At 44.8% G+C, this 56,486-nt stretch carries 63 protein-coding genes, 2 pseudogenes and 2 riboswitches (2 of these 67 only partly in view); of the genes and pseudogenes, 18 read left to right on the forward strand and 47 right to left on the reverse strand.

The annotated features are described in order from the left end of the window. The 17 genes from sufS to NST22_RS17190 all read right to left on the reverse strand — a co-directional run. A protein-coding gene (sufS, locus tag NST22_RS17110; RefSeq protein WP_003228604.1) for a cysteine desulfurase SufS crosses the window boundary here: on the reverse strand, positions 1-850 show its 5' portion. Its footprint begins 371 nt before the window's first position; 850 of the gene's 1,221 nt are visible here — the first part of the coding sequence; its start codon is at positions 848-850; the stop codon falls past the left edge of the window. Then, on the reverse strand, positions 850-2,163 hold the full coding sequence (gene sufD, locus NST22_RS17115; protein WP_003228602.1) for a Fe-S cluster assembly protein SufD: 1,314 nt from the start codon (positions 2,161-2,163) through the stop codon (positions 850-852). Before sufD ends, sufS begins: the two co-directional genes overlap by 1 nt. A 17-nt stretch (positions 2,164-2,180) precedes the next feature. Continuing rightward, positions 2,181-2,966, reverse strand: coding sequence for a Fe-S cluster assembly ATPase SufC (gene sufC / locus NST22_RS17120; protein WP_003151872.1), 786 nt, complete (start codon positions 2,964-2,966; stop codon positions 2,181-2,183). A 193-nt stretch (positions 2,967-3,159) separates the two neighbouring features. Continuing rightward, entirely contained in the window at positions 3,160-3,297 is a 138-nt protein-coding gene (locus NST22_RS17125) for a hypothetical protein (RefSeq protein WP_003228600.1), read from the reverse strand. A 193-nt stretch (positions 3,298-3,490) separates the two neighbouring features. Beyond that, positions 3,491-3,868, reverse strand: coding sequence for a carboxymuconolactone decarboxylase family protein (locus NST22_RS17130; RefSeq protein ID WP_003228596.1), 378 nt, complete (start codon positions 3,866-3,868; stop codon positions 3,491-3,493). An 84-nt stretch (positions 3,869-3,952) separates the two neighbouring features. Beyond that, positions 3,953-4,777: a methionine ABC transporter substrate-binding lipoprotein MetQ gene (gene metQ / locus NST22_RS17135; RefSeq protein ID WP_003228595.1), complete on the reverse strand. Its 825-nt coding sequence runs from the start codon at positions 4,775-4,777 to the stop codon at positions 3,953-3,955. Between the two features lie 13 nt (positions 4,778-4,790). Continuing rightward, complete coding sequence (gene metP, locus NST22_RS17140; RefSeq protein ID WP_003228593.1) at positions 4,791-5,459, reverse strand: methionine ABC transporter permease MetP; 669 nt, start codon at positions 5,457-5,459, stop codon at positions 4,791-4,793. Then, complete coding sequence (gene metN / locus NST22_RS17145; RefSeq protein ID WP_003242531.1) at positions 5,452-6,477, reverse strand: methionine ABC transporter ATP-binding protein MetN; 1,026 nt, start codon at positions 6,475-6,477, stop codon at positions 5,452-5,454. The genes metP and metN overlap by 8 nt, the downstream gene beginning before the upstream one ends. Before the next feature lie 105 nt (positions 6,478-6,582). Further along, a riboswitch (SAM riboswitch) is annotated at positions 6,583-6,689 on the reverse strand. 114 nt (positions 6,690-6,803) lie between these two features. Next, on the reverse strand, positions 6,804-7,148 hold the full coding sequence (locus NST22_RS17150) for an SCP2 sterol-binding domain-containing protein (protein WP_003228587.1): 345 nt from the start codon (positions 7,146-7,148) through the stop codon (positions 6,804-6,806). Between the two features lie 106 nt (positions 7,149-7,254). Continuing rightward, positions 7,255-7,575 (reverse strand): thioredoxin family protein, encoded by a 321-nt coding sequence (locus NST22_RS17155; protein WP_003228585.1) that lies wholly within the window; start codon positions 7,573-7,575, stop codon positions 7,255-7,257. Between the two features lies 1 nt (position 7,576). After that, positions 7,577-7,939, reverse strand: coding sequence for a toprim domain-containing protein (locus NST22_RS17160; protein WP_003242679.1), 363 nt, complete (start codon positions 7,937-7,939; stop codon positions 7,577-7,579). Positions 7,940-8,016: 77 nt separating this feature from the next. Then, the gene (locus tag NST22_RS17165; RefSeq protein ID WP_003228581.1) at positions 8,017-8,253 is read right to left on the reverse strand and encodes a YusG family protein; all 237 of its coding nucleotides are present in this window, start codon (positions 8,251-8,253) and stop codon (positions 8,017-8,019) included. A gap of 55 nt (positions 8,254-8,308) precedes the next feature. Continuing rightward, positions 8,309-8,692, reverse strand: a complete 384-nt coding sequence (gene gcvH / locus NST22_RS17170) for a glycine cleavage system protein GcvH (RefSeq protein ID WP_003222781.1) — start codon at positions 8,690-8,692, stop codon at positions 8,309-8,311. Between the two features lie 66 nt (positions 8,693-8,758). Beyond that, positions 8,759-9,115 carry an arsenate reductase family protein gene (locus NST22_RS17175; RefSeq protein WP_003222779.1) on the reverse strand — a complete coding sequence of 119 codons (357 nt, stop codon included), beginning with the start codon at positions 9,113-9,115 and terminating at the stop codon, positions 8,759-8,761. Positions 9,116-9,225: 110 nt separating this feature from the next. Continuing rightward, a complete protein-coding gene (fadE, locus tag NST22_RS17180; RefSeq protein WP_003244094.1) occupies positions 9,226-11,010 on the reverse strand; it encodes an acyl-CoA dehydrogenase FadE in 1,785 nt (594 codons plus the stop codon). A 14-nt stretch (positions 11,011-11,024) separates the two neighbouring features. Then, positions 11,025-12,200, reverse strand: coding sequence for an acetyl-CoA C-acyltransferase (locus NST22_RS17185; protein WP_003228574.1), 1,176 nt, complete (start codon positions 12,198-12,200; stop codon positions 11,025-11,027). Between the two features lie 10 nt (positions 12,201-12,210). After that, complete coding sequence (locus NST22_RS17190; RefSeq protein WP_003243831.1) at positions 12,211-14,580, reverse strand: 3-hydroxyacyl-CoA dehydrogenase/enoyl-CoA hydratase family protein; 2,370 nt, start codon at positions 14,578-14,580, stop codon at positions 12,211-12,213. Positions 14,581-14,754: 174 nt separating this feature from the next. Between NST22_RS17190 and NST22_RS17195 the strand changes: the two genes are divergently transcribed. Continuing rightward, complete coding sequence (locus tag NST22_RS17195) at positions 14,755-14,901, forward strand: YuzL family protein (protein ID WP_003228571.1); 147 nt, start codon at positions 14,755-14,757, stop codon at positions 14,899-14,901. 24 nt (positions 14,902-14,925) lie between these two features. On the opposite strand, the gene NST22_RS17200 is transcribed toward NST22_RS17195, so the two are convergent. After that, positions 14,926-15,834 carry a proline dehydrogenase gene (locus NST22_RS17200; RefSeq protein ID WP_003228569.1) on the reverse strand — a complete coding sequence of 303 codons (909 nt, stop codon included), beginning with the start codon at positions 15,832-15,834 and terminating at the stop codon, positions 14,926-14,928. A 94-nt stretch (positions 15,835-15,928) separates the two neighbouring features. Between NST22_RS17200 and NST22_RS17205 the strand changes: the two genes are divergently transcribed. The 4 genes from NST22_RS17205 (at position 15,929) to mdtP (ending at position 18,767) form a co-directional block, all read left to right on the forward strand. Then, the gene (locus NST22_RS17205; RefSeq protein WP_003228567.1) at positions 15,929-16,174 is read left to right on the forward strand and encodes a hypothetical protein; all 246 of its coding nucleotides are present in this window, start codon (positions 15,929-15,931) and stop codon (positions 16,172-16,174) included. Positions 16,175-16,186: 12 nt separating this feature from the next. Further along, positions 16,187-16,519 (forward strand): spore coat protein, encoded by a 333-nt coding sequence (locus NST22_RS17210; RefSeq protein WP_003228564.1) that lies wholly within the window; start codon positions 16,187-16,189, stop codon positions 16,517-16,519. A gap of 158 nt (positions 16,520-16,677) precedes the next feature. Further along, positions 16,678-17,145 (forward strand): MarR family transcriptional regulator MdtR, encoded by a 468-nt coding sequence (gene mdtR / locus NST22_RS17215; RefSeq protein WP_003242592.1) that lies wholly within the window; start codon positions 16,678-16,680, stop codon positions 17,143-17,145. Continuing rightward, positions 17,142-18,767: a multidrug efflux MFS transporter MdtP gene (mdtP, locus tag NST22_RS17220; RefSeq protein ID WP_003228559.1), complete on the forward strand. Its 1,626-nt coding sequence runs from the start codon at positions 17,142-17,144 to the stop codon at positions 18,765-18,767. The genes mdtR and mdtP overlap by 4 nt, the downstream gene beginning before the upstream one ends. A 35-nt stretch (positions 18,768-18,802) precedes the next feature. On the opposite strand, the gene NST22_RS17225 is transcribed toward mdtP, so the two are convergent. After that, positions 18,803-19,186, reverse strand: a complete 384-nt coding sequence (locus tag NST22_RS17225; RefSeq protein WP_009968136.1) for a tautomerase family protein — start codon at positions 19,184-19,186, stop codon at positions 18,803-18,805. Between the two features lie 18 nt (positions 19,187-19,204). Continuing rightward, positions 19,205-19,945: pseudogene (locus NST22_RS17230) on the reverse strand (SDR family NAD(P)-dependent oxidoreductase). Between the two features lie 133 nt (positions 19,946-20,078). On the opposite strand from NST22_RS17230, the gene NST22_RS17235 reads away from it, so the two are divergent. Further along, entirely contained in the window at positions 20,079-20,966 is an 888-nt protein-coding gene (locus tag NST22_RS17235; protein WP_003228551.1) for a LysR family transcriptional regulator, read from the forward strand. 19 nt (positions 20,967-20,985) lie between these two features. Here NST22_RS17235 and NST22_RS17240 read toward each other — a convergent pair whose 3' ends face one another. From NST22_RS17240 to NST22_RS17255, 4 genes and pseudogenes are all read right to left on the reverse strand, one after another. Continuing rightward, positions 20,986-21,273, reverse strand: coding sequence for a YusU family protein (locus NST22_RS17240; protein WP_003228549.1), 288 nt, complete (start codon positions 21,271-21,273; stop codon positions 20,986-20,988). Between the two features lie 24 nt (positions 21,274-21,297). Further along, positions 21,298-22,125, reverse strand: coding sequence for an ABC transporter ATP-binding protein (locus NST22_RS17245; RefSeq protein WP_010886609.1), 828 nt, complete (start codon positions 22,123-22,125; stop codon positions 21,298-21,300). Positions 22,126-22,342: 217 nt separating this feature from the next. Next, positions 22,343-22,780, reverse strand: a complete 438-nt coding sequence (locus NST22_RS17250; RefSeq protein WP_003228545.1) for a YusW family protein — start codon at positions 22,778-22,780, stop codon at positions 22,343-22,345. 109 nt (positions 22,781-22,889) lie between these two features. Next, positions 22,890-24,685 (reverse strand): annotated as a pseudogene (locus tag NST22_RS17255) (M3 family oligoendopeptidase). Positions 24,686-24,818: 133 nt separating this feature from the next. Here NST22_RS17255 and NST22_RS17260 point away from each other — a divergent pair. Together NST22_RS17260 and mrgA are read left to right on the forward strand one after the other, a co-directional pair. Continuing rightward, on the forward strand, positions 24,819-25,661 hold the full coding sequence (locus tag NST22_RS17260; RefSeq protein ID WP_003228540.1) for an oxidoreductase: 843 nt from the start codon (positions 24,819-24,821) through the stop codon (positions 25,659-25,661). Positions 25,662-25,750: 89 nt separating this feature from the next. Next, the gene (mrgA, locus tag NST22_RS17265; RefSeq protein WP_003228537.1) at positions 25,751-26,212 is read left to right on the forward strand and encodes a metalloregulation DNA-binding stress protein MgrA; all 462 of its coding nucleotides are present in this window, start codon (positions 25,751-25,753) and stop codon (positions 26,210-26,212) included. Positions 26,213-26,255: 43 nt separating this feature from the next. On the opposite strand, the gene htrB is transcribed toward mrgA, so the two are convergent. Then, positions 26,256-27,632: a serine protease Do-like protein HtrB gene (gene htrB / locus NST22_RS17270; protein WP_003228534.1), complete on the reverse strand. Its 1,377-nt coding sequence runs from the start codon at positions 27,630-27,632 to the stop codon at positions 26,256-26,258. A gap of 277 nt (positions 27,633-27,909) precedes the next feature. On the opposite strand from htrB, the gene cssR reads away from it, so the two are divergent. Then, positions 27,910-28,587 carry a secretion stress-responsive two-component system response regulator CssR gene (gene cssR, locus NST22_RS17275; RefSeq protein ID WP_003228529.1) on the forward strand — a complete coding sequence of 226 codons (678 nt, stop codon included), beginning with the start codon at positions 27,910-27,912 and terminating at the stop codon, positions 28,585-28,587. Further along, a complete protein-coding gene (cssS, locus tag NST22_RS17280; RefSeq protein WP_003228527.1) occupies positions 28,584-29,939 on the forward strand; it encodes a secretion stress-responsive two-component system sensor histidine kinase CssS in 1,356 nt (451 codons plus the stop codon). The genes cssR and cssS overlap by 4 nt, the downstream gene beginning before the upstream one ends. 27 nt (positions 29,940-29,966) lie before the next feature. Here cssS and spxO read toward each other — a convergent pair whose 3' ends face one another. Beyond that, on the reverse strand, positions 29,967-30,131 hold the full coding sequence (spxO, locus tag NST22_RS17285) for an anti-adapter protein SpxO (RefSeq protein WP_003221681.1): 165 nt from the start codon (positions 30,129-30,131) through the stop codon (positions 29,967-29,969). A 167-nt stretch (positions 30,132-30,298) separates the two neighbouring features. Between spxO and NST22_RS17290 the strand changes: the two genes are divergently transcribed. After that, positions 30,299-31,174: a TetR/AcrR family transcriptional regulator gene (locus tag NST22_RS17290; protein WP_003243192.1), complete on the forward strand. Its 876-nt coding sequence runs from the start codon at positions 30,299-30,301 to the stop codon at positions 31,172-31,174. Between the two features lie 35 nt (positions 31,175-31,209). On the opposite strand, the gene fumC is transcribed toward NST22_RS17290, so the two are convergent. After that, positions 31,210-32,598 carry a class II fumarate hydratase gene (gene fumC / locus NST22_RS17295; RefSeq protein ID WP_003228523.1) on the reverse strand — a complete coding sequence of 463 codons (1,389 nt, stop codon included), beginning with the start codon at positions 32,596-32,598 and terminating at the stop codon, positions 31,210-31,212. 66 nt (positions 32,599-32,664) lie between these two features. Then, positions 32,665-32,850, reverse strand: coding sequence for a YvzF family protein (locus NST22_RS17300; protein ID WP_003244599.1), 186 nt, complete (start codon positions 32,848-32,850; stop codon positions 32,665-32,667). Between the two features lie 117 nt (positions 32,851-32,967). Here NST22_RS17300 and gerAA point away from each other — a divergent pair, with 117 nt between their 5' ends. The 3 genes from gerAA to gerAC are packed head-to-tail and all read left to right on the forward strand — an operon-like array spanning position 32,968 to position 36,600. Beyond that, the gene (gene gerAA, locus NST22_RS17305; protein WP_003243555.1) at positions 32,968-34,416 is read left to right on the forward strand and encodes a spore germination receptor protein GerAA; all 1,449 of its coding nucleotides are present in this window, start codon (positions 32,968-32,970) and stop codon (positions 34,414-34,416) included. Further along, positions 34,385-35,482, forward strand: a complete 1,098-nt coding sequence (gene gerAB / locus NST22_RS17310; protein ID WP_009968145.1) for a spore germination receptor protein GerAB — start codon at positions 34,385-34,387, stop codon at positions 35,480-35,482. The genes gerAA and gerAB overlap by 32 nt, the downstream gene beginning before the upstream one ends. Further along, positions 35,479-36,600 (forward strand): spore germination receptor protein GerAC, encoded by a 1,122-nt coding sequence (gene gerAC, locus NST22_RS17315; RefSeq protein WP_003243203.1) that lies wholly within the window; start codon positions 35,479-35,481, stop codon positions 36,598-36,600. Before gerAB ends, gerAC begins: the two co-directional genes overlap by 4 nt. A 7-nt stretch (positions 36,601-36,607) precedes the next feature. Here the strand turns inward: gerAC and liaR are convergent, their stop codons facing one another. The 11 genes from liaR to NST22_RS17370 all read right to left on the reverse strand — a co-directional run bounded on the left by liaR (position 36,608) and on the right by NST22_RS17370 (position 46,623). Further along, a complete protein-coding gene (liaR, locus tag NST22_RS17320; protein ID WP_003243201.1) occupies positions 36,608-37,243 on the reverse strand; it encodes a two-component system response regulator LiaR in 636 nt (211 codons plus the stop codon). After that, on the reverse strand, positions 37,221-38,303 hold the full coding sequence (gene liaS / locus NST22_RS17325; protein ID WP_003244464.1) for a two-component system sensor histidine kinase LiaS: 1,083 nt from the start codon (positions 38,301-38,303) through the stop codon (positions 37,221-37,223). The genes liaR and liaS overlap by 23 nt, the downstream gene beginning before the upstream one ends. Continuing rightward, entirely contained in the window at positions 38,300-39,025 is a 726-nt protein-coding gene (gene liaF, locus NST22_RS17330; RefSeq protein ID WP_003242605.1) for a LiaRS two-component regulatory system accessory protein LiaF, read from the reverse strand. The genes liaS and liaF overlap by 4 nt, the downstream gene beginning before the upstream one ends. 33 nt (positions 39,026-39,058) lie before the next feature. Next, on the reverse strand, positions 39,059-39,931 hold the full coding sequence (locus tag NST22_RS17335; RefSeq protein WP_003244420.1) for a DUF4097 domain-containing protein: 873 nt from the start codon (positions 39,929-39,931) through the stop codon (positions 39,059-39,061). Between the two features lie 100 nt (positions 39,932-40,031). Beyond that, complete coding sequence (locus NST22_RS17340) at positions 40,032-40,709, reverse strand: PspA/IM30 family protein (protein WP_003243047.1); 678 nt, start codon at positions 40,707-40,709, stop codon at positions 40,032-40,034. A 26-nt stretch (positions 40,710-40,735) separates the two neighbouring features. Continuing rightward, complete coding sequence (liaI, locus tag NST22_RS17345; RefSeq protein ID WP_003243447.1) at positions 40,736-41,116, reverse strand: cell envelope stress-induced membrane anchor protein LiaI; 381 nt, start codon at positions 41,114-41,116, stop codon at positions 40,736-40,738. A gap of 161 nt (positions 41,117-41,277) precedes the next feature. Further along, positions 41,278-42,546: an MFS transporter gene (locus NST22_RS17350; protein WP_003244338.1), complete on the reverse strand. Its 1,269-nt coding sequence runs from the start codon at positions 42,544-42,546 to the stop codon at positions 41,278-41,280. Between the two features lie 176 nt (positions 42,547-42,722). Continuing rightward, on the reverse strand, positions 42,723-43,304 hold the full coding sequence (locus NST22_RS17355; protein WP_003228501.1) for a cob(I)yrinic acid a,c-diamide adenosyltransferase: 582 nt from the start codon (positions 43,302-43,304) through the stop codon (positions 42,723-42,725). A gap of 22 nt (positions 43,305-43,326) precedes the next feature. Continuing rightward, on the reverse strand, positions 43,327-44,655 hold the full coding sequence (locus NST22_RS17360; protein ID WP_010886611.1) for an ATP-binding cassette domain-containing protein: 1,329 nt from the start codon (positions 44,653-44,655) through the stop codon (positions 43,327-43,329). After that, positions 44,655-45,716, reverse strand: coding sequence for an iron ABC transporter permease (locus NST22_RS17365; protein ID WP_009968147.1), 1,062 nt, complete (start codon positions 45,714-45,716; stop codon positions 44,655-44,657). Before NST22_RS17365 ends, NST22_RS17360 begins: the two co-directional genes overlap by 1 nt. Next, positions 45,679-46,623 carry an ABC transporter substrate-binding protein gene (locus NST22_RS17370; RefSeq protein WP_003243040.1) on the reverse strand — a complete coding sequence of 315 codons (945 nt, stop codon included), beginning with the start codon at positions 46,621-46,623 and terminating at the stop codon, positions 45,679-45,681. Before NST22_RS17370 ends, NST22_RS17365 begins: the two co-directional genes overlap by 38 nt. Before the next feature lie 104 nt (positions 46,624-46,727). After that, a riboswitch (cobalamin riboswitch) is annotated at positions 46,728-46,867 on the reverse strand. A gap of 153 nt (positions 46,868-47,020) precedes the next feature. On the opposite strand from NST22_RS17370, the gene NST22_RS17375 reads away from it, so the two are divergent. Continuing rightward, positions 47,021-47,812, forward strand: coding sequence for an SDR family oxidoreductase (locus NST22_RS17375; protein ID WP_003242985.1), 792 nt, complete (start codon positions 47,021-47,023; stop codon positions 47,810-47,812). Positions 47,813-47,849: 37 nt separating this feature from the next. Here the strand turns inward: NST22_RS17375 and NST22_RS17380 are convergent, their stop codons facing one another. The 5 genes from NST22_RS17380 to sigO all read right to left on the reverse strand — a co-directional run bounded on the left by NST22_RS17380 (position 47,850) and on the right by sigO (position 52,178). Continuing rightward, a complete protein-coding gene (locus NST22_RS17380) occupies positions 47,850-48,728 on the reverse strand; it encodes an SMP-30/gluconolactonase/LRE family protein (RefSeq protein WP_003228493.1) in 879 nt (292 codons plus the stop codon). 71 nt (positions 48,729-48,799) lie between these two features. Beyond that, positions 48,800-50,542 carry a two-component system sensor histidine kinase YvrG gene (yvrG, locus tag NST22_RS17385; protein ID WP_003243980.1) on the reverse strand — a complete coding sequence of 581 codons (1,743 nt, stop codon included), beginning with the start codon at positions 50,540-50,542 and terminating at the stop codon, positions 48,800-48,802. Continuing rightward, positions 50,539-51,252 (reverse strand): two-component system response regulator YvrH, encoded by a 714-nt coding sequence (gene yvrH, locus NST22_RS17390; RefSeq protein ID WP_003243545.1) that lies wholly within the window; start codon positions 51,250-51,252, stop codon positions 50,539-50,541. The genes yvrG and yvrH overlap by 4 nt, the downstream gene beginning before the upstream one ends. Before the next feature lie 152 nt (positions 51,253-51,404). After that, entirely contained in the window at positions 51,405-51,644 is a 240-nt protein-coding gene (gene rsoA, locus NST22_RS17395) for a sigma-O factor regulator RsoA (RefSeq protein WP_003228484.1), read from the reverse strand. Positions 51,645-51,647: 3 nt separating this feature from the next. After that, the gene (sigO, locus tag NST22_RS17400) at positions 51,648-52,178 is read right to left on the reverse strand and encodes an RNA polymerase sigma factor SigO (protein WP_003243707.1); all 531 of its coding nucleotides are present in this window, start codon (positions 52,176-52,178) and stop codon (positions 51,648-51,650) included. A 200-nt stretch (positions 52,179-52,378) separates the two neighbouring features. On the opposite strand from sigO, the gene NST22_RS17405 reads away from it, so the two are divergent. The 3 genes from NST22_RS17405 to rsiO all read left to right on the forward strand — a co-directional run bounded on the left by NST22_RS17405 (position 52,379) and on the right by rsiO (position 54,280). Further along, complete coding sequence (locus NST22_RS17405) at positions 52,379-52,531, forward strand: YvrJ family protein (protein ID WP_003244090.1); 153 nt, start codon at positions 52,379-52,381, stop codon at positions 52,529-52,531. Positions 52,532-52,651: 120 nt separating this feature from the next. Next, complete coding sequence (oxdC, locus tag NST22_RS17410; RefSeq protein WP_003243476.1) at positions 52,652-53,809, forward strand: oxalate decarboxylase; 1,158 nt, start codon at positions 52,652-52,654, stop codon at positions 53,807-53,809. A gap of 60 nt (positions 53,810-53,869) precedes the next feature. Beyond that, positions 53,870-54,280 carry an acid stress-sensitive anti sigma factor RsiO gene (gene rsiO / locus NST22_RS17415; protein WP_003243579.1) on the forward strand — a complete coding sequence of 137 codons (411 nt, stop codon included), beginning with the start codon at positions 53,870-53,872 and terminating at the stop codon, positions 54,278-54,280. A gap of 33 nt (positions 54,281-54,313) precedes the next feature. On the opposite strand, the gene NST22_RS17420 is transcribed toward rsiO, so the two are convergent. The 3 genes in view from NST22_RS17420 to NST22_RS17430 are tightly spaced (each overlapping or abutting the next) and all read right to left on the reverse strand, a layout consistent with a single transcriptional unit that may run on beyond the window. Continuing rightward, the gene (locus tag NST22_RS17420) at positions 54,314-55,543 is read right to left on the reverse strand and encodes an ABC transporter permease (protein WP_003244568.1); all 1,230 of its coding nucleotides are present in this window, start codon (positions 55,541-55,543) and stop codon (positions 54,314-54,316) included. After that, positions 55,536-56,225: an ABC transporter ATP-binding protein gene (locus NST22_RS17425; RefSeq protein ID WP_003242701.1), complete on the reverse strand. Its 690-nt coding sequence runs from the start codon at positions 56,223-56,225 to the stop codon at positions 55,536-55,538. Before NST22_RS17425 ends, NST22_RS17420 begins: the two co-directional genes overlap by 8 nt. Next, positions 56,209-56,486: the final stretch of an efflux RND transporter periplasmic adaptor subunit gene (locus NST22_RS17430; RefSeq protein ID WP_003243035.1), read on the reverse strand. 916 nt of this gene lie beyond the right edge of the window; 278 of the gene's 1,194 nt are visible here — the last part of the coding sequence; its start codon lies off the right edge, out of view — the gene reads right to left on this strand; its stop codon occupies positions 56,209-56,211. The genes NST22_RS17425 and NST22_RS17430 overlap by 17 nt, the downstream gene beginning before the upstream one ends.

Consider the following 56,486-nt stretch of genomic DNA (forward strand, 5'->3'; position numbering starts at 1 on the left):
GGCCGATTGCTCCTGCAATAATCGGCGTACCCGCTTCGAATTTCCACGGAAGCTCTTTCCAAGTTGATTCATAAAGCCCGACAAAGTCGATCATTTCACCGCCGAATTCGGCAGGCTCCATGTTTTCCAGCAGGGCTTTCTTTCCGTACAGCACACCAACACCGGTAGGTCCGCACATTTTATGGGAAGAAAGCGCAAAGAAGTCGCAATCGAGATCCTGCACGTCAATTTTCATGTGAGGCGTGCTTTGTGCACCGTCCACCACAATGACAGCCCCATTGTCATGAGCGATTTTCGCCATTTCTTTAATCGGGTTGACCGTGCCGAGAACATTAGATACATGAGACACCGCAACAATTTTTGTGTTGCTTGTGACCGTTTCTCTGACGTCTTCTAAAGAAATCGTTCCGTCTTCCTGCAACGGAATATATTTTAATGTGGCGCCAGTTGCTTTTACAGCCTGCTGCCACGGAATGATATTCGCATGATGCTCCATGTAGGTGATGACCACTTCATCACCAGGTTTCAGGTTGGCGCGCGCATAGCTTAACGCCACCATATTCAGTGATGTGGTCGTGCCTTTTGTGAAAATAATCTCAGCCATTGACTTCGCGTTAATAAACTTGCGGACTTTTTCACGCGCTCCTTCATAACCATCTGTCGCTCTGGTTCCAAGTGTATGGACGCCCCGGTGAACATTGGAATTGTATTGGTTATAATACTTATCCAGTGTTTCAATGACAGCACGCGGCTTCTGGGAAGTCGCCGCGCTGTCGAGATAAACGAGATCATGTCCGTTCACTTGCTGATGAAGGATCGGGAACTGTTCACGAATATCTGTGATATTCATTACTTCACTTTCCTTTCGATAACAGAAACTAATTGTTTCTTAACGCCTTCAATCGGAAGTTCATTTACTACCGGTGCAAGGAATCCGTAAATGACTAAGCGTTCTGCTTCTTCTTTCGGAATTCCGCGGCTCATCAGGTAGTAAAGCTGAATAGGGTCCACACGGCCGACAGATGCCGCATGTCCTGCAGTTACATCGTCTTCGTCAATTAAAAGAATAGGGTTTGCGTCTCCGCGTGCTTTTTCGCTAAGCATCAGCACGCGTGATTCTTGCTCCGCATTCGCTTTAGAAGCGCCATGTTCGATTTTGCCGATTCCGTTAAAGATAGAAGAAGCGGAATCCTTCATCACACCGTGCTTCAAGATATAGCCTTCAGAAGCTTTACCGAAATGGATGATTTGTGTTGTGAAGTTTTCTGTTTGCTCTCCTCTTCCGACAACAACCGTTTTCGTATCGCCGTATGTGCCGTCACCGTAAAGGTTTGTTGTGTTTTCGGAAATCGTGTCGCCATCGTTCATCAGGCCGAGAGCCCACTCGATTTTGCTGTCGCGTCCGCGCGCAGCACCGCGGCGGTTCACATAAGTTGTCACACCGCTTGACAGATTATCCACCGCACCGTATGTCACGCTGGCATTATCACCTGTGATGACCTCACTGATAATATTGAAGACAGCGTCTTTCGGGTTTACAGTGCTGATGTAGTTTTCTACATATGTTACAGAGCTGTGGTCTTCAGCCACAATCAGCACGTGGTTGAATAGAGCTGTATCATTGCTTTCGTGGACATAAACAGCCTGAACCGGCGTCTCCACCTGAACATTTTTCGGAACATAAAGGAATGCTCCTCCGTTAACAAGAGCCGCGTGAAGTGCAGTTAACTTATGTTCGTCAACCTTCACGCCGTCCTTCATAAAGTATTTCTCCACCAAGTCGCTGTGCTCGCGTGCAGCAGTCAGAATATCAGTGAAGATGACGCCTTTGTCTTTCAATTCTTGAGAAAGAGAAAGATGTGCCGGCGTCTGGTCACGCTGTACGTATAATGTTTTATCTTCGTTTTCAATGTCGATCAGCGCTTTTACTTCATCAGTCAAATCTTCTAATGAAGAAAGCGGTTCGTTATCCACTGTATGCTTCGCGAAATTCGTGAAGTTCCAGTTTGTGATTTTTGTTTTGTCAGGTTTCGGCATCGGCAGATCCTCAGCTTGTTCAAGAGCCTGTAAGCGCAGGTTCTTCAGCCAGGCAGGTTCTTGGTGCTTTTCGGAAAAGCTTTTGAGATACTCCTGATCTACGGATAGTTTTGTACCTAGTGTCATATTAATCCCCCTAACGCTTACGCTTCTTGGCCAACAGTTTCGTCTTCAATGCCAAGTTCTTGTTTGATCCAGTCATAACCTTCTGCTTCAAGACGCTGTGCAAGCTCTGCACCGCCGGATTTTACAACGCGGCCTTGCATCATAACGTGAACAACATCCGGAGTGATGTAGTTTAACAGGCGCTGATAGTGAGTGATCATCAGGCAGCCGAAGTTTTCGCTGCGCATTTTGTTGATCCCTTTTGATACAACTTTCAAAGCGTCAATATCAAGGCCTGAGTCAATTTCATCAAGGATGGCGATTTTCGGTTCAATCATCATTAATTGAAGGATTTCGTTGCGTTTTTTCTCCCCGCCTGAGAAGCCTTCGTTAAGATAGCGCTGAGCCATTTCAGGGTCCATTTCAAGGAACTCCATGTTTTCGTCCATTTTGCGGATGAATTTCATGAGAGAAATTTCATCGCCTTCTTCTCTGCGCGCGTTGATTGCTGAGCGAAGGAAGTCGGCATTTGTCACACCGCTGATTTCACTTGGGTACTGCATTGCAAGGAATAAGCCTGCCTGCGCACGCTCGTCCACTTCCATCTCCAGTACATCTTTGCCGTCAAGCGTGATGCTGCCTTTTGTTACTTCATATTTAGGATGCCCCATAATAGCAGCTGATAAAGTGGATTTACCAGTTCCGTTCGGGCCCATTACTGCGTGGAATTCTCCACCTTTTATTTCAAGGTTTACACCCTTTAAGATCTCTTTCCCTTCGATTTCAACGTGAAGATCTTTGATCGTTAATGTTGAAGCAGCCATATCTATACCTCCAAAAATATATAATCATTATTCTCATTTTATTCTCATTCTAATTTTATAACAAATGAAAAGTAAATACAACTTTTTATCGTGCCTTGCACATTCCTCAAGTTTAACAAAGATCAGCACTTTATTAAAGCGATTGAAAAAGAAAAAGAGTGGATTCCCACCCTTTTTTAAAAGATTGATTTTCTCAATAAGCTCCCGCAGAAATCCGCTTGCTTTTTTCATAATCAAGCTCTCTCTGCCGCTCTACTTTCATTCTTGTTTCCAGCCGGCGTCCATATTCCTCGTATCCAATTCCGTGTGACAGCTGCATCGCTTTTTCCATTTCTGACGTATAATCGAGGTTCAGTCTGTCCTGGCTGCTGCAAATAATGAATCAATCCCTTCATATATTTGCTTTTTATTGTACCAGTGCTGCGTTGGATGCCGCAAAAACGATTTGGCGTGAAATAGCGGCAGATGAGACGAAAGCATCCTTTCAGAACAAATGAGAATGGTTTTTCGGAATATTCCTTCTCTTAATGCGTGGTGTTTCCGAATTCCTCAATGCACTGTTGAACGACTGTCACGCCTTGGCTGAAAGCTGCGCCGCCTCCAAATGCCGCTGCCACACTGACGGCTTCGAGAATGTTTTCTTCTGACGCTCCCTGATCAAGACAGCCTTTTGTATGATAGATCATGCAATATTCGTCCTGAGCATTGATGGCAATTCCGAGGGCGATCAGCTGTTTTTCTCTTTCAGTCAGAGAATTCCCGGCAAAGCACTGTTCAGTAAATTCGTTAAATTTTCTTCCCATCAGCGGCATCTTTTGTTCAAATGTGCCTAAACCATGTTTATATTGTTTTAACGCGTCCTGCATGCTTCCTCTGTCTTGATTCAAAGAAAATCCCTCCATCTGTTTAACATTCCTTTTTATTATGAACAGCTTTTAGGAAAATACGCGAAAAAAACCCCGGAATTCTCATCCGGGGTTTCAGTCTTATTCAGATACAGGAAGCACAGCTCCGTCGTATTTTTTCTCGATGAAGTCTTTGATCTTTTTAGAGTGAAGAACTTCCATCAGCGCTTTGATTTTTGCAGAATCTTCTTCGCCTTTTCTTACTGCGATGATGTTAGCGTATGGGTTGTTTTTCGTTGATTCTACTTCAATTGCGTCTTTTTTAGGATTTAATTTATTTTGGATCGCATAGTTTACATTGATGAAGACCGCGTCTCCTTCTTTGTTTTCATATGCTTTTGCCGTTAATTCAGGCGCTACTTTTTTGAATTCAAGGTTTTTCGGGTTTTTCTTAATGTCTTTCAATGTTGCGTCAACTGTTTCCACTTTAGAATCAAGAGTGATTAATCCAGCGTTTTCAAGCATTGCAAGCATACGGCCTTGTTCAGCAACGTTGTTTGTCAGAATGATTGTCGCACCGTCTGGAAGGTCTTTCAGTGATTTGTATGTTTTAGAGTAAATACCGAATGGCTCTAAGTGAACAGCGCCGGCATTCACAAGTTTGTAATCTGTGTTTTCTTTCATTTCTTGCTCAAGGTAAGGAATGTGCTGGAAGTAGTTCGCGTCCACTTCTTTATCAGCTAAAGCTTTATTGTACATTTTGTAATCACTAAGCACTTTCACTTTCAGCGTATAGCCTTTTTCTTTCAGCAATGGTTCAGCTTCTTTTAAAATTTCCGCATGCGGTGTTTTTGTTGCCGCAACGACAATTTCTTTCTTGCCGGATTCAGCGCCGTTATTCGAACCGCAGGCAGCCATAACTCCTGCAAATACAAGCAGTAATGCACCCAAAAATAGCTTTTTCAATGTAAATCCTCCCTTATCGTTTGTCTATAATATTTGTTATTAGATCACCGATGATTTGAATAATAAACACGATGATTAAAATAAACACAGTAGCAACGAAGGTAACATCAGCGTTATTAGACTGATATCCTTCTACGTACGCAAGGTTTCCAAGGCCTCCTGAACCAATGGCTCCGGCAATTGCCGTTGAACCGATTAAAGCGATGGCTGTAACCGTAATGCCAGAAATAAGAGCAGGCATTGATTCCGGAATCAGCACTTTGAAAATAATCGTAGACGTTTTCGCGCCCATTGATTTAGCTGCTTCAATCACACCTTTATCCACCTCACGCAGCGCGATTTCAACAAGGCGCGCGTAAAATGGTGCCGAGCCGATTACCAGCGCCGGCAATGCGGCGTTTGGCCCTAAGATCGTGCCGACTAAAAATTTCGTAAAACCTAATAGTAAAATAATTAAAATAAGGAACGGAATCGATCTGAATATGTTAACAACGGCTGCAATCACTGAGTTGACCGCTTTATTCTGCCAGAGGCTTCCTTTGCTCGTCAGAAAGAGCAGCAAGCCGAGGATGACCCCGATGACAAAAGCAAACAGTAAAGAAATCAGCGTCATATAAAGTGTTTCATATGTCGCGTTCCATAATTCAGTTAAATCAACGTTCGGGAAGTATTTTTCAAACATTCGTGATCACCTCTGCTTTCACCTGTTTGTCATTAATGAATCGGATCACGTTTTGCACTTCTTCCTCGTCCCCGTCAATGTGGATGAACAGTGAACCGTAAGCCCCATCCTTCGTCTGCGAAATTTTCCCTTGCAGAATATTGACGCTGACATTGAAGTTTCTGATCATCTCTGTAATCAGAGGCTGTTCAGCTGACTCACCGACAAATGTGAGCTGAACCATTTTTCCTGATGCTGTATCATCAAGAAGGTGCTGAAGCGTCTCTTTCGTTTCTTCCGGCTCTGTCACCTGTTGAACAAATCGTTTTGTCATTTGTTCCTTTGGATTTTTGAAGACATCGAGAACCTCGCCTTCTTCGACCACCTTGCCGTTTTCCATGACGGCGACTCTGTTGCAGATTTTGCGTATGACATGCATTTCGTGCGTAATCAGCACAATCGTCAAACCGAGTCTTTCATTAATATCGGACAATAGATCCAGAATTGAATCTGTCGTTTGCGGATCTAATGCTGATGTCGCTTCGTCACAAAGAAGAACCTTCGGATTGTTTGCAAGCGCTCTGGCAATTCCGACACGCTGCTTCTGACCGCCGCTCAGCTGGGACGGATAAGATTTTTCTTTTCCTTCTAAACCTACCAGTTTAATCAGTTCATTGGCGCGCTTGATCCGCTCGCTCTTTTTCACCCCGGCAATTTCTAAAGGAAACATGATATTATCTCTGACAGTCCGCGACCAAAGCAAATTGAAATGCTGGAAAATCATACTGATCTCATGGCGTGCTTTTCTTAAACCGCGTCCATTTACTTCATTAATCTTGGTTCCCGCCACTTCCACGGTTCCTGAGGTTGGTTTCTCAAGGCCGTTCAGCAGACGGATTAAGGAACTCTTACCAGCTCCGCTATATCCTATAATTCCAAAAATCTCACCTTTTTTAATGGAAAGCGAGACGTTTTGGACAGCATTGACATCTCCATGTTTCGACTTGTAAACTTTTGAAACATCCTGAAGATTGATCAAAGCAATCACCTGCCTTAACACTATTCTAAGAAATCTTCCGGTTTTTTCTGCAAAAGAAAAGCCTTTCTGCACACTTGAGCAGAAAGGCTTATATAAAATGCCTTTCTCTCATCTTTCAAAGCTGAACGCTTCGTGTGAATTGGCACCATTTCAACAGTGTTGATGGTTGCCGGGCTTCATAGGGCACTTCCCTCCACCTCTCTTGATAAGAGAAATATATAGTCTTTTTCGTCCGGAAATTCTTAATGTAGAATAGCACGGCGAATGATTAAATGTCAATAAAATAAATGATGTCAACTTTTACTATTATAATAATTTATTATTTTTTAATTTTTTAAAATCCTCTGAAAAAATCCATTTGTCAGCCAGAGAATGGCTTCCAGCTTTAACAGGGCCCTGAATGACCCCTTTACTTTGAGGCTTCCGCTCTGAATAAGGTGCTGAAGGGAAATGTCTCCGTGCAATAAATCAATAATTTCCGTTTGGTTTCCGTAAAAGGTCAGGTTGGACGTTTGGGGCGGAGAAACTTTTTTCATTTCTCCCTGTTCGTTTATTGAGACGGTTAAGGCTTCTGCTTCTCCTTGGAAGGTAATGAGCAATGTTGAGGCATTCAAAAGGGGTTTTAAAAACAGATGCTGATACTCATCTTCTAAAACTTCCGCTTTCTCCATATGTACAACCTCCTATTTGTTGGTCATACATACACATTTCTCTCTTTGTCGCAAGAACCCCTTTATAAAACGAACGACAATTTCATTGGATATGCTGAGAAATATGTCATAAATGGGATGCGGAAGATGATTTTTGTTTGATCAGCTCATATAAATAAGAAACGGAATGAAATGCATATCCTCTTTCGACCATCTTTCCGCCTTTAAACAGCAGAAAACAAGGGACGCTTTCAATTTGATACGCTTTTGCGAATGTCGGAGAGTAATTGACATTGTTTTGATAGAAGGCGACATCCGGCAGCATTTCTTTCACCACTGTCAGCATTTTGCTTGCAAGCTGGCAGGTGCCGCAAAACGGAGTATATAAATATAGAAGGTACACATCATCTTCAATGTGATCAAGTTCGTGTTCTTGGAGTTCTTTCATGCTATACACCTCGGGACTTTCTTTCAAGAAAAATAGTATGGACATTCAGATTCGCACGCAGCAATACAGAAGCGATATGGTGCCTGGGCGCAGCCGCTACTTCCTTATAGGCTCTGTCGACATGGAGATGGCAGGCTTCATTAAATTCACGCTTCAGCTGTTTTCTCAATTTCTCACCTGATTCATCAGCATCAACTAATATATAGACGTCTTTATCATAAAGCTCGTCAGCCAATTCCTCGAGCCTCAGCTGGCTGATTGTTCCGTTTGTGCAGATAATGCGCATCGGTTCATTCAGGACGCTTTCGATTTTCTCTTTATCTGATTTCCCCTCGACAATCATAACCTTTTCCAGCTCATCCATCTTCATCTTGTTCACCTGCCGCGTCAAATTTGAAATGTTCAGATTGTAAAAGAAGGCAGTGAAATTCACCGCCAACATTAACACCAGCCGTTTTCGTAGTCACAATCTACATATTTTGCGTCGTCTCCAGAGACCACATCGGCTGTCTTATAAAATTTCTCATTTTCAAAGGAATAACCGGACTTAAGCTCATATTCATTCATGCTTGTCATTTGGCCGATCATCTCATTATCATGATATAACGAGAGCCGGCCATTTTGAAAGCGGCCTGTCACGTCATTGGTGACATCGAGCTTTTGTTTGTCGAAAGCCATATTGGACACCTCCCATAACGTTAGCGTGTCCAATTGCTTTTACGGCTATCCTGTTTTAGTCTTCTTGTGTCATCTCTTCGTATTGCTCTGCTGTCATCAGTTTTTCAATTTCAGAAGCGTCAGATGGCTCAACGACGATCATCCATGCTTTTTCGTACGGAGATTCGTTGACGAATTCCGGACTGTCATCAAGATCTTCGTTTACTTCCACAACCGTTCCGTTAATCGGTGCATAAAGCTCAGATACCGTTTTAACGGATTCAACACTGCCGAATGGCTCGTCCGCTTTGATTTCAGCGCCCACTTCAGGAAGTTCGACAAACACGATGTCGCCTAGTTCGGACTGGGCAAAATGCGTAATTCCGATTCTGGCTTTTTCTCCTTCAACTTTTACCCACTCGTGTTCTCCTGAGTAACGCAAATCTTTTGGTATGCTCAATTGAATCCCTCCATTTTTTACAGCACTACAATAAGAAGATACCACACTTTTCAAAAAAAATTTACATTAAGCCCAGTTTTCTTCAAATTGGTCTTCTTTAAATCCGACAGTCACTTTTTCGCCGTCTGTTGTAAGCGGGCGTTTAATTAGCATACCATCTGAAGCCAGCAGTTCGAGCTGTTCGTCCTCTGACATATGATACAGCTTTTCCTTGAGATTGAGCTCGCGGTATTTCATGCCGCTCGTGTTGAAAAATTTCTTGAGATCCAGCCCGCTTTTTTCATAAAGCGCTTTTAATTCTTCTTTGCTTGGCGGCTGCTCAGCAATATGTATTTCGTTTATTTCTTTCCCATGCTCTTCAAGCCACTTCTTTGCTTTGCGGCACGTTCCGCATTTAGGGTACCAGTAAAAAGTTAACGACATCTTCTTCCCCCTCAATAAAATAATCGAGGTTATTTTAACACAGTTTGTTTTAAAAACCTAAAACAGTGCTTCTTAAAAAAGAGCTCCGCGCATGCGGAGCTCATGGCCAATCAGACAGTATATTTCTCAGCCTCAAAAATGCCTGCCGCCGCCTCGCGTTTTTTCTGAATCACGTTTTTAGGCGTTACGCGTGTCAGCTTGCGCAGAGCGGAAAGCATCATGCGGAGTGAATCTCCTTCTTCCATTGCGATAAGGGATTCCTTTGCATGCGCTTCGATTTCGTTAAAGGCCTCTTGAACGAAAATTTCTGTGTACAGCACCTTTTGCGCTGCTTTTTCAGCGCCTTGTGCGGCAATGGCCTTTTCCGTTCTGAGCACGGCTGATTCCATTGCGTATACATTGCTGACGATATCCGCTACGTTCACGAGAATTTCTTGCTCACGATCGATCGCTTTTCCGTATTTTTGCGCGGCTAGGCCGGCAGCAAACAACGCAATTTTTTTGGCTTGCTTGACGATATATTTCTCCTGCTCTAAGACGCCGCTTCCAGGCTCTTCAGGCATAAGCATCATGAGTTCTTCCTGCAGCGACTGCGCTTTTTCGAATAAAGGCAGCTCGCCTTTAAGCGCTTTTTTCAGGAAGGTGCTTGGCACGATTAACCGGTTGATTTCGTTTGTGCCTTCAAAAATCCGATTGATCCTTGAATCCCTATAGGCCCTTTCTACTTCGTATTCCTGCATAAAGCCGTAGCCTCCATGAATCTGCACGCCTTCATCAACGATATAATCAAGCGTTTCAGAGCCGAATACCTTATTCAGAGAGCATTCGATGGCGTATTCCGCAATCGATTTGGCGATTTGCCGGCCGTCCTTGAGATCTTCGGCCGTGAACTGGCTCATATTGTCTTCAAACAGCCCGACGGTTCTGTATACAGAGCTTTCCATCGCATACAGCCTTGAGGCCATTGTCCCGATTTTTTCCTGTGTCAATGAAAAACCAGCAATCGGCGTTTTAAATTGGCGGCGCTGATTTGCGTATGCCGCAGACAGCTCGATGACGCGTTTAGATGCGCCGATTGTGCCAACCGCCAGTTTGTAACGGCCGATGTTTAAAATATTAAAGGCGATGACATGCCCTTTGCCGATTTCTCCGAGCAGGTTTTCCTTTGGCACTTCAGCTTGATCCAGAATGAGGGTTCTTGTCGATGATCCCTTGATTCCCATTTTCTTTTCTTCCGGTCCCGTGGAGACACCCGGGAACTCTTTTTCTACAATAAAGGCTGAAAACTTGTCGCCGTCTACCTTAGCGTAAACTACAAATACATCGGCAAAAGCAGAGTTGGTAATCCACTGTTTTTCCCCTGTTAATACATAATGGGTTCCTGCTTCATTCAGCACAGCTGTTGTTTTTGCTCCAAGTGCATCAGACCCAGAGCCAGGCTCAGTCAGAGCATAAGCGGCGATCTTTTCGCCTGAAGCGAGTCCAGGCAAATATTTTTTCTTTTGTTCTTCTGACCCGAAAAAGACGATCGGCAAGGAACCGATACCGACATGCGCGCCATAAGAAAGAGAAAAGCTTCCCGCACGCGAAAATTTCTCAGTGATGAGTGCCGAGCTGATTTTATCAAGGCCGAGCCCGCCGTATTCTTCCGGCACATCGGCGCCAAGCAGCCCTAGTTCGCCCGCTTTCTTCAACAGTCTGACAGAATGCTCGAATTGATGGTTTTCGATATCATCTATATGAGGGAGAACATCTTGCTCGATGTAATCCTCTGTTGTTTTCGCAATCATTTTATGCTCGTCAGTGAAATCCTCCGGTGTATACATTTGATCGTATGTGACATCCTCGATTAAAAATCCGCCGCCTTTTTGTACGTCAGCCGCTTTTTTTGCCATTTGTTTTTCCCCCTTTAGCATAATTCAAATACACCGGCCGCTCCCATTCCGCCGCCGATACACATGGTCACGACTCCAAATTGCTCGTTTCTCCGTTTCATTTCATGGATGAGTGAGAGTGTAAGCTTTGTGCCCGTACAGCCAAGCGGGTGTCCAAGCGCGATTGCGCCCCCGTTGACATTCACTTTTTCTTCATCAATTCCCAATTCCCTGATTACTTGAATGGCCTGTGAGGCAAAAGCTTCATTCAGTTCAAACAAGCCGATGTCCTGCAGCTGAAGTCCGGCAAGCTTCAAAGCGCGCGGAATCGCTTCCACCGGTCCGATTCCCATCACTTCCGGCGGCACGCCGCCTACCGCAAAGGAGCGGAATTTCACAAGCGGCGCCAGGCCAAGAGCATCGGCTTTTTCCCGGTCCATCAGCATGACAGCCGCCGCTCCGTCACTCGTTTGTGAGGAATTGCCCGCAGTCACCGTCCCGTCAACGGAAAAGGCCGGGCGCAATGTCGATAAGATGTCTGCAGTCGTTTGCGGGCGAACACCTTCATCCTGAGAAAACACAAACTGTTTTTCCATAGGCTTATGGTCTTCTCCGATTTCTGTCACCGTCACTTCGACGGGTACAATTTCATCTTTAAATTTTCCTTCTGCAAGGGCTTTAGCGGCGTTTTGATGGCTGCGAACGGCAAACGCGTCTTGATCCTCACGGGAGACGCCGTATTTTTTCGCGACTTGCTCGGCTGTGTGCCCCATGCTCATATAATATTCCGGTGCCTTTTCTGCCAAAGCAAGGTTCGGACGGGTAACATGCCCCATCATCGGAACTTGCGACATGGATTCTGCTCCGCCGGCGATCGCTGTATCGTAGGCGCCCAGCATAATTTTTTCTGCTGCATACGCAATAGACTGAAGGCCTGAAGAGCAATAGCGGTTAACTGTAATCGCCGGAACCGTGTACGGCAGGCCCGCGAGCGCACCGATATTTCTCGCCATATTAAGCCCCTGCTCCGCTTCAGGTGTTGCACAGCCGATAATCAAGTCATCAATATTGCCTTCGTAGCCGCCTGCCCGTTTCAGCGTTTCTTTTACACAAATCGCTCCCAAATCATCCGGGCGAACGGTGGCCAACGATCCTTTTTTTGCTTTTCCAACCGGTGTTCTTGCACCTGACACAATGACTGCCTCTTTCATAAGCTCCCTCCTAATTCCGTAAAGGTTTACCTTTCACAAGCATATGCTGCATTCTCGCTTGAGATTTTGCCTCTCCTGACAAACTCAAAAACGCTTCTCTTTCGATCTCCAATAAATACTCTTCATCAACCTCTGTACCAAACGGCACTTTTCCGCCCGCAATGACATAAGCGAGTTTTTTCGCGATCTTAAAATCATGCTCAGATATATAGCCGGACAGCTTCATCTGCTCAGCGCCAAGCAAGAGTGCCGCATAACCGGTTTCTCCCGGCACCTTGACCTTTTCTTTTACAGGCGGCCGCCAGCCGGTATCGTATAAAGATGCGGCCAGCTGCTTCGCATCGTATAACAGGTGGTCTTGATTCACGCTGATCTGATCCGTTTCTTTTAAGATGTTCATCTCACGAGCCTCTTGAGCGGAAGCGGACACTTTCGCCATCGCGATTGTTTCAAATGTTTTCATTGCCGCATTCATCGGATCATGGCCGCGGCGAAGATGGTTGATGTACAGCTCTTTGTTACCTCCTCCGCCAGGGATGAGGCCGACACCGGATTCCACAAGTCCCATATAGGCTTCGCTTGCCGCTTGAATGCGCGCCGCCGGCAGGCATGCTTCCGTTCCTCCGCCGAGCGTCATGCCAAATGGCGCGGCGACGACCGGTTTCGCACTGTATTTGATCTTCATCATCGTCTCCTGAAAACGGCGGATCACAAAATCAACTTCCAAAAAGTTGTCATCTTGGACTTCCATTAAGATCATGGCGAGATTCGCGCCGACGCAGAAATTTTTCCCTTGATTGCCGATGACAAGCCCCTTGTAATTCCGTTCTGTTTCCTCTAATCCTTTGTGGATCATTTGAATGATATCGAGGCCGATCGCATTGCTTTTCGAATGAAATTCAAGAAGGGCCACATCATCTCCAAGGTCAATTAAGCTTGCTCCGCTGTTTTTCGCAATCACGCCTTTTGTTTCTTTAAGTGCTTGTAAATGAATTCGTTTTTTGTTTTCTTTCACGGCTCTGTATTCGCCGCGGTCATAATAAAATACCGTTCCGTTCTCTTTGATGTAGAAGGTTTCATTTCCTTTGTCCAGCATCTCTTTTATCCAGCCAGGCATATCTGCTCCAAGCTGCTCAAGCTTTTCCGCTGACTGCTTGAGGCCGATGGCGTCCCACATCTCAAAAGGTCCCAGTTCCCAGCCGAATCCCCACTTCATGGCTTGGTCAATCGCATGAATATCATCGGCAATCTCGCCAAGCAGCTCGGCTGAGTAAAGCAGGGTTTGAGAAGTGATATTCCACAGCAAACGGCCGGCCCTGTCATCCGAATAAATAAGCGCTTTCATTTTGGCTTTTGTCCCTTTTGCCTGTTTTGCCGCTTCAAGTGCCGGTGATTTCATTTTTGTCCGCTCGCCGTAAGTAAGCGTCACTGGGTCAAGCTCATAAATCGTTTTTCCTTCTTTTTTATAAAAGCCTTGGCCGGCCTTGCTTCCGATCCACCCTTTTTCCAGCATATCGTTCATGAAGCTTGGAATGCGAAACACTTCTTTTTCATCGCCATCAGCTTTGTCATACACATTTCGGGCAACGTGGGCGAATGTATCGAGGCCGACCACATCAAGCGTTCTAAAGGTGGCGCTTTTCGGCCTGCCGATCAGCGGTCCTGTGATCGAATCAACCTCCCCGACCTGATAACCGCCTTTCAGCATTTCTTGGACTGTCACGAGAAGCCCGTAAGTCCCGATGCGGTTTGCGATAAAGTTCGGTGTGTCCTTTGCTGTAACAACGCCTTTCCCGAGGACATTTTCTCCGAAAGCTGTCATAAACTTTAAAATATCAGGATCCGTTTCCTTAATCGGAATGATCTCTAGCAGCTTTAAATATCGTGCGGGATTAAAAAAATGCGTTCCAAGAAAATGGGCTTTAAAATCATCCGACCGGCCTTCAGCCATTTCCTGCACTGATATGCCGGATGTGTTGCTTGAGACGATGCTTCCAGTCTTTCGATGTTCATCCACAAGAGCGAAAATTTTCTTTTTGACTTCAAGGTTTTCGACAACGACCTCAATAATCCAATCTGCTTCTTTCAGTTTTTCTGCATCATCCTCCAGATTGCCAGGTGTAATATAGGAGGTATTTTTCGCTGATGTGAGGGGAGCGGGCTTTTGTTTCAGCAGTTTTTTCATCGCCTGCCGGCTCAGCCTGCTGCGCACCTCCGAACTGTCCTTCGTCAGCCCCTTTTTTTCCTCTTCCTTTGTCAAATCGTTCGGCACAATATCTAGCAGCAGGACAGGAATTCCGATGTTAGCCAAATGCGCCGCTATCCCGGAACCCATTACCCCCGATCCTAAAACGGCTGCCTTCCGAATGTGTTTGTGCATGAGATATCCCCCTTGAACATTGAATGAATAGTCATTCATTTTTTGACTAAAAAAAATGAAACCCGTTTCTTCTTTCATCTTAAAAGATTTCCGGTTCGACTTCAATAGCTAATTTGTTATTTTTTTGTATGAAGCCTATAAAAGTCGGGCAACTTAAGCCCGGAGGTGAAGGGAATGGTACGAGAGAAAAAAAATCCGTCTTCAGCGGCAGTCAGCGCGGCGAGCGTAAAGGGAGATGCCGGTCCGACTCAGCATTACGGCGGCGGAAAACGGACAAGTCAAAATCAGCAGTATAAAAAACATAACATGGGACAATCATAATGCAGCTGCTTCCCACGGCTGCTTTCACTTTTTCAAAATTCCTTTTAACACAAACGCTGCATTGGCAGGCCGTTCGGCAATTCTTCTCATAAAGTAGCTGAACCAGTCCGTTCCATATGGGACATACACACGCATTCTGTAGCCTTCCTTGGCGAGTTCCTTCTGACGCTCCGGCCTGATGCCGTATAGCATTTGAAACTCAAATTGCGATGCGGGGATTTGATGTTCGGCGACGAGCTGTTTCGTAAATGCAATGATGTCATCGTCATGTGTGGCGACAGCCGTGTAGTTCCCGCTTAACAACTGCAGCTTTATTAAGCTCTGAAAATGAAGGTCCGTGCCTCTTTTGTCGGGAAACGCTACAGCCGCAGATTCTTTATAAGCGCCTTTTACAAGTCTGAGATTCGGCTTTAAGTCCCGCATCTTTCTGATATCTTCTGCCGCCCGGTACAAATACGCCTGAATGACCGTGCCGAGCTTCTCAAATTCCTGTTTGCATTGCCTGTAAATAGAAAGTGTCTGTTCATAATGAGAATAGTCTTCCATATCAATGGTCACAGCAACATCATATTGCTTCGCAACGGAAAGAATGGCGCGCAAATGAGTAAGAGCAAGTTCTTCTGAAAGATCGAGCCCGATTGAGGTCAGCTTAAGTGAAAGCTCTGAATTCAATTGATGTTCGGCAATGGCTTGAATGGCTTTCTTGCATTCCTCTGCGACTTGGTTTGCTTCTTTTTCCGAAGCTGCATACTCGCCTAAATAATCAATTGTTGCACACAAACCGGATCTGTTTAGCCTTTTGACGGTCTTAACCGCCGATTCAATCGTATCCCCTGCGACAAACCTTCGTGCTCCAAGCCGCGTTCCGTATGCTTTTGCGAACTTGGTAAGTGTTTTATTTTGAGATAAGAATAAAAACACATGTCTCAACATCCGACTCCCTCCCGCCGTCATCTTCAAAACACCTGTATATAACTCCCAGTCTGAAGGAAACTATAAAATGAACAGAAACCAAAGGAGGATCACAATGGATAATCAGCAGCAATCTCAAATGCCGCCTTCCGTTATTTCGACAAAGGATCATTTGTATCTCAATGACATGCTGAACTGGAATTTGCTCGCGATGAAAAAAGCGCATTTCATGGCGCAGCAGTGCCAGGATCAAACGTTAAAGCAAGAACTCGACCGCGTCGGACACATGCATCATGATCACTATCAAAGAATATTAAAGCACCTGCAGCCAGGCCAGCAGCAGTCCGGCTACATCCAATAAGGAGGCGCCAGAATGAATCAGCAAAATCAAAAAATCAGCAACCCGCAGACACCTGTACCGACAACATCGGAAATGAATGACAGAGATTTCGTCAACGAATTGCTGACAACCGAAAAATACATGACAACAGCTTATTGCACTGCCTTGCACGAATTCAGCCACGAGTCTCTTTATCAGGATATTCAATCCATTTTTGATGAGTCACAAAAAGCGCAAAGAAAACTATATGATCTCATGTTCCAATATGGATGGTATTCTGTTGAAGCGGAGGATTCACAAAAGCTGCAGCAGTCCTATCAAAAATTCCAGCAGACCATTCAGCAGCAGTCTCCTTATCAGCAATAACAACATTAGTAAAAAGGATACGATGTTCTTTCGGGCATCTATCCTTTTTTTGTGTAAAATCAGTTGACTTTTCATTTACGCTTATTTATATTTAATAAGCATTAACTATTTTGTCATTAAAATATATATACAGTGTATGTAACAGAGGGGAAATGAATATGAAGAGTGCGGATCAGTTAATGTCCGATATTCAATTATCGCTTCAGGCGCTCTTTCAAAAGATACAGCCTGAAATGCTGGAAAGCATGGAGAAACAAGGTGTCACCCCAGCGCAGCTGTTTGTGCTGGCCAGCCTAAAGAAACACGGCAGCCTCAAAGTTTCTGAAATTGCCGAGCGTATGGAGGTGAAGCCAAGCGCGGTGACGCTGATGGCAGATCGCCTTGAACAAAAAAATCTTATCGCCAGAACACACAACACAAAAGACAGGCGAGTGATTGATCTCAGTCTTACTGACGAAGGAGACATAAAGTTCGAGGAGGTTTTGGCGGGCAGAAAAGCCATAATGGCGCGCTATCTTTCCTTTTTGACGGAGGAGGAAATGCTGCAGGCGGCGCATATTACAGCAAAACTCGCACAAGCAGCAGAAACGGATGAAAAGCAAAACATGAAAAGAGGAAACGGATGAAAATGAGTAAAGAAGGCAAACAATCAAAACGAACGTTATTAATAACAGGCTTAATTATTGCCATGTTTTTTTCAGCCCTTGACGGTACCATTGTCGGAACGGCCATGCCGAAAATTGTCGGTGATCTGGGCGGTTTGAGCATGATGACCTGGCTGACAACTGCATATTTGTTAACATCAACAACCATTGTTCCAATTGCCGGTAAACTGGCTGATTTATTGGGACGCCGCATTGTCTATGTATCAGGTTTGATTATTTTTATGGCCGCTTCTGCTTTGTGCGGAATGGCCAACAACATGACGGAATTGATTATCTTCCGTGGACTGCAGGGCATCGGCGGAGGCATCATGATGCCGATGGCGATGATTGTCATCGGTGACTTGTTCACAGGAAAACAGCGTGCTAAATTCCAAGGTGTCTTTGGCGCAATTTACGGGCTGGCTTCAGTGATTGGGCCGCAAATCGGCGGCTGGATTGTAGACTCGTTAAACTGGAAATGGGTTTTCTATATTAACCTGCCAGTCGGAATTATTGCGGTTATTTTTATTGCCAGGGGATTACAGGGACGCCAGCAGACTGGTCCGATCAACTTCGATATCGCTGGTATTTTCACAATGATTGTCGGTGTGGTCAGCCTCCTGCTCGCCTTAAGCTTTGGCGGAAAAGATTATGCATGGGATTCATGGCAGATTCTTGGGTTGTTCGCTCTCGCACTGATCGGCATTGTCAGCTTTATCATCGTAGAATCAAAAGCAAAAGAGCCAATCCTGCCAATGTATTTATTTAAAAACAGAACATTTACATTTCTAAACTTGATCGGCTTCTTTATGAGTATCGGTATGTTTGGCGCCATTACGTTTGTTCCTTTCTTTATGCAGGGAATTGTCGGTGTAAGTGCGTCTGAATCGGGTACAATTATGACACCGATGATGATTTCTATGATTATCACAAGTATCATCGGCGGACAGCTTGTTTATAAAATTGGGATTAAACCGCAAATCATTACAGGCATGCTGGTTATGGCCGGCGGATTCCTGCTGTTAACGACATTGGATCTCGACACGAGCAAGCTTGTCGCTACATCTTTTATGGCGATTATTGGTCTGGGAATGGGTCTTGTTATGCCGATTCTGACATTGGCTTTACAGGAAAGCTTTTCGAAGGAGGAGCTTGGAGTTGTCACTTCATCCAGCCAATTCTTCCGTTCTATCGGCGGAACATTCGGCATTACCATGCTGGGAGCCGTAATGAATGCGAGATCAGGAAATCTATTAACAGATAAATTGGTTCCATATTTAGACTCTCTTCCGGCACAGGCAAGCTCGTTTGCCGCCCAGCTAAAGGGTATGATTGATACAAATCCGCAAGGGCTGCTGCAATCACTGTTCAGTCCGGACGCGGTCAAACAAATCCCTGCGGCTTTCTCATCCCATATTGTGCCGATTTTAAAAACATCGTTGATGGATTCGCTCCACAGCGTGTTTTATACGGGCCTGATCTTTATCGCAGTCGGAGCCGTATTCACCTTGTTCTTAAAACCTATCAAGCTATCAAATAAGAAAGCGGAAGACCAACAAGAAAAAGAGAAGGCGGCAAAAGCCGTTGAATCACCTTCCCATTAATAGAGCACCCCGCGGGTATCAATCCGCGGGGTTTTTTATTCAATCATCTGGGCTCTTCCATTTCCGAAAGACCAATCCTCATCCTGATTTCCGGCCAGCATGATAAACACATCTTCTTTTCTTACACCAAGCTCGGAATGAATCCGGCTCGCGATTGAGCGGTAAAGTGCTTTTTTCTGTTCAGTTGTTCTTGACTGTTTCAGTGTAAAATGAATGTATATCAGTTCATCAGTACGCTCGACTTGGAGATAAAATGGATCATAAAAAAATTCGCTTTTTTCATATTGTCTGATGACTTGGAAATAGTCATCTTCCGGCACATTGATTTCTTCAATCATCGATTGGTGGATAGTCCTGCTCAGTTTTTGAAGCCACACTTCGCTTCTTCCCGACCGTAAATGAATCTGTACAAATGGCATCTCCCCGCATCCCTTTCTTTACAGCGTCTGTCCGCTGTCAATTGTGATAATTTGGCCTGTGAGTGATTCCTGTTCAATTAGTGAACAAATCAATTTGGCAACATCATCTGGTTCAGCAATACACTGCAGCAGCAAAGAGCCGATCATGCTTTTCATTTTTTCTTCCCGTCCGGCCCACCATCTCGTTGCCACAGCTCCTGGTGCTACACCGCTCACTCTGATTTCAGGCGCTAAGGCGTGGGCCAATGATTTCGTTAAACCGTGCACCGCTGATTTTGATACTGCGTAAGGCATTGATGAGCCGGCACCAGTTATCCCTGCGATGCTGCCGACGTTTACGATCGCCCCGTCCTTGCTTTTCTTCATGAACGGAACCACTGCCCGCGCGCAGAAAAACATCCCTTTCACATTGACGGCATACAGCTCATCCTAGACGTCTTCTGTCGCAGCCTCAAGATCATCCATTGGAATATGCCGTGTAATGCTGGCATTGTTGACTAAAATATCAACCGTGCCGTGTGTGTTCACGATTGCTTGAATCATATCCTGCACGTCGCTGTTTTTGGATACATCTGCTTGGATGGCGAAGGCTTGCCCGCCAGCTTTTTGAATCATTTCCACTGTTTCCTCCGCTTCTGATTGCGAGCGTGAATAATTCACCGCCACAATCGCCCCACGCTTTGCCAATTCCATACTGGCTGCTTTTCCGATTCCTGTGCCGCCCCCCGTTACGAGAGCTATTTTGTTCAAGACATTCATTGCCGCCACTCCTTGCTGTTGACTAAAGTATATTTCTGATTCCATTGTAATCCAGCTTTGATGTTACGTATAATGATTGTTAAAGATACTAGATATCACTCAGATTGATAGTAAACGAACGGAGGAGTTCAAAATGGAAAGCGGAGATTTACGTGTGTTTCAAATGGTAGCTCGTGAAGGGACCATTACGAAAGCAGCCCTGCAGCTTGGCTATGTACAATCGAATGTCACGGCCAGAATTCAACAATTGGAAGCTGAGCTGGGTACCACACTGTTTTTGCGCCATAATCGGGGCATGACACTTTCTGCAAGCGGAAAATTGCTGCTGGACTACGCAAATAAAATTATAGGCCTTCTTGATGAAGCGTCTAAAGCGCTCTCATCCTCCGCAGAACCAAGCGGGCCGCTTATGATCGGCTGCACTCAGACAACCGCCGCGGTAAGGCTTCCAAAGCTTCTGGCATCTTATTATGAAGAACATCCAAACGTCCAGCTGTCTTTAACAACAGGACATACGCAATTTCTCCTTGATAAAGTTCTTCGTTATGAATTGGATGGCGCGTTTATCGGATGCGAATGCCATCATCCTGAGCTCGAATCCTATCCTGCGTTTGAGGAAGAACCAGTAGTTGTTTCGGCTGCCTCCGTGCCCGATGTTGAGGAAGCCATCACAAAGCCGATTCTCGTTTACAGCACAGGCTGTTCGTATCGAGAAACACTTGAAAAATGGCTGCGTTCCGTCGGTGTCACACAGCCGGTCATTATGGAATTTGGGACGCTTGAAGCAATTATCGGCGGGGTTACAGCAGGTCTTGGCATCTCGTTGCTGCCAAGAACGGTTGTGCAGAAACATGAAGCAGAAGGATCAATTCGATTGTACCCGCTGCCTGAAGCTCTCAGCCAGATGAAAACAGAGTTTATTGTTCGAAAAGATTCGTTTATCAGCAGCGCGCTGAGAACCTTTATGGATTCCTTTACGCCAGTTAAAACGGCTGAATCACAAAAAAGCAGTCTGCTATAATGAACAGACTGCTTTTTGGCTATTGTTTGTTTCGATGCGCTTCATTTAATTCCTTAATATGCTGAATGATCTCTTTAATGCCCTGCTTCGCGTCGGGGTATGTCGCATTCCAATGCTTAGCGAGCGGAGGCATGCTTTTGGCTATATGGGTGTACAAAATCCATTGCTTCACTTCTTCTTTTAGCTCATCGTTTGTTTCACCAAGCAGAAGCTCAGTATACTTCTCCAGCAATCCATCAAGCTGCTCCTGAAGTTTTTGTTCCATTTTCCATCTTCCTTTCGAAAAAACAGCAAGGAGCTTTCTCAATTGAAAGCTCCTTCGCTGCGTTATTTATCCATGTGATGTGAAAGCCGCTTCCTGGACAATGCATCTGCCCCTGCCATGAGGAATGCAAAGAGGCGTTCCGAAGAGCGGGTCCTGTGTAACCTGACAGTTCATAGAAAACACATTTTGCACAAGATCACAAGTGATGACCTCTTCCGGACGGCCTTCTGCATAAATCCGTTTATCTTTTATGGCCACAAGATGATGCGCATAGCGGCACGCCAAGTTTAAGTCATGGAGAACCATAACAATCGTCCGGTCTTCCTTTTCATTCAGCTCAAACAGCAAATCAAGAATTTCAATTTGATGCGTCATGTCTAAATACGTCGTCGGCTCGTCAAGAAGGATGATATCCGTTTCCTGGGCAAGCGTCATCGCGATCCAAGCCCGCTGGCGCTGTCCGCCTGACAAAGAATCAACGGCACGGTCAGCCATGTCCTCAAGCTTTGTTGCTTTAAGCGCTCTTTCAACTGCTTCCTCATCCTCTTTTGACCACTGCTTCAGCCAGTTTTGGTAAGGATATCTTCCTTGCTTCACCAGCTGATGCACCGTCAGCCCCTCTGGAGCCGAAGGACCTTGGGGCAGGATTGCGAGCTCTTTTGCGACTTCCTTCGTCGGAAGCTTGGCAATCGCTCTTCCTTCCAGCAGCACTGAACCGCCTCTCGGCTTCATCAGGCGCGCTAATGAACGTAAAAGTGTCGATTTTCCGCAGCCATTGCTGCCAATAAATACGGTAATTTCACCTTTGGGAATTGTTAAATTCAACTCATCAATAATAACGGCATCCCCGTATCCTAAGCTCAGCGTTTCTGTAGAAATTGCACTCATACCCATAACCGCTCCTTTTTGCTGGCTTTTTAGCAGCACTATGTATTGCACGTTTTCTATATACATGCTTTTAAGTCAATTGTCATCAATGCAAATGATTCCGATATTCAGCCATTTGATATGGTCATATATCCCTCATTGTAGCAGAAAACACTGACTTTGAAAATCATTTTCAATTAGTTTTATGGACATAATTGACGTTTATGGGTTTTTTATCACAAGATTACTTCTTGATTTCTCTGATGGAGCCGTCCTTCAGCTTCAATTTTAAATCGATATGATCATAATGACTGTCCAGATTAAATGCTGCCAGCACACTGTGTATCACTTCTGTTTCAGCCATTTGGTCTGTCACGGAAAGCTCGCTCAAAATCATTTTCATCTCATCTAACGCTTCTTCTCCTTCCTGATTGACACCGGAGAGCTTATCCTGTATTTCCGCTTTTTCCTGAGTCCCGTTCTTTGTATAGATTCCTTCATAACGGTTATGCTCACCATCCCCGTAGCTCACACGAAGCGAAAAATTACTGTAGGGAACGGACTTCAGCTGGGTGACGGCTGTATTTTCTCCTTCTGCCTGATGCTGGTCTTCATTGAAACGGCAGCCCGCAATCAGAACCACTGCGAGACATACAGCCCCGGCTGCTCTGATCAAATGCATATGTTTCCCCCCTGTAGGATTCCATTTATTTTAGGTATATCCAGAGAATGAAATCCTCATTCAGAGAAGAATTGAAAAAGCCGGGGCATTTAACGCCACGGCTTTTTCTTTAAGATTCGGTCATTTGTAAAAAGGTTTCGGCGTCACGCACAGCCAGCTTGATGGCATTCTCCCAGAAATCGCGCTTTGTGATGTCAGCGCCCAAATGCTTCATCGCCAAATCCTCCACTGTCATAGAAGCCGTATCGCGCAATAGCGCCATATACTTCTCTTCGAATGTGTCTTTTTCTTCAAGCGCCAACGCGTAAATACCAAGAGAAAACAGGTAGCCGAATGTATAAGGGAAATTGTAAAACGGCACCCTCGTGATGTGAAAATGAAGCTTTGATGCCCAAAAAAGCGGATGATATTCTTCTAACGCATTGCAGTATGCCTCTCTTTGCGCCTCTTCCATCAGCTCATTCAAGCGGCTGGCCGGTACCACTCCCCGCTTTCGTTCCTCGTAGAATCTCGTTTCAAATAGAAATCTTGCGTGAATGTTCATGAAGAACGCAACGCTTCTTTGCACTTTATCCTCCAGAAGAACAAGCTTTTCTTCCCTCGTCTCGGCCTGCTGGACAGTCGCGTCCGCCACTATCATCTCTGCAAACGTTGAAGCTGTTTCTGCAACGTTCATGGCGTAGGAACGGTTTAACGGCCTGACGTTGAGCATTGCTTCCTGATGGAACGCGTGCCCGAGTTCATGCGCAAGGGTAGAGACATTTGAGGCGCTTCCCGAAAATGTCATGAAAATCCGGGATTCCCCGCTGTCCGGAAAACTGGTGCAAAAGCCGCCGACTCTTTTTCCGCTCCTGTCTTCCGCCTCAATCCAGCCGTCCCGAAACGCTTTTTCAGTGAATGAGGACAGCTTTTTGCCAAACGTTGAAAACTGGCTGGTAATGATATTTGCGGCTTCATCATACGAATAGACCTTTCCGTCAGAACCGATCGGTGCCTCGACATCGTACCAGCTGAGTTTTTCAAGGCCGAGCATGGATGCTTTCCGGTTCAAAAACTGAACGAACGGCTTCTTGTTTTCAGTGATGACCTGCCACATCGTATCAAGTGTTTCTTTTTTCATCCTGTTAATTTGCAGCGGTTCCTTCAGGACATTCTCCCAGCCGCGCGCTTTATAGGTTTCAAGCCGGAATCCCGCCAAATGATTCAGCGTGCTGCTGAAAATATCTTGCTTGCTCTCCCAAGCTTGGCGGAAACGTTCATATACTGTTTTTCTGACAGTACGGTCTTGATGATCCATCATATTCTCCGCCTGACCGACAGACAATTGCTTGTTTTCACCGTTTTCCTCATACGGGATCGTCATTTTCCCGACAACCATATTGTATAAGTCACTCCAAGCGTGATATCCGTCCACCGCAAGGTTTCCGATCAGTTTTTCCTTACCGGGGCTAAGCTTTTCGGCAACCCTCTGTCTTCTTTCATTTAATATGTAAGAAACATCGCGCAATCCCGGTTTTGTTAACAATTCATTCCACACGTCTTGATTAATGTCCACAAGTTTATGATCTAATGTAACGAGCGACGATTGAAAATCTGCGGAAAGCCGATTCATGAGGCCTGATGCTCTATAGCCTTTTGATCATTGATATTCTGGGCCTGGAGGCAAGCAACAAAAGCGCCGGCCTGCTGAAGCTTGACGGATGTCTGTTCGAATAAATCAAGCAACGCGGTCAGCCCTTCAGCCTCTTCAGGCGATTCAGGCACCTGAAACGCATCAGTCCTGTCTTGAAATGCACGCAGACTTTGTGACAGCTTCTCAATATAACCTTTGAATTCTTCCGATTGGCTCCCGCCCTTAAAAAATGAATCAAGATCCCATCTTTGGCCTACCCCTTGCAGCGCCATATCACAAAACCCCTTTCCTTCTTTCGTTCTATTATAGAACAATTCTGAATTATTGTATAAAAATTTCTATTACAGGCGTCATTTCGTGTTCAGGATAGTACAATAGCTGTAGCAGTTTAATAGGAGGGTTAGGATGAATAAAAAAATAGCCATCGTGACAGGAGCGTCCAGCGGCTTCGGTCTGCTGGCAGCTGTAAAGCTTGCCCGATCATTTTTCGTGATAGCCACATCAAGACAGCCTGAAAAAGCGGAACAGCTTCGAGAATTGGCTGCAGCACACAATGTGTCTGATTCTATTCACATTACAGCTCTCGATGTCACCGATGAACAATCTATAGTCTCATTCGGAAAAGCTGTTAGTGCTTACGCCCCGATCGATTTACTCGTTAACAACGCCGGAACGGCTTATGGAGGATTTATCGAGGATGTGCCGATGGAACATTTCAGACAACAATTTGAAACGAATGTCTTCGGTGTGATCCATGTGACAAAAACCGTGCTGCCTTACATAAGAAAGCATGGCGGCGCAAAGATTATAAACGTGAGCAGCATCAGCGGACTGACAGGATTCCCAGCGCTGTCGCCATATGTTTCTTCCAAGCATGCATTGGAAGGTTTTTCTGAAAGCCTGCGTATCGAGCTGCTTCCGTTCGGTATCGAAACCGCTTTGATCGAGCCGGGCTCATACAAGACATCGATCTGGTCAACGTCATTATCAAATTTTATGTCGGTGCCTGCTGACGATTCAGCCTATCATCAATACTATAAAAAGATCCTTTCCTATGTTCAAAAAAACGGAGAAGAAAGCGGAGATCCCCAAGAGGTTGCCGACCTCATTTATCAATTGGCAACAAAACAGCACATAAAGAATTTGCGATACCCGATCGGAAAGGGCATCAAGCTCACCCTGCTGTTCCGATCGCTTTTTCCTTGGTCTGCGTGGGAGTCTATCCTGAAGAAAAAGCTATTCAGCTGATCTAAATTATAATTATTATAATTTAGTATTGATTTTTATTTAGTATATGATATAATTAAGTCAACAGATCACAAGGAGGACGTTATCTTATGAAAACTGAAAACGCAAAAACAAATCAAACATTAGTTGAGAATTCACTGAACACACAATTATCAAACTGGTTTCTTTTATACTCTAAGCTCCACCGTTTCCATTGGTATGTGAAAGGGCCTCATTTCTTTACATTGCACGAGAAATTTGAAGAACTTTATGACCATGCGGCTGAAACAGTGGATACCATCGCTGAGCGCCTGCTGGCGATTGGCGGACAGCCTGTTGCCACAGTGAAAGAATACACTGAGCATGCATCTATCACAGACGGCGGAAACGAAACATCAGCATCAGAAATGGTACAAGCATTGGTAAACGACTACAAACAAATCAGCAGCGAATCTAAATTCGTGATCGGCCTGGCTGAAGAAAATCAAGACAATGCGACAGCGGACTTGTTTGTCGGATTAATTGAAGAAGTTGAAAAACAAGTGTGGATGCTTTCCTCTTATTTAGGGTAACAAAAAAGCTGAACCTTAATCGGGTTCAGCTTTTTGTTTTTTCTTAGCTTGAACTGCTTTCTGTCTGCTTGGTCAGTGTTGCGTTCAACGTTTTCGTTTTTCCCTTTCGCAGCACTTGGATTGTTGTTTTATCTCCGACTTTTAAGTCTTTGTAAAGGATCTGACGGATATCCGCACTGCTTTCCACGTCTTTACCGTTTAGTTTGACAATGACATCCTCAGATTTAATACCTGCTTTTTCTGCCGGCGAATTTGCTTGAACTTCTTTTACATAAACACCTTTGCCCAATTGATCTCCAAACAGGCCGAGCGTATTTTCCTGATAGGTTTCAGGAACTTGTGACATGTCAATCATCTGCACGCCTAAAAACGGACGGTCCACCTTCCCGTTTTGCAGCAGCTGGTCAACAATCGGCTCGACATCATTGCTTGGGATCGCAAATCCAAGTGATTCCACGCCGCTTTCGCTCACCTTCAAGCTGTTGATGCCGATGACCTGGCCGCTTGCATTGATTAATGGGCCTCCGCTGTTCCCCGGATTGATCGCTGCATCGGTTTGCAGCACGTTCATTTCCACCGTCCCCTGTGTTGTATCCACATCAATTGTCCGGTTCAGTCCGCTAATGATACCTTGTGTCACTGTACCGGAAAACTGCTGTCCGAGCGGGTTACCGATAGCGATTACCTTTTCGCCAGTGCGCAGCTGTGAAGAGTCACCAAAGCTCGCCACTTTTTTTACATTCTTGCCGCTGATTTCCAAAACTGCCAAATCAGTAATGGTATCGCTGCCGACAAGCTTGGCAGTTTCCGTTTCTCCGTTGTATAGCGTAACAGTCAGCTTGTTCGCGCCTTCAACGACATGGTTGTTTGTAATGATATACGCTTTATCGCTGTCTTTTTTGAAAATAACACCTGACCCGGTTCCGCTTTCACTTTCTGAGCTGGAGCCTCCTCCCGTGCCGAATGTGTTATTTTGAGAGGTTTGGATATTTGAGATTCCGACAATCGTAGGCTCTAAATCCTCTACCATATCAGCGATGTTTGATGCGTTCGTTATCGGCGCCGTTGTAAAATTATCAGACTGCACCTGTTTATTTGCGGAAGCGGTTTCGGTCGCCTGATTTTGGTCTGACGGCAGATAAGGCGCGATGCCAAGCATGAGGCCCCCGCCGATAATACCGCCTAAAATCGGGCTCAGCCATGCGGCTCTCCGTTTCTTTTCTTTTTTCACAGCCGTTTCTTGCTTTTCCATTTCTAAAGCAGAAGCCGTTTCCTGCCGTCCCGCTTCATACGACACAGGCGCGTCAAGCAATTCTTGTTCAGAATGTCCAATCAGCTTCTGGTTTTCTGTATTCTGCTGTTCTGTATGTGAAGGTTCAGTTTGATGTTGATCGTTTTGGCCATCACGTCGATAATCCATGTTCTTACACTCCTTTAACGGTTATTCATTTATCGTTACATATTCATCGCATGTACAAGTTCAATTGTCCCAATAATGAGGAGAAAAGCAAAGCACCAAAATAGAATATGTTTGATCATCCTACATCTTCCTCGCTCTTTTTCTCTTCCTTTCTTCCCTTAACCATATCATAAACAAACATTGTGGGATAAAAATGAAAAGAATATGTGAAATTATGAAAATTGCCTGCCGTATGTTAAAACTAGTTTATAATGACGTTGAAAGGATGTGAAGAGCCTTGTCATACACCATTTATCTAGTTGAAGATGAGGATAACCTGAATGAACTGCTGACGAAGTATTTAGAGAATGAGGGCTGGAACATTACATCTTTTACGAAAGGTGAAGACGCCAGAAAGAAAATGACACCGTCTCCCCACCTATGGATTCTCGATATCATGCTGCCGGATACCGACGGCTATACATTAATAAAAGAAATCAAGGCGAAAGATCCTGACGTGCCGGTCATTTTTATTTCCGCCCGAGATGCGGATATTGACAGAGTGCTTGGCTTAGAGCTTGGCAGCAATGACTACATTTCAAAGCCGTTTTTGCCGCGGGAGCTGATTATCCGTGTGCAAAAGCTGCTGCAGCTCGTATATAAGGAAGCTCCTCCTGTCCAAAAAAATGAAATTGCCGTCTCCTCGTATCGGGTCGCTGAAGACGCCCGCGAGGTCTATGACGAAAACGGGAATATCATCAATTTGACGTCAAAGGAATTTGATCTGCTGCTATTATTTATCCATCATAAAGGGCATCCATACTCTCGTGAGGATATCCTCCTAAAAGTGTGGGGACATGACTACTTCGGAACAGACCGGGTCGTTGATGATCTCGTCCGGAGACTGCGCAGAAAGATGCCTGAATTGAAGGTGGAGACGATTTACGGTTTCGGCTACAGGATGATGTCATCATGAAAAACAAGCCGCTCGCGTTTCAGATATGGGTTGTCATATCCGGCATCCTGTTAGCGATATCGATTTTACTGCTTGTGTTATTTTCAAACACGCTGCGAGATTTTTTCACTAATGAAACGTATACGACGATTGAAAATGAGCAGCATGTTCTGACAGAGTACCGCCTGCCAGGTTCGATTGAAAGGCGCTATTACAGCGAGGAAGCGACGGCGCCGACAACTGTCCGCTCCGTACAGCACGTGCTCCTTCCTGAAAATGAAGAGGCTTCTTCAGACAAGGATTTAAGCATTCTGTCATCTTCATTTATCCACAAGGTGTACAAGCTGGCTGATAAGCAGGAAGCTAAAAAGAAACGTTACAGCGCCGACGTCAATGGAGAGAAAGTGTTTTTTGTCATTAAAAAGGGACTTTCCGTCAATGGACAATCAGCGATGATGCTCTCTTACGCGCTTGATTCTTATCGGGACGATTTGGCCTATACCTTGTTCAAACAGCTTCTGTTTATTATAGCTGTCGTCATTTTATTAAGCTGGATTCCGGCTATTTGGCTTGCAAAGTATTTATCAAGGCCTCTTGTATCATTTGAAAAACACGTCAAACGGATTTCTGAACAGGATTGGGATGACCCAGTAAAAGTGGACCGGAAAGATGAAATCGGCAAATTGGGCCATACCATCGAAGAGATGCGCCAAAAGCTTGTGCAAAAGGATGAAACAGAAAGAACTCTATTGCAAAATATCTCTCATGATTTAAAAACGCCGGTCATGGTCATCAGAGGCTATACACAATCAATTAAAGACGGGATTTTTCCTAAAGGAGACCTTGAAAACACTGTAGATGTTATTGAATGCGAAGCTCTTAAGCTGGAGAAAAAAATAAAGGATTTATTATATTTAACGAAGCTGGATTATTTAGCGAAGCAAAAAGTGCAGCACGACATGTTCAGTATTGTGGAAGTGACAGAAGAAGTCATCGAACGATTGAAGTGGGCGCGGAAAGAACTATCGTGGGAAATTGATGTAGAAGAGGATATTTTGATGCCGGGCGATCCGGAGCAATGGAACAAACTCCTCGAAAACATTTTGGAAAATCAAATCCGCTATGCTGAGACAAAAATAGAAATCAGCATGAAACAAGATGATCGAAATATCGTGATCACCATTAAAAATGACGGTCCGCATATTGAAGATGAGATGCTCTCCAGCCTCTATGAGCCTTTTAATAAAGGGAAGAAAGGCGAATTCGGCATTGGTCTAAGCATCGTAAAACGAATTTTAACTCTTCATAAGGCATCTATCTCAATTGAAAATGACAAAACGGGTGTAACATACCGCATAGCAGTGCCAAAATAGACTGTAGATGTTTTGCAGTCTATTTTTTTATGTGAAAGAATAGCCGTTAAAATCTCTGTAATTTGTTTTGAGCGGCTGTTTGCATTGATGAACCCATTTTTTCTCTGACAAGGTCTGCTTCGGATATTTGACTTTCTCCACTTTGATTCCTCTGTTTCGCAAGCGGCTGATCATTTCGTCCAATTCTCTCATTCTAGATTCACCCTTTCGCTTGAGCTTTGACCATTCGGTCATCTCAATTTATAATATAAATAATACATGATAAAAAAACAAGTTACAATAAGGTTAATTTTATAACAGACGGTGTGACTATATGGTCATATCCTAGCAGGCCTCCGGGCTCCGAAAGGGTGGAACCATTGAAGGAAAAAGAAAAACTGATTATTGAAACAGCCTTAAAACTATTTGCCCAAAAAGGATACAACTCAACATCAGTCCAGGAAATCGCAAAAGAATGCAAAATATCTAAAGGCGCTTTTTATATTTATTTTCCTTCGAAAGAAGCGCTTCTTCTCTCTATGCTGAACTACTATTATGATAAAACGTTTACCCGAATTTTAAATATTAAAACGAAGGGCGACAGCCCCAGAACGGCTTACCGTAAACAGCTGACCGTCCTCTATGAAAACATTCTTGAACACAAAGATTTTATCAGCATGCAGTTGAAGGAGGGTTCTCTGCCTTACACAGAAGAAGTGGAGCAATGCGCAAAAAAAATCCGCCAGTCCTCACTTCAATTTCATATCGACAGCCTGCTGAACATCTATGGAAAAAAAGCGGAACCGTACACTGCTGAGCTTTGTTTTTTAATAGAGGGCATCAGCCAGATTTACCTGGAATGCATGATTTTGCTCGGGTACACTGTGAAGCCGTCTCAATTAGCTGATATCATTATGAATCGAATTGATGATATGGTAAAAGGCATGTCTGAACGAAACGATAAGCCTTTCATCACATTGGAAGAGGCGAGCTCTTTATTCGGACCTCTTACGCACGGACGGCCTGACCCGCTGACTGAATCAATTGTGAAAAGCCTACGTGACAAAATTAACAGCTTAAACACAAACTCCTCTCTTGAATTATCGGAGAGCTTGGACATACTTGAAGCAGAAATGAAGAAAAAAACACCGAAGCTGGCGATCATAAAAGGAATGATTCATAATCTGACGGAGTCTGAAGCTCTCGCCAAAGATGCGGAACAGCTTAAATATTTATTAAAACAGCAACATATTTAGAAGAACGGCTGCTTAAAAAGCAGCCGTTCTTCCTATTACGCCTTTGGTTTTACCATGTCTTCCGGCTTAACCATTTCGTTAAATTGCTCCTCTGTCAGCAATTCAAGCTTCAAAGCTGCTTCTTTGAGCGTCAATCCCTCTTTATGGGCAAGCTTGGCGATTTTCGCCGCGTTTTCATAACCGATATGCGGGTTCAGCGCCGTAACAAGCATTAATGAATTTGACAGGTTTTCCTGAATGGTTTCTTTATTAGGCTCAATACCGACAGCACATTTATCATGGAATGAATTCATGCCGTCACTGAGCAGCTGCACAGATTGCAGGAAGTTGTAAATAATAACAGGCTTAAACACGTTCAGTTCAAAGTTCCCCTGACTCGCCGCAAAGCCGATTGTCGCATCGTTCCCCATGATTTGCGCTGCGATCATTGTTAACGCTTCGCTTTGTGTCGGATTGACTTTACCAGGCATAATAGAGCTTCCCGGCTCATTTTCAGGAATGACGATCTCCCCGATGCCGCAGCGGGGTCCGCTTGCGAGCCATCTGACATCGTTCGCGATTTTCATTAAGTCAGCCGCAAGCGCTTTTAATGCGCCATGCGCATAAGTGATTTCGTCATGGCTTGTCAGCGCGTGGAATTTATTCGGCGAGCTGCTGAACGTTTGGCCGGTCAGCTTAGTGATCTCTTCTGAGACAAGCTCTCCAAACTCTGGGTGGGCGTTGATACCCGTTCCGACAGCCGTTCCACCAATTGCAAGCGCACGCATTTTATCTGTCGCTTCCAAAATCATTTCCTTCGAACGGTCCAGCATGTGAACCCATCCGCTGATTTCCTGTCCGAGGGTCAGTGGCGTAGCATCCTGAAGATGCGTGCGTCCGATTTTGACAATATCATTGTATGCTTTTGCTTTTTCATCCAGTGTATTGCGAAGCTGATCAAGCGCCGGCACAAGCTGCTCGTAAACAGCCAAAACAGCGGCAACATGCATCGCAGTCGGGAATGTGTCGTTTGAGCTTTGGCTTCGGTTCACGTCATCATTTGGATGAATCGTTTGATCAGAGTTCTTCTCTTTTAATAAAGCAGTCGCACGGTTGGCTACCACTTCGTTCATGTTCATATTGCTTTGTGTGCCGCTTCCGGTCTGCCATACGACAAGCGGGAAGTTGTCATCGTACTTGCCTTTGAGCACATCATCACAAACCGCTGCAATCGCTTCTGCTTTTTCAGCGTCCAGATTGCCGAGGCGTTTATTAGCTAGAGCAGTGCTTCGTTTTAAAATTGCAAACGCCTTCACAACACGCATCGGCATTTTTTCAGAACCGATCTTAAAGTTCTCCTTGCTTCGCTGTGTTTGGGCGCCCCAAAATTTATCAGCAGGAACTTTTACTTCTCCCATGGTGTCTCGTTCAATTCTGTATTCCATTTATGTATCCCTCCATAACGGTTGCTTCAATAGATCATAATTCGCCAATGACACAAAAAATCCTTTTTATTTTTCGATCTTGGCAGATTTTAATTTTAATTCAAGATATACGCGGGAATCCTTTGAATATTTGTATTTTGGATTTGTCCTGCCGTACTCCTTTGATGTATAAGAGACATCATAATGCTGTTCAAATGATCTAATGAGCTGTTCAATTTCTTCTTGTTTTCCAGCTAGCCTTACCTGTGCCACTTCGTATCCTCCGCTTTCATAAAAAAACTTACTCCATGAAATACTCTAACACAGTATATCATTTTTTTAACAGGAAAAGATAACCTCTACTAAGGTTTTGGATAAGAGGTGACCTCATTGGAACAAACAGAGTTTAAGGAATATATACACGATAATTTAGCATTGGTGCTGCCAAAATTAAAAGAAAACGATGATCTGGTGAAAAACAAAAAAATGCTTGCGAACGGACTGGTTTTTTACTATCTCTATTTCAGTGAAATGACTGATGAGAATAAGGTGTCAGAAGCCATTAAAACTTTGATTAAAGATGAGGAGACCTTAACGCTTGACCAGGTCAAAAAACGCCTTGACCAGCTTGACGCAAGACCTGTTGAAACTGCAAAAAAAACGATTGAATCGATTCTCAACGGCAATTGTGCTGTGTTTATCAACGGATTGGATAAAGCCTATATTCTGACCACAGGAAAGAAAAAAACAAGAAGCCTGACAGAGCCGACAACTGAAAAAGTGGTTCGCGGCCCAAAAGTAGCGTTTGTAGAGGATATTGATACAAATCTCGCTCTGATCAGACAAAGAACCTCTCATCCGAAATTGATCACCAAAAAAATCATGATCGGCGAAAACAAGCTGAAGCCTGCAGCCATTATGTACATTGAAGGCAAAGCAAAAAAGTCCGTCATAAAAGAAGTGAAGGCGCGGCTTAAAAATATCCAGCTGGAAGATATCCAGGACAGCGGAACGCTCGAGGAGCTCATTGAAGATAATAAATATTCACCATTTCCGCAGATACAAAATACGGAAAGACCTGACAAAGTATCTTCAGCCCTGTTTAACGGCCGTGTGGCAATTTTGGTCGACAGTTCACCATTTGTGCTGCTGGTGCCGGTTTCTCTCGGCATCCTGATGCAATCCCCGGATGACTACTATGAACGCTGGATTTCAGCATCTCTTATCCGGTCGCTGCGCTTTGCTTCTATCTTTATCACCTTGTTTTTGTCATCGATTTATATAGCACTTGTTTCCTTCCATCAGGGGCTGCTGCCGACCGCACTCGCCGTCACGATTTCGGCGAACAGGGAAAACGTGCCGTTCCCTCCGATATTTGAAGCCCTGCTGATGGAAGTCACCATCGAGCTGCTAAGGGAAGCCGGACTGCGACTCCCCAATCCGCTCGGACAGACGATCGGCCTCGTTGGGGGCGTAGTCATCGGACAGGCTGCTGTAGAAGCGAATCTCGTCAGTTCGATTATGGTCATTGTCGTCAGTGTCATTGCCCTGGCATCCTTTACCGTTCCTCAATACGGAATGGGTCTGTCTTTCCGGGTGCTGCGTTTTATTTCGATGTTTTCCGCCGCTATTTTAGGGCTATACGGCATTATTTTATTTATGCTTGTCGTTTATACGCACTTAACGAGACAAACGAGCTTTGGGTCTCCGTATTTTTCGCCAAACGGATTCTTTAGCCTGAAAAATACGGATGACTCCATTATCCGTCTCCCAATTAAAAACAAACCAAAAGAGGTGAATAATCCAAATGAGCCAAAAACAGACTCCACTGAAACTTAATACCTTTCAAGGTATTTCTATTGTTGCAAATACAATGCTTGGGGCCGGACTTTTAACATTGCCGCGAGCGCTGACCACTAAGGCTAATACGCCTGACGGCTGGATCACGCTGATATTAGAAGGTTTCATTTTTATTTTCTTCATTTATTTAAACACGCTCATTCAGAAAAAACATCAATACCCTTCACTCTTTGAATATTTGAAGGAAGGGCTTGGGAAATGGATCGGCAGCATCATCGGCCTTTTGATCTGCGGCTATTTCCTCGGCGTAGCCAGCTTCGAGACACGGGCAATGGCTGAAATGGTGAAGTTTTTCCTGCTGGAGAGAACCCCAATTCAAGTCATTATTTTAACGTTTATTTGCTGCGGCATTTATTTAATGGTTGGGGGCTTAAGCGATGTGTCGCGGCTGTTTCCCTTTTATTTAACGGTAACCATTATTATTTTGCTGATTGTGTTCGGGATCAGTTTTAAAATTTTTGATATCAATAATTTGCGTCCTGTTTTAGGCGAAGGCCTTGGACCCATTGCAAACTCCCTTACCGTCGTTTCCATCTCTTTTTTAGGAATGGAAGTGATGCTGTTTCTTCCTGAACATATGAAGAAAAAGAAATACACGTTCAGATATGCGTCTCTAGGATTTCTGATTCCGATTATCTTATATATCCTTACGTATATTATCGTTGTCGGAGCTTTGACCGCTCCCGAGGTGAAAACGCTGATTTGGCCGACTATTTCTCTCTTTCAGTCCTTTGAGCTTAAAGGCATATTTATTGAACGGTTTGAATCCTTTTTACTGGTGGTCTGGATTATCCAGTTTTTCACCACATTTGTCATTTACGGATACTTTGCCGCTAACGGGCTAAAGAAGACATTTGGATTATCGACTAAAACAAGCATGGTGATTATCGGCATAACGGTCTTTTATTTTTCTCTCTGGCCGGATGACGCCAATCAAGTCATGATGTATAGCGATTATCTTGGCTATATTTTTGTCTCCCTGTTTCTGCTTCCGTTCATTCTCTTTTTCATTGTAGCTCTCAAGAGGAGGATTACAACAAAATGAAAATCCGGATTTTATGTATGTTTATATGCACCCTATTGCTGTCCGGATGCTGGGACAGTGAGAATATCGAGGAATTAAGCTTAGTGATCGGAGTAGGGCTAGACAAGCCTGACGATGAAAATTTAGAGCTGACACAGCAAATTCTCGTGCCGAAAATAATCAGCGCCAAGGAGGGCTCTTCATCTGATCCGACACAGCTTTCTATCACAAAGGGTAAAACTGTCCATCAAATGATGAGAACCTCTGCATTAAAGCATAAGCCTACGTTTTCACAGCATTTGCGTCTCATTCTGCTTTCCAAAAGCGTGATTGCGGATCAAATTGGAATGGACGCCATTATTAACCAGTTTGTCAGAGACAACGGAACAAGGAGGAGTTCCTACGTCTTTATCACCAACGGCCGAACTAAGGATATATTTAACATGAATGATGAAGGCGAACCCGCATCCAACGTGATATATGATCTGACAGAGAATAATAAGGTGACGATCAGAACGATGGAGCCAGTTACATTGGGGGAGATCTCAGAACACTTAACCTCTGACGATTCATTCCTCATCCCTCATGTCGGTAAGGAAAACGGCAAGCTCGCGATAAACGGAGCCTCTATCATAAAAAATAAATTATGGCACCGGGACCTCACCCCGATTGAGGTTCAAAATATCAGCTTATTTTCAGGCACTGTCGAGGGAGGCGTCATTGACTTGAAGCGCGATGGCCATCTCTTTTCTTATGAAGTATATTCAAGCAATCGGAAGATCAAGACGGCATACAAGGACGGAAAGTTCAAATTCACCGTTACCCGCAATATTGAAGGTCGTCTATCTGAGGACTGGAATCCCAATGAAGACTCGTTTAAGGATTCATATATTAAAAGTATTGAAAAGACAGTCGAAAAACGAGTACACGAAACAGTAACGTCATTTATTACAGAGAAGCTGCAGAAAGAGATCAAAGCGGACGTAACCGGGCTGGGAAACGAGGTCAGAATTCATTATCCTCAAAAGTGGAAAAAGATTTCAAGAAAATGGGATGATGATTATTTCAGCAATGCGGAAATAGACTACCGGGTCAATGTGATTGTCAGAGACTTCGGAACGAAAGGCGCAAACAAATAGCAGCCGCCTAATTCACGAGATGATTTCGGTGTGCGTACACCGCCGCCTGCGTCCGGTCACTGACATCCAGCTTTGATAAAATATTCGTAATATGTGTTTTGACTGTTTTAATCGTAATAAACAGTTCCTCGCCTATTTCTTTGTTTGTCTTTCCTTCTGCGATCAGGCAGAGTATTTCGAGCTCCCGTTTTGTAAGCGATTCATGCGGGAGCGCGTTTTCACCTGAGTGGCGCAGCCTGGATAATACTTTTCCCGCCACTTTTGACTCCAGCTTCGGCTCTCCCTTGCTTGCGGCGCGGATGGCATCGGCGATTTCTGCCGCTTTTGAGGTTTTCAACAGATAGCTGAGCGCGCCAGCTTCAATAACCGGGTACACTTTGTCATCATCAATGAAGCTAGTGAGCACAATAATTTTCGGGTCGGAAAGCTCCCGGCAAATTTGCTTTGTAGCTTCAATGCCATCCATGCCCTCCATGACAAGGTCCATTAAAATGACATCAGGCGACAGTTCCACAGCAAGCCGAACACCTTCGCTGCCGTCCGATGCTTCGCCGATGACTTCAATATCGGGCTGCGCCTCCAAAAAAGCCGCGAGCCCCATTCTGACCATTTCATGATCATCAATCAATAATACTCGAATCACGTTCGTTCTCTCCTTTTTCTTCCGGAAAAATCGGGACCTTCACTTCGATTTGAGTGCCTTTTCCTTCTACTGAAATCACTTCGGCGACACCGCCGATTTCACTTGCACGTTCTTTCATAGAATTCAAGCCGTATGAGGAGGCTTTCACCTGGTCCATTTTAAAGCCTTTTCCATTATCAATCACCTTCAGACGGAGCTGGCTGTTCTTTATGCCCAGAATCACGGTTACTTTTGACGCTTTTGAATGTCTAAATACGTTTGAAAGGGCCTCCTGCACGATTCTGAACAAGTGGTCTTCAACACCCTTGGATATCGCTGTGTCCTGTATATCCCACTCAATATCAATCGGCTGCTTTTTTCGGAACTCGTCCAAAAGCTCCGTAAGGCCCTCCTTCAGCCCTTTTCCTTCAAGGGTAACAGGCCGTAAATGGAGCAGCAGCGCCCTCATCTCATTTTGGGCTTCGCCTGCCATATGCTCGACCATCCTGATCCGCTTGACTGTTTTGTCATCAGCATCCTTGACATGTTCCAGCACGGCTGATGTCATCATCGATATGGCAAAGAGCTGCTGGCTGACCGCATCATGAAGATCTCTGGCCAATCGCTGGCGTTCTTCTGAGATAACCGACTTCTTCATTTGAGCCTGCCATTCCGCACGTTCATTGGAAAGTTTCTGGAGGGATGCGACTTGAAGCTCCACGCGCTTCGCCATTTCGTTCAGCTGATCAGCAGCCAGGCCGATTTCATCATCACCGAGCGGCGGTATCCGATAAGCGAAATTGCCGTTTTCAAAGGTTAAAATGGATTCAATTAATGTATCAATCCTTGTCTTCAACCGGTTGCCGTACATATACCCTGAGGCGAAACCGACGGTCACGCTGATCAGAAGCAAAATCAGGATAAACGGAATTCCGAACCAGCTTGATGACAGCAAAACAAGCGGATCGAGCCGATAGTAAAACATCATAAAGGAAATCAGGCAAACAAAAAGGAGCAGGCTGATTCCCGTTGTCATGCGGATGGCGCGCCATTGGAGGCTGGCAAGCATTTTTTTTCTCATACGTACTTCACATCCACATCACCGATAAATAAGGAAACGGACACTTTTACCCGGCGCTTTGACTCGCTAAAATCAGTTGACGCGGCATATACCTTCGTGCTTAATCCGCTTTTCTTCGAGCCGATCAGATTAATGTCTCCTATAAAAACAGCCGAGCTGACAGCCACTTCAAGGTCCGATGGTACATAAATATCAACGTTACCAATGACTCCGCTAATGACGATTGTACTTTCTCCCTCGGGAATCATCGCTTTAGATAAATCGATTTTGATATCACCGATAAAACCAGAGACATTTAAATCGTTCAGGTCAAACGGCTGCTTCATCATTTGCAGCTCACCGATAAAAAAGCTGCGCATGTCGGGATGTTTTACATCTTTTGGCGGCTCATGATGTTCTTTTTTATTGAGATTGACCTGTTTCTCATTCGGTTCAAATATCGGCTTCCCTTTGATAAGCCTGTAGCCGGCGTAAATCAGAAATGCGGCAAACGCATAGCCGAATAAATTAAAGGTGATGCTGAAGAGGTTTTTCAAAAATAGAAACGCGGCAAAGATATACATGACGGAGCCAAGCCAATCACGGGAATATTTTTTAAGGAAATAGCCGGCAATCAGAAAAAAGAGCGGCCAAAACAGCAGATCGCCTATTCCGATAATTTGCAAAAACATACTGATGCCGAATAAAGCAATGATCAATCCGAGAAGCTGTTTTTTTGTCATTCCTGGTGTCCGCCTCCTTTCTTCTGCCTAGTGCTACCGTATCGCTAGATCCCCGCTGTCCGTTTTGATGTCGATTGGATGCCGGCCGCTTCCTTGCGTGCCTGTGATGTGATGCTGTTCTTTATGTCCTTTATCAGCAAATGAATACGGCGAACTGACGTCACCGCTTGCTGATAAAGCATTGACTGCAAAGCTGCCATTTTGGGGAAGGCTTACATTAGCATCACCGCTTGTCAGCGTGACAGATACGGGACCGGTTACCTTTTTCAATACAGCATTAAAATCTCCTGAAGTCATTTTCACATCAAGAGAGCCTGATACATGAACCAGATTTGCGTCCCCTGAAGCTAAATCAATGCCGGCTGTTTTGGAGACGGTATTTGAAATGGAAACATCCCCCGATGATGCCTTCACTTTCAGATCTTGAATGCGGACGTCCGTCACGCTCGTATTTCCGCTCGCAGATACTGCGTTCAGCCCGGAAAGCGCAAGATGGTCATTCCCGGCCACAGACACGTCACCGCTTGAGGTTCGTACTGCCAGATCACCTTTATAATCATACGGAAGCCTGACGATAAGAGTTGAACGGTTAAATCCATTCAAAAATTGAAATTCTTTTTCCTTTACGGTCAGCTCCAGTTTTCTTTTGTTTTCAGTAACAAATAACTTTCCTGAGTCTCCTGAAATGCCTGCCGATATGTCACTTCGTTCTTCCGCTATAATCCGGACATCCTTGCTATCCGACTCAATGACCATGCTGTCAATGTCCCGCGGCGATGCGCTGGCTGAATCAGCTTCTGTGCCATTTATGAAACCTAGGCCTGCAGCAAACACATCTTTTACGACGACGGCGAAAAAAACCAGAATACCGGCAGTGATCAACAGTTTGCCAAGCATTTTTTTCATTCGGTTTCATCCTTCTCATTCATTCTATTATAAAGGAAAAGCTTGCGAATTGATACGTGCGGAAGGGAAGGACTTGACCGCAAATCCTTCCCCGTTCCGCTTATTCATTTGCCGCTTTTGTCTGGTCTGATTTTTGCAGTGAAAGTGTCCGCATTTTTTCAATCTCCGCTTCCACATCGTCTGCGAATTCTTTACGTGTAAGTTCTGTGCCGGCTTCCGCTGACTTTGAATAATTCGCGCGGATTTCCATTTCTTCAATACGATTTTCAATACGTAAAAATTCACGATACGCGCTTTCACTGTCAATTTTGTCAAATGTCGTATTCATATGCTCTTTAGCTTTCGCCGCATTTGCCCGCGCAATCAGCGCCTGTTTTTTATCCTTTACGTCCTGAAGCTTTGTTTCAAGTGCAGCCAGCTGCTCTTTCAGATCAGCCAGCTGACTGTTTGCCTGTTCATAGGAAGCTTTATGCTCAGCCGCCTTCCCTTCTAAATACTTCATTTCAGTCAGCGCCTTTTTCGCCAGTTCTTCTTCACCTGCGTCAAATGCGAGCTGTGCCTGATTTTTCCGTTTGCCAGCCACTTCAGCGGCTTCTTCATATTTTTTCTTAAATTGATAGGCAATCGTGTGCTGTTTCACAATTGTTTGCTTTGCTTTTGCGATGTCGCTTTCCATATCGCGTACATATTGATTCAGCATCACCTTTGGATTCTCCATTTTATCAAGTCCTTCATGAACTGACGCAACAAACATGTCTCTGATTCTTTTTAATACCATACCTGATTCCTCCTAATATATTGATATTATTTTTTCTTCAAAAATTCTTCCCATTCGTCATCAAAGTGAGATTGGTAGGCAGCAGAAGCCGGTTCAGGATCAAAAGATGATACACCGTTATCAGCTGATCCGTTTTTCATCAGCTTCCAGCCGTAATACACCATAGCGGCCGCCAATGCGATTCCGACGACAAACGGAAGTGAGCAGATGAGCATAATGGCTCCGATACCGCCCACGATGATTCCCGTGATGGTTTTTCCCGCGGCAAACCTTTTGATTCCTGCGTATGTCATCAAGCTCCCGATGGCGAGCGGGATGATAAAGCCGAAGCTTCCTCCTCCAAAAAAGACGGAGATCCCAAATACAATTAATAAGAATCCGCCTATTGTTTTCTTGTTTATTTTCATGCAGATCCTCCTTTCGTTTTCCTTGTCTTCATCTTATACAAGTTGGAAGATATGCAAAACGAATCAGAGATTGATTTTTATATAAGACCGGAGTCGTATCTCGCACCGGACCCATTGGCACAAAAAAACGCCATGCACGAGGCATGGCGTTTTAAAACCCTTTACAGATGAACACTTGCTTCCCTTTCTTTAATTAGGTCGGACCTTTCTGCTTTGGCCAATTTTGTAAACAGCAAGATTCCGATACCCGCAATAATTTCGACAATCCCACCGACAGCGATCACTTTACCTGAGCCGAAAGCATTAGCGGCATACCCGCAAATGACAGCTCCGGCAGGGATCGAAATATTTGAGATCATATGTATAACGGCGTAAACCTGCGGCTGATCCTCACTATCCACAGACGTCTGGATAATCGTGTACTCAGGAACATTAACAGCACTGACTGCGGCACCAAAGGTAAAAGCAGCGAAAAAGACGAGCGGCAAAAAGGTATTCATCCCGGTAATAAAGAAAGCAAATCCTTCAATAATGCCGGCAGTGACGAATAACAAGCCGTACCTGTTTACCTTGACTTTCGCCAGCACAAACCCTAATAAAAACGCGCCCGCGGCGGTGGTGGCCTTTAAAAGCGAGTATACGATCGGCTGGCCGTTTAAATCTTCCGCAACGTATACGGCAGAGAGCGCTTCCCATGGGGCAGCCGCGAAATTCATAAAGATACAGTAAATGGCGAGCGGATATAAAATCTGGTGTTTTCTGACGAGCCTAAAGCCGCGTTTCAGTCTTCCGATATATGTGCCTCTCTGTGTAACAACCGCAGACTCTGATTGAGATTCAACCGCAGTGTACTTAATAAAAAGAACGAGAAAACCTGACACCAAATAGAGCACAAGTGCGATAAGCATGGTATAAGAAGGACTAATAAATGTAAGAAAAGCGCCGCATAATGTGACAGCCCCAAGCCGGACAATTTGAGCGGAGGATTGCAGCACAGCGTTTGCTTTTTGAATGCCCTGTTCATTGACGATTTGAGGAATCAAAGCGATAGAGGCGGGATTGTAGGCAGCTCCAGTAGCTGAATGCACAATCATAAGCGTCATGACAAACCACAGCGGAGAGAAGCCCGCAAAATGACATAGAGGGATAATCAAAACAATCGCCGCCCTTGTCAGATCTGAAAAGTACATCCAAAATTTCAGCGTGGTCTGTTTCATAAAAGGCCCCGTCACAGGCGCCAGAACGGCTTCCGGCAAAAACGTGACAGCAATCAATAAAGCAGTGCCGATCGCACCTTTGCCGTCATAAATTAAAAACCATAATATTGAATTAAATGCGAACATATCGCCGGATATCTTGACTATTCTTGAGAAAAACAGATAATTGAAATTTCTCTTCCAGATGCTATCACTTTCAATTAAATTCACCATCCATCAGAGCCCCCCGTTGCCTATTTTTTACATCTATTTATTACAATATCTCATTTTTCCATTTTTCAGTCAATAATTCATAAGGTTCATTTTTTGTCGTAAAATGGGAAATTGACAGAGTGAAAAACAAAAAAAGCCGGCATGTATTTGAACACGCCGGCTTTCCTTTTCACTTTTTATGATTCGCTGCTGTTTCGGTCCCGAAACACAATGGCACTTCTTTCATATTCTACATCGCCAATACCGCTTCTTGCATTCACAACCCGGGCGGCGGCAAAGAAATAATCGGACAGACGATTGAGATAACGCAGCACTGTTTCATGAATCTCCTCCGATTTCATCAGCGCCACCACTCTTCGTTCTGCCCGCCTTGTAATGGTGCGTGCGATATGGAGAAGCGAAGCACACTTTGATCCGCCTGGAAGAATAAATTTCTTCAGTTCCGGCGCTTCTGCTGTATAGGCATCAATGCGCGTTTCTAAAAAGGAAACAGATTCTTCCGTTAGTTTATAGTCTTTTCTTTCTGTGACGATTGCCAGATCGCCTCCGCAGTCAAACAGCTCATGCTGGATGGTCAGCAGCTCGGCTGTCAGATCTTCAAAGCCGGGCTGCCCGGAAAGCTCTGCCAAAGCAAGCCCGATAAAGCTGTTAAGCTCGTCAATCGTGCCGTAGCTTTCGACGCGTAGGCTGTCCTTGTCCGTTCTGCCCCCGACTAAGCCCGTTTGTCCCTTATCGCCTGTTTTTGTATATAGTTTCATACCCTGAATCTCCTTTACAGACTTATTCAAACAACTCAGCAGCCTCTTTTATACATTCAGCTGTCCCTTTCTTTATCAATTGGTTCAGCCGCTGTTCTATGTTTTCTGATTGCTGAGTTTGAGTCGCGGCGATGAGAATATCACCTGTGCCTCCTCCGTCTCCCAGCACTTTCGTCCGTTCTGCTTCGGCAGCCATAAGAGCTTTGATGAAGAATTGATCTGCCGCATAGCCGTTAATCAAAATCCAAATCGAAAAGCCGGTCTGAACGCATATGAAAACGGATAACTCTCCGTCTTCATATGTTCGATACACGAAACGGTCAAGTCTTTCTGAAGAAGCCATCGCACACGTCTCCTGCAGTTGAAAACCGCTTTCTGAAAGACAGGCCGTAAGTCCTTCTATCGGATCTGGCTGATCTGGCAGCCGTTTATGGATCAGCGTCCTGCTCCACGAAAACCCTGCACCGATAGGCGTGGAGGACAATGTTCGAAGCGGGATTTCCGTTTGCAGAAGAATGTCATCACGCCCCGCTTGGAGCAATGCTTCAAATGGGATAGACTGCCGCTTCACGCTATCTTTTTCAGGCTGAATCACAATCATCGGTTTAGGTGAGCTTTGATGAACCAAGGCGGTGACATCTGTATCGTACACCGCCTTTATGCTTTGTTCTGTAACAGCATATTCCGGTTTTTGCTTAGGCCCGGCGGTACCGTTTTTCATAAACATGAGCCCATCACAGTACAGGCTTGCGGTGTTCAGATCATGAAAAACGCTGACAGCTGCCAATCCGCTTTCTCTCGTCAGGCGTTTGATCAGATCAAGCAGGTCTTTTTGATAAGCCAGATCGAGAAAATTAGTCGGCTCGTCCAAAAATAAAATACGCGGCTGCTGCGCCAAAGCTTGTGCCAAATACACCCGCTGCTGTTCCCCTCCGCTTAGTTCGCGAATCGGCTTTTGCGCAAAATCGGCCACTCCTGTTTGCTCCATTGCTTCCTGTACAATGGCTTCACCCTTTTCAGTCTGCTGTCTGAACAGCCCCGTTTGGAATGGATATCTGCCAAAGGCTACAGTTTCTTCGACAGTAAAGGTGAAGGCTTGATCCATTTTTTGCGGCAGGACAGCCATGATTTGCGCCAGTTCCTTCGGTTTATAGTCCGCCAGCAGTTTTCCGGCCAGATAAACCCTGCCTTTCTTGGCCGGCAGCGTACCTGTCAGCAAGTGCAAAAGCGTGGTTTTTCCGCTTCCATTAGGGCCGAGAATTCCAAGAAATTCTCCCTTCTCCACTGTTAAGCTGACATTGTTGATTAGGCGGCTGTCGCCGTATCCTCCCGACAGCCCTTCTGCCTTCATCATAAGCTTCTCCCCCCGCGATGCTGCCGAATTAAAATAAGAGCGAACACAGGCGCTCCCGCCAAGGACGTAATGATCCCGATCGGCAGTTCAATCGGCTCAATGATGGTTCTGGAAAGCAGATCGGCTAAAACAAGAAACCCTGCCCCAAGCAAGGCGGACAACGGCAGTAAATGCCGATGGTCCGTTCCCCACAAAAGCCTTGTGATATGCGGAATCACAAGGCCGACAAAGCCAATCGTACCCGATACTGCCACAGCGCTTCCCGTCAAAAGAGATCCGGCTATTAAAATCATCATCTTCCTCTGCTGAACGCTGACTCCAAGAAGCTTTGCTTTATCTTCTCCATATGTCATCACGTTCAGTTCCCTTCCGTTTATAATCAATAAAATGGTTCCCAAAAGAAAAAACGGGAGAAACAAAATAACATAGCTCCAGCCCCTCATTGAGACGCTGCCAAGCAGCCAATGCACAATCGGAAGCAGGTTGTCTCCTGTCAAGGCGATGATAAGAGAAATAAATGCGCCTAAAAAAGAGTTGGTGATGACACCGGTCAAAATGAGGGTGGAAACAGACATCGAAGCATGAACGAGGCGGCTGAAGAAAAGGACCGCCGCCATCGTGGCCAGTGCCGCGGCTACACTCAAAACCGGGAGTGTAAACCCTCCGATGACAGGAAGGTGCAAACCTAAGAACAGAGTCACAACAGCTCCGACTGAAGCACCGGATGACACACCTAGCGTATAGGGATCAGCAAGCGGATTTTTCAACAATCCTTGAAAAGCGGCCCCTGCAATAGAAAGAGCCGCCCCCACAAGGGCGGCCAGCACAACTCTCGGCAGTCTGATATTCATCATAATATTAGTGTACATCGGATCATCAGAACCGATAGAGCCGCCGAAACCTTGATGCCAAAAGACACGAAAAACAGCGGGAATAGGAATATGCAGGCTGCCGCAAGAAATTCCTAAGATGATGCTCACGGCTAAAAATGAGAAACCAATGATATATGCGGCATAACGATTATTCCTTAAACGTATCCGGGTAAATGCTTTCCGCAAGTTCTTCGACCCCTTCGATCAGACGGGGACCGGAACGTGTCACAAGATCAGGGTCCACATCATATACACGATGATGTTTCACAGCATTGATTTCGCTCCAGCCATCGCGTTTTTCCACAGCTTTCGCTTTCACACCGTCCGTTGTAACAATTGCATCAGGATTGAGTTTTACGATCGCCTCGTCTGTCATTTGCACCCATCCTGTCTGATCCGCAGCTGCGTTTTTAGCATGGATGACATTTAGCATTTCATTCATAAACGTATCTTTTCCGGTTGTATAAATGTCAGGATCAGGAGAAACCTCGATAAATACGCTTTTCTCCTCGTCTTTTGAAATGGTTTTCGCTTTTTCTTGAATATCCTTTAGATCTGATTTCATGCTTTTCACGAGCTGATCGGCTTTTTTCTCCGCCCCGCCAGCTTCTCCGATCATTTCGATTGATTTGTACACCTCGGAGAATGATTGTGCATCATTGACAGTCAGCACTGTAATGCCCGCGTCCTTCAGCTGTTTGATGGCATCCGCTGATGCTGACATGGAAGACTCATGGGCCAGAACGAGATCTGGTTTTAGAGAAATGACTTTTTCAACGTTTACATTCATATCTCCGACTTTCTCAACCTTTTTGACTTCCTTTGGATAGGTATCGTTTGTGGTGACACCGACCACTTTGTCACCAAGGCCGAGTGCGTATGTAATTTCTGTGTTGCTCGGCATTAATGAAACAATCTTTTTTGGCTCTTTTTTGATGGTTACATCTTGGTTTGACGCATCATCAATGGTGACAGGGAACACTTCTGTTTTTTGTTTTGCCTTTGAATCCTTCTGATCCGCAGGATTGCCGCAGCCTGCCAGCATAACAGCAGCCAACAGAAGCGCAGCCCATATCCCGGCTCGTTTTTTCATAATCTTTTCCTCCTAAACGAACTAAAAAAGCATCTCTACGACGGTAAAGATGCTGTAAACAACACAAAAAAGCCTATTGTTTACACATCATCTGTCCTCGCAGAATTCGTGCTGATCAAACAGGCAGGTATCCTGGCTCTTGGCGCTTGGCCAATTACAGTGGCGGGACCGCACCGGCTTTTACCGGTTTCCCTTTTAAGCCGGCTGTTGTTCACGGACCGGCACCTATTTGACATTCGTATCCGTTTTTCGGAGTAATTATACTATATGACTGACAGGCTTGTATATGTGTCCTGAATGACTTTTCCCCATATTGTGTATGGAAGCAAAATCCTCGTAAACACTAAATTTGATCTTGTATACTTAATACCATCATCTATCAAAAGGAATGATTCTTATGGATTTACAGCTAAAAGAAAAACTCGTCTTAATCACCGGCTCGACGTCCGGTATCGGGAAAGCCGCCGCAAAAAGCTTTCTGCAAGAGGGTGCGGCAGTCATTGTCAACGGACGCAAACAGGAGACTGTCGATCGCACCATTGAAGAGCTTTCTGGCTATGGAACAGTGCACGGTGCTGCTGCCGATTTGTCAAAAACAGATGAAGCAGCGGCTTTTATCGAAAAAGTAAATGAAATCGGTGATATCGATATCCTTGTCAACAACCTTGGTTTCTTCGAGGTAAAAGACTTCGCCGATGTGACAGATGAAGAGTGGAATCAATATTTCGAAGTGAACGTGATGAGCGCCGTTCGGACAAGCCGTCACTTCCTTCCAAAAATGCTTGCCAAAAACAGCGGCCGCATTTTAAATATTGCAAGTGAAGCAGGCGTCAAACCGCTGCCAACGATGATTCCATACTCAATGACAAAAACGGCACTGATCAGCCTTTCAAGAGGAATGGCTGAAATGACAAAAGGCACAAATGTGACGGTCAACTCAGTGCTCCCGGGACCTACTTGGACAGAGGGCGTGGCCTCCTATATGGAAGGCGCCGCACAAGCAGCCGGACAGGATACAGATACATTTATCAAAGACTATTTCAAGGTCAATGAGCCAACCTCACTTATTCAGCGATACGCGACAGCAGAAGAAGTCGCCAACACAATCGTATTCCTCGCGTCTGACGCCGCATCCGCCATTAACGGCACGGCACAGCGTGTGGAAGGCGGCATTATCCGTTCTCTGTAGTATAAAAAAACGCATCCGTGTTTCGGATGCGTTTTTTTTATACGTCTCCAGCAAATGGTACCGGCTGATATCCGCCTGTTTCCAGTTGTGCTGAAAACAACCCTCCAGCGTGAGGCTGCTCGTATCTCTCTTTTTCTGTCATTTGTTCTGTTGCCGTTGTAATGTAAAGGGTTTTTAAGTCTCTGCCGCCGAACGCGCAGCACGTGACATATTTAGCCGGCACGCTGATTGAATTGATTTCTTTTTTCTGAAACGGGTCAATGTGAACAACGCGGCTGCCGCCAAACAGCGCCACCCACAGCATGCCATTTTGGTCAATTGTCATGCCGTCCGGCAATCCGTCTGACTGATCAAAACGATAGACAGGTTCTGGATTCGAAACATCTCCGCTTTGAGGATCATAGCTGTAACGTACAATCTCCTGGGTCGGCGTGTCGATGTAATACATCAAATTCCGCTCGCGGTCCCAATCCAAACCGTTTGAGGTGGAGACTTGATCCTTGATTTTGACAAGACTGCCGTCTAGATTCAAACGGTACAGCGACGCCTGTTTTTGCTCGCCTTCCATGCTCGTCGTCCCCGCCCAAAGCCTTCCGTACGGGTCACATTTAGCATCATTAAATCTCAGGCTCTCATGCATGTCCTTCGGCTGTTTAATTTTTTCCAAGCTGTCATCCCGAAGATGATACAGGTAAAACCCGTCCTTCATCGTCATAATCAGTTCATCCTTTGAATATTTCGCAAGCGCCGTCACAAAGGATTTGAATTTGATTGATCGGTTGATTTTTTCTTCAGGGTCAAAGATGTGGAGCTCGCTCCCCAGGATATCAACCCAATATAAGCGGCCGTTCTCTTCATCCCATAACGGGCCTTCACCAATCACTGCCCGAGTGTCTGCTTCCAATACTGCATCCATGTGTTACACCTCTTTAGCTTCAGTCTATATATTGTTATTCCCGGCAAAGAGGTGTCCAAACCACTTGATGTTTATTGTTTTTTAAAAAGGATGGTAATGACCGTTCCAATGTTCGTTCTGCTGTTCACATGGATCGTTCCGTTATGCAGATGGACAAGCTCCTTGGCAATCGCGAGCCCGAGACCCGTTCCGGCAGTTGAATCTTTTGTGTTCGTCCCTCTGTAGTAGCGGTTAAACAAATGGGTGATCGTTTCTTCATCCATTCCTTTCCCATTGTCCTTCACTTTTAAAGAAATATGATTTTTTGTTTGCTCCAGAATGACTTGAATCTCTGTTCCTTTGCCGTTGTGCTTCACGGCATTCCCAAGGAGGTTTTCTAATATGCGCCTGAACCACGCTTCATCAAGGGCAAATTCAATATGCTCTTCTTTGGATACAAACGAGATATCATAGCCTTCAGAAAACGGATTTTTCTTAAAATCCTCAATGACATTTTTAAAAAACGGGATAAGGCTAGTGAGCTTTCTCTCAATAGGAAGAGCATCATTTTTCAGGCGATACGTTAAATTTAAGTCTTCAATCAGCTTAGACATGTATTCAGATTTTTCTCTGACAACCTGCCCCATTTCTTTCACTTCTTCCGGCGACCAGTCATACTGCTTCGACTCGAGCATCATGCTGTAGCCGTAAATGCTGCTGAGCGGTGTTTTTAAGTCATGTGACAAACCGGCAATCCATTCTTCCCTTGTCGCCTGGATTTTTTCTCTGTTTCTTTTATCCCTTCTCAGCGTTTCAGTCAGCTGATCCATTGATTCAAATATCTCACCGAAGAAGCGGTACGGCTGTTTGATTTTTCCCTTTTTATTTTTGCTGACAGGACGGCCTTCCCGGTTTCTGGGCTCCTCAAGCTTCCCTTTTGACAGATTGACCAGCCATCTAATCGTGTGAAAAATCGGCAGCCCGAATCGGAACATATACCAAACGGTCATCCAAATGATATACATGAACAAAACGGCCATCACGAGAAACATCGCTTTTAATACAACCTTCAGGAATGATTTGTTAAACTCCTGATCGGTTACATAGACTGGGTTCGGCACCGTAGCGACCATCCATCTGTCTTTATTGAGGATCTTAACGGAAATTTCCCGCTTATAGTTCCAAGGCTTAGAGCTGTATTTAAGCAGCTCCAGCTGGTTCATCGTTTTTCTCTCGCTTTTTGTGCTGTTGATGCTGTCGAGAATCTTTCCATTGCTGTCTAACAGGTAAATGGCGCCTTTTTTCCGTTTAATATAGTCGATGGTACTAGACTTATAGTGCGCTAGTGAGTCTATCTTTTGTTCACGCTTTTCAACGGAAGTCAGGAGCTGTTCACTTTTTGATTTCCAGCCGGACAATAGAAGATACGACTTATCTTCAATATTGATGGCCCAATAATTCAGTTTATAGTTATGAAGCTTTTTGGTTTTATAAATAGACAAAAGCTCTTTCTTGGTATAGGTGCCCGGCACGTCTTTTGGCACGCCGTAGGAATAATCAGTGTTTCCTTCCGAATCAATGATTTGCATCCAGCCGTGCTGTTTATCAACAGATTTCTTCAGGAAATTATCCACTTCCCATGTCCCGTCTTCGTTTACATCGAGATATGCCTCAAGTGTGTCGGTCGTTGCTTTCGTCAGCCCTGAATTGGATTCCGCATCGCTAAAACGGGCGTCTAAATAGAAAAACGATGCAACAAGCATAACCGTAAGCAGCAGGATCACAATCAGCATCTGGCCGAAAAAGTGAAACAAAAACTTCCATCTTAACCTCATGACCGCTTGCCTTCAGGATTTGGGATAAAACGATAGCCGAGACCTCGAACGGTTACAATATACTCCGGATTGCTCGGATCGCGCTCAATCTTCTCCCTAAGCTTGCGAATATGAACCATGACGGTGTTGTTGTCACCGTAGGAAGGATAGCCCCATACTTTTTCATATATTTGATCTTTGGAAAGCACCACGTTAGGGTGTTCACAAAAATACTGCAAAAGCTGCAGAAGCTGGGCTGAACAGGCAACGGCTTCCCCGCCTACGATCAACTCGGCATTTTGCGGAGAAAAAGTAAAGTAATCATATGTGTAGGTTTGATTTGAACTCGTTTCTTTCGATTGATATGTACGCTTGAGATGCGCTCTGATCCGCGCCGCTAATTCCAGCGGATTAAATGGTTTTGTGATATAGTCATCAGCTCCAACCGCAAAGCCCGATAATTTGTCCGCGTCGGATGATCTTGCCGTCAGGAAAAAAATCGGAGCGTCTGAATACTCTCTGATCAATGTGCAGGCTTCAAAACCGGACATTCCGCCCATCATGACATCCAGCACAATCAAGTCAACCTTATTGGCCTTCACAACGGGAATCGCTTCTTCTGCGCTTGCCGCATCCAGTATATTTCGATAACCTTCTTTTTCGAGAACGCGTTTGATCATGTCCACAATCGCTTTCTCATCGTCTACGATTAAAATTGACGCATTTTCCACTTTTATGTTCCTTTCTGTCACTGTTTTTTTCATCTTATCATTATATCGTTTATTTATGGTACATTTTTGAATACATTGGAGCCTTGGCAAATCAAAACAGCAAAAAAGGAGCAAACAAGCGCTCCCTTTTGATGTTTTTTCATATGAAAATATTATGAGTTCTCATCTACCATGTACAAAATAAACTCCCAAAACCCCGGTACATCCTGACATAAAAGCATATCAGCCTTTTCAAACATTTTGATCTTCAGCTCTTGCTCTAAATCTTCTCTTTCTTGATAGGACGTATTGCTGAGTTTTTTTCTGATCATCGGTGAAAAGCATGCAATCAGGTGCTCAATGTCATAAGTCTCGTCTTTTTGTTTCTTTTTTTGTTCAAACTGGCCGTCCACAGCTTACTTTTCCCCCTTTTTTTGCGCCGCTAACTGCTTTCTGATATTCTCCAGCCCCTTTTTATGAATGTTGGAGATGTTTTGTCGGGACTCCCCTAATGAATCTGCAATCTCCTGCATCGTGGCACCGTGAAGATAGACTTTCGTCAGCACACTTTTTTGTTTGTCAGTCAGCTTCTGGATCGCTTGGTAGAGCTGGTAATCCTGTACATGCTGGCTCAAATCATCCTGCCTGTCTAAAAATTCTTCAAATGCATCGCTACCTGTTTCGGAAGAAAGCCGATCTCCCGCCTCCGGATGATCAACCGTCAGTGGATACCGTTTTTGGTTTTTGCGAACCCGCTTATCAAAATCAATAGAAAAGATGCGAATCATTGAATTCATATACTTGACGATGCGGATTTCTTTATAAAATTGCTTAAATAGCTCGTCCAATGATCTTGCATCTTTTTCGTTAGGGCTTTCCATTACGTTTTTGAACAAACGGTAATGCTGAGGATTGCTCAAAAAATGCTTCACGATGGGATGCTTCATTATCTCCTTACATTTTGACCGTAAAAGACTTTGATAGTCCATCAAACCGCCTCCCTACTAAATTAAATGAAGGAAAGCAAAAAAAAGTAAACTACTACTTTCCGCCTAGTGTCTTCCAAAATACTTTGCAGCAGTTTACGTTTTATCGGTTTTCCTCACTTACATACATGACTGCAGAAAAAGAAGGGAGGTATTTTCCTATGGATCAGGTTTTTATAGAGGAAGTCGTAAAACAGATCGGCAATTTGGGGTTTCCCGCGCTGATTGCAATGTATCTGCTGACCCGATTCGAAAAGAAGTTTGATCAACTAATAGAACTAATGACAGAACTGAAAGATCATGCAAAAAAATAATTTTTCAATCGAAGTTGACTTTTCACTGGTTTTTTTCACTTAACAAAACAGAAGGGAAAACGAAAGGCCTTTCACCTTCTCTTTCTGCTATCACATTTAAATGTAAGGAGGAAACATTTCATGAAAAAACAAAATGACATTCCGCAGCCAATTAGAGGAGACAAAGGAGCAACGGTAAAAATCCCGCGCAATATTGAAAGAGACCGGCAAAACCCTGATATGCTCGTTCCGCCTGAAACCGATCATGGCACCGTCAGCAATATGAAGTTTTCATTCTCTGATACTCATAACCGATTAGAAAAAGGCGGATATGCCCGGGAAGTGACAGTACGTGAATTGCCGATTTCAGAAAACCTTGCATCCGTAAATATGCGGCTGAAGCCAGGCGCGATTCGCGAGCTTCACTGGCATAAAGAAGCTGAATGGGCTTATATGATTTACGGAAGTGCAAGAGTCACAATTGTAGATGAAAAAGGGCGCAGCTTTATTGACGATGTAGGTGAAGGAGACCTTTGGTACTTCCCGTCAGGCCTGCCGCACTCCATCCAAGCGCTGGAGGAGGGAGCTGAGTTCCTGCTCGTGTTTGACGATGGATCATTCTCTGAAAACAGCACGTTCCAGCTGACAGATTGGCTGGCCCACACTCCAAAAGAAGTCATTGCTGCGAACTTCGGCGTGACAAAAGAAGAGATTTCCAATTTGCCTGGCAAAGAAAAATATATATTTGAAAACCAACTTCCTGGCAGTTTAAAAGATGATATTGTGGAAGGGCCGAATGGCGAAGTGCCTTATCCATTTACTTACCGCCTTCTTGAACAAGAGCCGATCGAATCTGAGGGAGGAAAAGTATACATTGCAGATTCGACAAACTTCAAAGTGTCTAAAACCATCGCATCAGCGCTCGTAACAGTAGAACCCGGCGCCATGAGAGAACTGCACTGGCACCCGAATACCCACGAATGGCAATACTACATCTCCGGTAAAGCTAGAATGACCGTTTTTGCATCTGACGGCCATGCCAGAACGTTTAATTACCAAGCCGGTGATGTCGGATATGTACCATTTGCAATGGGTCATTACGTTGAAAACATCGGGGATGAACCGCTTGTCTTTTTAGAAATCTTCAAAGACGACCATTATGCTGATGTATCTTTAAACCAATGGCTTGCCATGCTTCCTGAAACATTTGTTCAAGCGCACCTTGACTTGGGCAAAGACTTTACTGATGTGCTTTCAAAAGAAAAGCACCCAGTAGTGAAAAAGAAATGCAGTAAATAAAAGACTTGCGGCTTGCAGAGAGCACTCGTTCTCTGCAAGCCTTCATAAGGAGCTGAACCAGTGAAACATCAAAACCCTTCAAAACGCTTATTGCGGCTCTCCATAAAGTACTTGCTGGCCGCAGCAGCAGTGGTGTTGACCTATTTTGCTGTCATCTATATATTGTTTTCTTTAGCGGGAACGAGCTACCGCTCAGCAGCTCATGTCCTGCTTTTTGCCGTGGTATTCCTTGTTCTCGGATTATGCTTTGAACCATTTGAACGGCTGATGATACATAGCTTTACATTTTTCAAGACAGGAAAACGTCTATTCATTCTCCTTGCTGGCATCGTACAGCTGCTGTTTTTGTGGATGACTGCTCATACAACAGACCAATTGATCAGCGACATCTGGCTGTCCACCACAGAAGAAATGATTGTCGCAGCCGTTTTTTTGATTTTAGACAAATGCAACTCGGCTCTTCCCAGCTAAAAAAAGAACGCATTCCAATTGGATGCGTTCTTTTTATTCATAGCGAAGCGCGTCTACAGGCTGAAGCTTCGAAGCCTTGATAGACGGAAGCAAGCCGAAGATAATGCCGACTGCCATTGAAAAGATGAGTGCTCCGACAACAGCTGGAATGGAGACGATAAAAGGCATCGGAAAAATGACCGTCAGCAGCTTGGCGATGCCGAAGCCCGCCAGCACACCGAGTATTCCGCCAATGCTTGTCAGCACGACAGCCTCGGTTAAAAATTGAAATAAAATCACACGCCGCTTAGCACCGAGCGCTTTCTTAATTCCGATTTCCCTCGTGCGCTCCGTTACGGAAACGAGCATAATGTTCATGACGCCGATACCGCCCACCAAAAGTGAAATACTGGCGATACCGCCAAGCAGCAATGCAAATGACTGATTAAAGGACTCCACTTCCTGCGCGATCTCCTGAAGATCCATTACACTGTACTCTGCTTTTTCCAGCTCAGCTTCTGACAGTCCCTGATTTAAAAGATCTGCAGCCATTACACCCGCTTCTTGGATATGCTCAGAAGAATCAGCCTGCACGGCAATCTGCGTTGGCGCGTCAAATCCTTCAATAAGCGGCCACACTTTTTTCGGCACGTACAAAACCGGGTTCGCATAGTCGCCTTCAAACATGCTTTCCTGTTGATTTTTTTCTTTAAAAACACCCACGACCTTAAACGGCACACCATTCATCTCAATGCTTTTATGCAGAGCTTCTCCGTCTGGAAACAGTTCATCTCTGACAGCTTCATTGATCATCACTACTTGGTGTGTGCTGTTTAAATCGTTTTCCGTCAGCTTTCTCCCTTCGGTTATTCGGATTGGAAACATGTCGAAGTAATCATCGTCCACTCCATACACTTGGGGATACGAAACGTTAGTTAAATGAAAAACGCTCGCGCCTTCTGACAAGTAATATAAGGATAATCCTTTGACCATCGGATCTGATTTGATCGCCTTTACTGTTTCTTCCGCTACAGGCGGCGCGGACGCATACGACACCTGAGGGCCGCCGCTCTCCTCTTCTCCGCCAGACGGCTGGTAGACAACATTGATGGCGTTGTTTCCCATGCCGATCATACTTTGCTTTAACTGCTCACTTTGGCCCTTCAGCATTGAAACAATCGCGATGATTGCCGCTATGCCGATAATGACGCCAAGCATTGTCAGAATCGATCTTAATTTATGAGAGAAAATGGATTGAAAGGAGATTCGAATATGTTCAAGCATGGCTGATATCCCCTCTCTCATCTAATACCAACTCTCCGTCTCTGATAAAAACGGTTCTGTCAGCTTTTTTGGCGACGTCCGGGTCGTGGGTTATCATAATAATGGTCTTGCCTTCCCGATGCAGTTCAGAAAACAGTGCCAAAATTTGTTCACTTGATTTGGTATCAAGCGCCCCGGTCGGTTCATCAGCTAAAATAAACCTCGGCTGATTGACAAGGGCCCTCGCTATCGCCACCCGCTGCTTTTGGCCGCCGGACAGCTTAGGCGGTTTGTAGGAGACCCTGTCTTTTAATCCGACTTTTTCCAGCGCTTCATATGCCCGTTGCCTTCTCTCTTTTTTCTTCACTTTATTGTAGATCATCGGCAGCTCGACATTTTGCAGCGCGGTGAGACGCGGCAGCAAATGAAAAGTTTGAAACACAAACCCGATTGATTCATTGCGAATTTCGGCTAAAGCCCCGTCTTTCCCTTTCAATATATCGATCTGGTCAAGCGTATAGGTTCCTGAGGTTGGCCTGTCCAAACAGCCGATAATATTCATTAACGTTGACTTTCCAGAACCGGAAGGCCCCATAATAGCTAAAAACTCCCCCGCCTGAACGGTCAGATTGATATGTTTCAAGATTGGAACTTCTTCTTTTCCCAGCTTGTACGACTTCGAAATATTATTCAGTGTCAGCATTGACTGTAACCTGCTTTCCTTCCTTGACCGCGGGATCAGGATAGATCACATAATCTTCCGGCGTCAGGCCGCTCTTAATTTCCACCATGTCATTTTCATCAGTCTCTCCGATTTCAACAGGCTGCTTAACCGCTTTGTGATTCTCATCAGCTTTCCATACGTACGGTTCGCCGTCATCCTGAATGACCATGTCGGACGGCAGCTTGATCGTGTCCGCATCAGCATTATCACTCATCACTTCGATGTTGACATGATAGCCGA

It is taken from the genome of Bacillus sp. PS237, from assembly GCF_037963345.1.
Classification (GTDB): domain Bacteria; phylum Bacillota; class Bacilli; order Bacillales; family Bacillaceae; genus Bacillus; species Bacillus subtilis.

Bases quoted from the DNA above. Each gene is read 5' to 3' on its own strand.
- NST22_RS17350 (WP_003244338.1), bottom strand. From the start codon at position 42,546: ATGGTGAATTTAATTGAAAGTGATAGCATCTGGAAGAGAAATTTCAAT.
- mdtR (WP_003242592.1), top strand. From the start codon at position 16,678: ATGAAGAGTGCGGATCAGTTAATGTCCGATATTCAATTATCGCTTCAG.
- NST22_RS17165 (WP_003228581.1), bottom strand. From the start codon at position 8,253: ATGGCTTTCGACAAACAAAAGCTCGATGTCACCAATGACGTGACAGGC.
- NST22_RS17260 (WP_003228540.1), top strand. From the start codon at position 24,819: ATGAATAAAAAAATAGCCATCGTGACAGGAGCGTCCAGCGGCTTCGGT.
- fumC (WP_003228523.1), bottom strand. From the start codon at position 32,598: ATGGAATACAGAATTGAACGAGACACCATGGGAGAAGTAAAAGTTCCT.
- mdtP (WP_003228559.1), top strand. From the start codon at position 17,142: ATGAAAATGAGTAAAGAAGGCAAACAATCAAAACGAACGTTATTAATA.
- NST22_RS17380 (WP_003228493.1), bottom strand. From the start codon at position 48,728: ATGGATGCAGTATTGGAAGCAGACACTCGGGCAGTGATTGGTGAAGGC.
- NST22_RS17425 (WP_003242701.1), bottom strand. From the start codon at position 56,225: ATGCTGACACTGAATAATATTTCGAAGTCGTACAAGCTGGGAAAAGAA.
- NST22_RS17355 (WP_003228501.1), bottom strand. From the start codon at position 43,304: ATGAAACTATATACAAAAACAGGCGATAAGGGACAAACGGGCTTAGTC.
- cssS (WP_003228527.1), top strand. From the start codon at position 28,584: ATGAAAAACAAGCCGCTCGCGTTTCAGATATGGGTTGTCATATCCGGC.
- htrB (WP_003228534.1), bottom strand. From the start codon at position 27,632: ATGGATTATCGACGTGATGGCCAAAACGATCAACATCAAACTGAACCT.
- NST22_RS17340 (WP_003243047.1), bottom strand. From the start codon at position 40,709: ATGGTATTAAAAAGAATCAGAGACATGTTTGTTGCGTCAGTTCATGAA.
- NST22_RS17125 (WP_003228600.1), bottom strand. From the start codon at position 3,297: ATGGAAAAAGCGATGCAGCTGTCACACGGAATTGGATACGAGGAATAT.
- liaS (WP_003244464.1), bottom strand. From the start codon at position 38,303: ATGAGAAAAAAAATGCTTGCCAGCCTCCAATGGCGCGCCATCCGCATG.
- spxO (WP_003221681.1), bottom strand. From the start codon at position 30,131: ATGAGAGAATTGGACGAAATGATCAGCCGCTTGCGAAACAGAGGAATC.
- NST22_RS17225 (WP_009968136.1), bottom strand. From the start codon at position 19,186: ATGCCATTTGTACAGATTCATTTACGGTCGGGAAGAAGCGAAGTGTGG.
- fadE (WP_003244094.1), bottom strand. From the start codon at position 11,010: ATGGCAAAAAAAGCGGCTGACGTACAAAAAGGCGGCGGATTTTTAATC.
- sigO (WP_003243707.1), bottom strand. From the start codon at position 52,178: ATGAAGCATCCCATCGTGAAGCATTTTTTGAGCAATCCTCAGCATTAC.
- NST22_RS17245 (WP_010886609.1), bottom strand. From the start codon at position 22,125: ATGGGTATGAGTGCAATTTCTACAGAAACGCTGAGCTTAGGATACGGG.
- NST22_RS17190 (WP_003243831.1), bottom strand. From the start codon at position 14,580: ATGCACAAACACATTCGGAAGGCAGCCGTTTTAGGATCGGGGGTAATG.
- mrgA (WP_003228537.1), top strand. From the start codon at position 25,751: ATGAAAACTGAAAACGCAAAAACAAATCAAACATTAGTTGAGAATTCA.
- NST22_RS17250 (WP_003228545.1), bottom strand. From the start codon at position 22,780: ATGCATTTGATCAGAGCAGCCGGGGCTGTATGTCTCGCAGTGGTTCTG.
- sufD (WP_003228602.1), bottom strand. From the start codon at position 2,163: ATGACACTAGGTACAAAACTATCCGTAGATCAGGAGTATCTCAAAAGC.
- NST22_RS17360 (WP_010886611.1), bottom strand. From the start codon at position 44,655: ATGAAGGCAGAAGGGCTGTCGGGAGGATACGGCGACAGCCGCCTAATC.
- NST22_RS17195 (WP_003228571.1), top strand. From the start codon at position 14,755: ATGGTACGAGAGAAAAAAAATCCGTCTTCAGCGGCAGTCAGCGCGGCG.
- liaI (WP_003243447.1), bottom strand. From the start codon at position 41,116: ATGAAAATAAACAAGAAAACAATAGGCGGATTCTTATTAATTGTATTT.
- NST22_RS17335 (WP_003244420.1), bottom strand. From the start codon at position 39,931: ATGAAAAAAATGCTTGGCAAACTGTTGATCACTGCCGGTATTCTGGTT.
- NST22_RS17150 (WP_003228587.1), bottom strand. From the start codon at position 7,148: ATGGAGAAAGCGGAAGTTTTAGAAGATGAGTATCAGCATCTGTTTTTA.
- NST22_RS17370 (WP_003243040.1), bottom strand. From the start codon at position 46,623: ATGAAAAAACGAGCCGGGATATGGGCTGCGCTTCTGTTGGCTGCTGTT.
- NST22_RS17200 (WP_003228569.1), bottom strand. From the start codon at position 15,834: ATGTTGAGACATGTGTTTTTATTCTTATCTCAAAATAAAACACTTACC.
- NST22_RS17235 (WP_003228551.1), top strand. From the start codon at position 20,079: ATGGAAAGCGGAGATTTACGTGTGTTTCAAATGGTAGCTCGTGAAGGG.
- NST22_RS17130 (WP_003228596.1), bottom strand. From the start codon at position 3,868: ATGGAGGGATTTTCTTTGAATCAAGACAGAGGAAGCATGCAGGACGCG.
- NST22_RS17205 (WP_003228567.1), top strand. From the start codon at position 15,929: ATGGATAATCAGCAGCAATCTCAAATGCCGCCTTCCGTTATTTCGACA.
- gerAC (WP_003243203.1), top strand. From the start codon at position 35,479: ATGAAAATCCGGATTTTATGTATGTTTATATGCACCCTATTGCTGTCC.
- liaF (WP_003242605.1), bottom strand. From the start codon at position 39,025: ATGACAAAAAAACAGCTTCTCGGATTGATCATTGCTTTATTCGGCATC.
- sufC (WP_003151872.1), bottom strand. From the start codon at position 2,966: ATGGCTGCTTCAACATTAACGATCAAAGATCTTCACGTTGAAATCGAA.
- oxdC (WP_003243476.1), top strand. From the start codon at position 52,652: ATGAAAAAACAAAATGACATTCCGCAGCCAATTAGAGGAGACAAAGGA.
- NST22_RS17155 (WP_003228585.1), bottom strand. From the start codon at position 7,575: ATGAAAGAACTCCAAGAACACGAACTTGATCACATTGAAGATGATGTG.
- NST22_RS17375 (WP_003242985.1), top strand. From the start codon at position 47,021: ATGGATTTACAGCTAAAAGAAAAACTCGTCTTAATCACCGGCTCGACG.
- yvrG (WP_003243980.1), bottom strand. From the start codon at position 50,542: ATGAGGTTAAGATGGAAGTTTTTGTTTCACTTTTTCGGCCAGATGCTG.
- NST22_RS17160 (WP_003242679.1), bottom strand. From the start codon at position 7,939: ATGGATGAGCTGGAAAAGGTTATGATTGTCGAGGGGAAATCAGATAAA.
- NST22_RS17175 (WP_003222779.1), bottom strand. From the start codon at position 9,115: ATGTCGTTAACTTTTTACTGGTACCCTAAATGCGGAACGTGCCGCAAA.
- NST22_RS17185 (WP_003228574.1), bottom strand. From the start codon at position 12,200: ATGAAAGAGGCAGTCATTGTGTCAGGTGCAAGAACACCGGTTGGAAAA.
- gerAB (WP_009968145.1), top strand. From the start codon at position 34,385: ATGAGCCAAAAACAGACTCCACTGAAACTTAATACCTTTCAAGGTATT.
- NST22_RS17405 (WP_003244090.1), top strand. From the start codon at position 52,379: ATGGATCAGGTTTTTATAGAGGAAGTCGTAAAACAGATCGGCAATTTG.
- NST22_RS17420 (WP_003244568.1), bottom strand. From the start codon at position 55,543: ATGCTTGAACATATTCGAATCTCCTTTCAATCCATTTTCTCTCATAAA.
- NST22_RS17210 (WP_003228564.1), top strand. From the start codon at position 16,187: ATGAATCAGCAAAATCAAAAAATCAGCAACCCGCAGACACCTGTACCG.
- metP (WP_003228593.1), bottom strand. From the start codon at position 5,459: ATGTTTGAAAAATACTTCCCGAACGTTGATTTAACTGAATTATGGAAC.